The 47,093-nt window shown below is 41.8% G+C and carries 31 protein-coding genes; 12 read left to right on the top strand and 19 right to left on the bottom strand.

The window, feature by feature from the left end:
* The 4 genes from KEM09_RS20730 to KEM09_RS20715 form a co-directional block, all read left to right on the top strand.
* Positions 1-6,177: tandem-95 repeat protein (locus KEM09_RS20730; protein ID WP_212231586.1), on the top strand; the 6,177-nt coding region annotated here is incomplete at its 5' end.
* A gap of 10 nt (positions 6,178-6,187) precedes the next feature.
* Positions 6,188-7,171: a PorP/SprF family type IX secretion system membrane protein gene (locus KEM09_RS20725; protein ID WP_212231584.1), complete on the top strand. Its 984-nt coding sequence runs from the start codon at positions 6,188-6,190 to the stop codon at positions 7,169-7,171.
* Between the two features lies 1 nt (position 7,172).
* On the top strand, positions 7,173-8,678 hold the full coding sequence (locus tag KEM09_RS20720) for a PD40 domain-containing protein (RefSeq protein WP_212231582.1): 1,506 nt from the start codon (positions 7,173-7,175) through the stop codon (positions 8,676-8,678).
* 37 nt (positions 8,679-8,715) lie between these two features.
* The gene (locus KEM09_RS20715) at positions 8,716-9,609 is read left to right on the top strand and encodes a radical SAM protein (protein WP_212231580.1); all 894 of its coding nucleotides are present in this window, start codon (positions 8,716-8,718) and stop codon (positions 9,607-9,609) included.
* A 7-nt stretch (positions 9,610-9,616) separates the two neighbouring features.
* Here KEM09_RS20715 and KEM09_RS20710 read toward each other — a convergent pair whose 3' ends face one another.
* The 3 genes from KEM09_RS20710 to KEM09_RS20700 all read right to left on the bottom strand — a co-directional run bounded on the left by KEM09_RS20710 (position 9,617) and on the right by KEM09_RS20700 (position 11,686).
* Positions 9,617-10,768: an MFS transporter gene (locus KEM09_RS20710; protein WP_212231578.1), complete on the bottom strand. Its 1,152-nt coding sequence runs from the start codon at positions 10,766-10,768 to the stop codon at positions 9,617-9,619.
* A 76-nt stretch (positions 10,769-10,844) separates the two neighbouring features.
* Positions 10,845-11,219, bottom strand: coding sequence for a DUF3127 domain-containing protein (locus KEM09_RS20705; RefSeq protein ID WP_212231576.1), 375 nt, complete (start codon positions 11,217-11,219; stop codon positions 10,845-10,847).
* Between the two features lie 11 nt (positions 11,220-11,230).
* On the bottom strand, positions 11,231-11,686 hold the full coding sequence (locus KEM09_RS20700) for a peptidylprolyl isomerase (protein WP_212231574.1): 456 nt from the start codon (positions 11,684-11,686) through the stop codon (positions 11,231-11,233).
* A 431-nt stretch (positions 11,687-12,117) separates the two neighbouring features.
* Here KEM09_RS20700 and KEM09_RS20695 point away from each other — a divergent pair, with 431 nt between their 5' ends.
* On the top strand, positions 12,118-12,744 hold the full coding sequence (locus tag KEM09_RS20695; protein ID WP_212231572.1) for a hypothetical protein: 627 nt from the start codon (positions 12,118-12,120) through the stop codon (positions 12,742-12,744).
* A gap of 56 nt (positions 12,745-12,800) precedes the next feature.
* On the opposite strand, the gene KEM09_RS20690 is transcribed toward KEM09_RS20695, so the two are convergent.
* From KEM09_RS20690 to KEM09_RS20675, 4 genes are all read right to left on the bottom strand, one after another.
* Positions 12,801-13,760, bottom strand: coding sequence for a PorP/SprF family type IX secretion system membrane protein (locus tag KEM09_RS20690; RefSeq protein ID WP_212231569.1), 960 nt, complete (start codon positions 13,758-13,760; stop codon positions 12,801-12,803).
* Positions 13,761-13,791: 31 nt separating this feature from the next.
* Positions 13,792-14,697 carry an Ig-like domain-containing protein gene (locus tag KEM09_RS20685; protein ID WP_212231567.1) on the bottom strand — a complete coding sequence of 302 codons (906 nt, stop codon included), beginning with the start codon at positions 14,695-14,697 and terminating at the stop codon, positions 13,792-13,794.
* A gap of 77 nt (positions 14,698-14,774) precedes the next feature.
* A complete protein-coding gene (locus tag KEM09_RS20680) occupies positions 14,775-15,785 on the bottom strand; it encodes a PorP/SprF family type IX secretion system membrane protein (protein ID WP_212231561.1) in 1,011 nt (336 codons plus the stop codon).
* 8 nt (positions 15,786-15,793) lie between these two features.
* The gene (locus KEM09_RS20675) at positions 15,794-20,317 is read right to left on the bottom strand and encodes a T9SS type B sorting domain-containing protein (protein ID WP_212231559.1); all 4,524 of its coding nucleotides are present in this window, start codon (positions 20,315-20,317) and stop codon (positions 15,794-15,796) included.
* Positions 20,318-20,975: 658 nt separating this feature from the next.
* Here KEM09_RS20675 and KEM09_RS20670 point away from each other — a divergent pair.
* Positions 20,976-22,250 carry a S28 family serine protease gene (locus KEM09_RS20670; RefSeq protein WP_212231557.1) on the top strand — a complete coding sequence of 425 codons (1,275 nt, stop codon included), beginning with the start codon at positions 20,976-20,978 and terminating at the stop codon, positions 22,248-22,250.
* Positions 22,251-22,342: 92 nt separating this feature from the next.
* On the opposite strand, the gene KEM09_RS20665 is transcribed toward KEM09_RS20670, so the two are convergent.
* Complete coding sequence (locus KEM09_RS20665; RefSeq protein WP_212231555.1) at positions 22,343-22,708, bottom strand: arsenate reductase family protein; 366 nt, start codon at positions 22,706-22,708, stop codon at positions 22,343-22,345.
* A gap of 202 nt (positions 22,709-22,910) precedes the next feature.
* Complete coding sequence (locus tag KEM09_RS20660; protein WP_212193100.1) at positions 22,911-23,366, bottom strand: hypothetical protein; 456 nt, start codon at positions 23,364-23,366, stop codon at positions 22,911-22,913.
* A 392-nt stretch (positions 23,367-23,758) separates the two neighbouring features.
* On the opposite strand from KEM09_RS20660, the gene KEM09_RS20655 reads away from it, so the two are divergent.
* The 3 genes from KEM09_RS20655 to KEM09_RS20645 all read left to right on the top strand — a co-directional run bounded on the left by KEM09_RS20655 (position 23,759) and on the right by KEM09_RS20645 (position 26,187).
* The gene (locus KEM09_RS20655; RefSeq protein WP_212231553.1) at positions 23,759-24,037 is read left to right on the top strand and encodes a hypothetical protein; all 279 of its coding nucleotides are present in this window, start codon (positions 23,759-23,761) and stop codon (positions 24,035-24,037) included.
* Between the two features lie 384 nt (positions 24,038-24,421).
* Positions 24,422-25,609 carry a porin family protein gene (locus KEM09_RS20650; RefSeq protein WP_212231551.1) on the top strand — a complete coding sequence of 396 codons (1,188 nt, stop codon included), beginning with the start codon at positions 24,422-24,424 and terminating at the stop codon, positions 25,607-25,609.
* A gap of 8 nt (positions 25,610-25,617) precedes the next feature.
* On the top strand, positions 25,618-26,187 hold the full coding sequence (locus tag KEM09_RS20645; protein WP_212231549.1) for an FMN-binding protein: 570 nt from the start codon (positions 25,618-25,620) through the stop codon (positions 26,185-26,187).
* Here KEM09_RS20645 and dinB read toward each other — a convergent pair.
* A complete protein-coding gene (gene dinB, locus KEM09_RS20640) occupies positions 26,184-27,251 on the bottom strand; it encodes a DNA polymerase IV (RefSeq protein ID WP_212231547.1) in 1,068 nt (355 codons plus the stop codon). The genes KEM09_RS20645 and dinB overlap by 4 nt on opposite strands.
* A gap of 572 nt (positions 27,252-27,823) precedes the next feature.
* On the opposite strand from dinB, the gene KEM09_RS20635 reads away from it, so the two are divergent.
* Both KEM09_RS20635 and mnmC2 read left to right on the top strand, forming a co-directional pair.
* On the top strand, positions 27,824-29,278 hold the full coding sequence (locus KEM09_RS20635) for an MATE family efflux transporter (RefSeq protein ID WP_212231538.1): 1,455 nt from the start codon (positions 27,824-27,826) through the stop codon (positions 29,276-29,278).
* Between the two features lie 438 nt (positions 29,279-29,716).
* Entirely contained in the window at positions 29,717-30,394 is a 678-nt protein-coding gene (gene mnmC2, locus KEM09_RS20630) for a tRNA (5-methylaminomethyl-2-thiouridine)(34)-methyltransferase MnmC2 (protein ID WP_212231536.1), read from the top strand.
* 679 nt (positions 30,395-31,073) lie between these two features.
* Here mnmC2 and KEM09_RS20625 read toward each other — a convergent pair.
* The 9 genes from KEM09_RS20625 to KEM09_RS20585 form a co-directional block, all read right to left on the bottom strand.
* Positions 31,074-31,745, bottom strand: coding sequence for a metallophosphoesterase family protein (locus KEM09_RS20625; RefSeq protein ID WP_212231534.1), 672 nt, complete (start codon positions 31,743-31,745; stop codon positions 31,074-31,076).
* 15 nt (positions 31,746-31,760) lie between these two features.
* A complete protein-coding gene (locus KEM09_RS20620) occupies positions 31,761-32,462 on the bottom strand; it encodes a DUF434 domain-containing protein (protein ID WP_212231532.1) in 702 nt (233 codons plus the stop codon).
* A 175-nt stretch (positions 32,463-32,637) separates the two neighbouring features.
* The gene (locus tag KEM09_RS20615; RefSeq protein WP_212231530.1) at positions 32,638-34,260 is read right to left on the bottom strand and encodes a beta-N-acetylhexosaminidase; all 1,623 of its coding nucleotides are present in this window, start codon (positions 34,258-34,260) and stop codon (positions 32,638-32,640) included.
* 37 nt (positions 34,261-34,297) lie between these two features.
* The gene (locus tag KEM09_RS20610; protein ID WP_212231529.1) at positions 34,298-36,610 is read right to left on the bottom strand and encodes a beta-galactosidase; all 2,313 of its coding nucleotides are present in this window, start codon (positions 36,608-36,610) and stop codon (positions 34,298-34,300) included.
* A gap of 23 nt (positions 36,611-36,633) precedes the next feature.
* Positions 36,634-37,863 (bottom strand): glycoside hydrolase family 27 protein, encoded by a 1,230-nt coding sequence (locus tag KEM09_RS20605; protein ID WP_212231527.1) that lies wholly within the window; start codon positions 37,861-37,863, stop codon positions 36,634-36,636.
* Positions 37,864-37,921: 58 nt separating this feature from the next.
* On the bottom strand, positions 37,922-39,724 hold the full coding sequence (locus tag KEM09_RS20600; protein WP_212231525.1) for a RagB/SusD family nutrient uptake outer membrane protein: 1,803 nt from the start codon (positions 39,722-39,724) through the stop codon (positions 37,922-37,924).
* 21 nt (positions 39,725-39,745) lie between these two features.
* Positions 39,746-43,150, bottom strand: a complete 3,405-nt coding sequence (locus KEM09_RS20595; RefSeq protein ID WP_212231523.1) for a TonB-dependent receptor — start codon at positions 43,148-43,150, stop codon at positions 39,746-39,748.
* A 100-nt stretch (positions 43,151-43,250) separates the two neighbouring features.
* Positions 43,251-44,282, bottom strand: a complete 1,032-nt coding sequence (locus KEM09_RS20590; RefSeq protein ID WP_212231521.1) for a FecR family protein — start codon at positions 44,280-44,282, stop codon at positions 43,251-43,253.
* A 131-nt stretch (positions 44,283-44,413) separates the two neighbouring features.
* On the bottom strand, positions 44,414-44,986 hold the full coding sequence (locus KEM09_RS20585) for an RNA polymerase sigma factor (protein WP_212231519.1): 573 nt from the start codon (positions 44,984-44,986) through the stop codon (positions 44,414-44,416).
* 286 nt (positions 44,987-45,272) lie between these two features.
* Between KEM09_RS20585 and KEM09_RS20580 the strand changes: the two genes are divergently transcribed.
* Complete coding sequence (locus KEM09_RS20580) at positions 45,273-46,904, top strand: dipeptidyl-peptidase 3 family protein (RefSeq protein WP_212231517.1); 1,632 nt, start codon at positions 45,273-45,275, stop codon at positions 46,902-46,904.
* Positions 46,905-47,093 lie beyond the last annotated feature (189 nt).

The following is a 47,093-nucleotide window of genomic DNA, read 5'->3' as shown; positions in this document are numbered from 1 at the left end:
AATAATGGCAACGGTACAGTAACCTATACACACGACGGCTCTGAAACTACATCCGACAGTTTCACTTATACCGTTAATGACAATACCGGAGCTACTTCAAATACCGCGACAGTCAGCATTACGATAACGCCTCAGAACGATCCTCCTACAGCGGCTGATGACAGTAATAGTGGCTCAGAAGATAACCCTGTTTCAATAAATGTAACCTCCAACGATTCGGATACTGATGGTACTATCAATGTAGCGTCGGTAGATCTTAATCCGACACTGACCAGCAGGCAAACAACATACAGCAGCACAAATGGTGAATGGTCGGTTAATAACAGTGGAATTGTTACATTCACACCCAATGCCAACTGGAATGGTGCTGAATCAATCACCTATGTGGTAGCCGATAATAATGGTCTTTTATCTAACCAGGCTACTATTGAAATGACAATTACTGCCGTAAACGATGCACCCACAGCATTTAATGACAGCAACAGCGGTCTCGAAGACAACTCCGTTTCTGTAAATGTAACCTCCAATGATTCGGACATTGATGGCACAATCAATATAGCGTCTGTCGATCTTAATCCGTCGCTGGCCAACAGGCAAACTACATATAGCAGTACCAACGGAGAGTGGACCGTGGATAACAGTGGAATTGTCACATTCACACCAAACACCAACTGGAACGGCACAGAATCAATCACCTATGTGGTGGCCGATAACGGTGGTCTTTTCTCCAATGAGGCAACTATTCAGATAACTATTTCTGCTGATAACGATGGCCCAGTTTTTACATCAAGCCCTGTAACTACAGCCACCGAAGATGCACTATACACATATAATATTACAGCCACAGATGTGGATGGACAGCCTATAAACTTTGCCATCACGACTAATCCTGGTTGGCTGTCATTAGATGATAATGGTGATGGAACAGCCACCCTATCAGGTACGCCTACCAATGACTATGTTGGCAATAATGGTGTAGTGATTTCTGTATCGGACGGAACTGCAAACACAACACAAACCTTTACCATCAATGTAGCAAACACAAATGATGCGCCTGTATTTACTTCAACAGCAACAACAGCTGCCAACGAAGATGAGTTATACTCATATAACGTTGTTACCAATGATGTGGATGGACAAATACCATCCATCACGCTTACCACCAACCCAGGCTGGTTGTCTTTAGATGATAACGGCGATGGAACGGCCACCTTATCGGGTACGCCTTCCAATGATCATATTGGCAACAATAGCGTTACCCTCACATCATCCGATGGCATAACCAGTACCGAACAAATTTTTACTATCTCAGTAAGTAATGTGAATGATCCTCCGGTATTCACATCAAATCCGCCTACATCAGCAACAGAAGATGCTCCTTACAGCTACGATGTGACAGCTACTGATGTTGATCTGGGTGAAATACCATCATTTACTTTAACGACCAATCCTGGTTGGTTAGCATTAAATGACAATGGCGATGGAACAGCGACGCTGACTGGTACACCAACCAATGAATATGTTGGCAATAACAATGTGACTATTACCGCATCAGATGCGACAGTCAATGTCCAGCAATCCTTTACAATCAATGTAATTAATACAAATGATGCGCCTGTTTTTACAGCATTCAATCCGCCTGCTACGATCGCACAAGGAACGCTCTACGATTACACTATAACCACCAGTGACGATGATGGAGATATTCCTGATTTGTCAATGCAGCAAGGTCCTGCCTGGCTTAATTTTGTTGATGAAAATGACGGAACAGCCACATTGTTTGGTACACCTTCTAATAGTGACGTAGGTTCTTACACCATCATCATTAGGGCCGATGATGGAACAACAACAACCGATGAATCTTTTGATATTACTGTAACGAATGTGAACGATGATCCTGAATTTACATCTACAGCTATTCTTTCGGTTAATGAAGATGAAGAATATAACTACCCAATTATTGTAACAGACCCGGATGGTGATGCAATTACGTTAACAGCACCCACCAAACCAGATTGGTTGACATTTACGGATAATACTGATGGTACCGGATCGCTTATCGGGACACCTACCAATGCCAATGTAGGAGTACACAATGTTATTTTAATAGCAGAGGATCCTAACGGAGGTGGAGACATCCAAAACTTTAATATCTCAGTAGTGAATGTGAATGATGCACCTGTTATTTCAAACATTTCACGGTCAACACCAGAAAATGTAGCCATAACAATTCCTTTGAGTGGATTCGCCAGCGATGATGACAACAACCTCGATATCTCATCTCTGATAGTTGTCGATCAACCGGTTTCAGGTTCCGTATCTATTAATGCGACATCGGGCGAGGTAACCTATACACCTAATACCGGATATGCTGGCAATGATAGTTTTACCCTGCAAATAAGTGATACAGATGGAGCCACCAGTAATATAGGCTCTGTACAGATACAAGTATCAAACGAGGCCCCCAACGCTGTTGATGATGCATTTACAATTGATGAAGATACGCCATCAACCTTTACCATTTTAGCGAATGATACCGATCCGCAAGATAATATTAATGCAGCATCAGTTAGTATTATTACTCAGGTAAGCAATGGTACGCTTACGGTTAATGCAAACGGAACAGTTGATTACACCCCCAATAGCAACTACAATGGCTCTGATGCCTTTGCTTATGAAGTTAGTGACACAGATGGCTATACCGATCAAGCTTCGGTGAATATAACCATTACTGCAGTTAATGATGCACCAAACCTGGCGGCTGATAGTTATACCATAAATGAAGATACGCCAATTGACATGAATGTTTTGGGCAATGACAGCGATGTGGAAAACAGCGTAGAACCAAGCTCCATACAAATCGAAGCTTCTGCTACAAATGGGACACTAACTATTAATGGTGACTATACAATCCGCTATGAACCTAATCTTAATTTCAACGGTAGCGATAGCTTTAGTTATTCAGCTTCTGATGCTGATGGTTTGCGTAGTCAGGCAAATGTTGAAATTACGATCACACCAGCCAATGATGCACCTGTATTTACCTCATCTCCTATAGAGGAAGCTACTCAGGATACTCCATACAACTACTCTATTACCACCAACGATGTCGATGGTGACACACCAACCATTAATGCTGTTTTTAGCGCCTCCTGGTTAAGTTTTACCGATAATGGGAATGGAACCGCAACTTTAAGTGGCACGCCAACAAATGACGACATTGATGTTTATCCAATAGAAATTACAGTAAGTGATGGTACATTAAGCAATACTCAATCATTTAGCATTAACGTTAACAATGCCAACGATGCACCTGTATTCACCTCCACACCAGTTGAATCAGCGTCTGAAGATACTCCTTATACCTATAATGTATCGGCCAGTGATATTGATGTTGGTGAAATACCAGTTTTTACAATGGAAAGTGGTCCTACCTGGTTAACACTAACTGATAATACTGATGGTACAGCCGTATTGACAGGCACACCACTAAATGAGCATGTGGGCACCCATAATGTAACATTAAGAGCTGCCGATGCTGCAACATATGCTGAACAAACATTTACAGTTACTGTAACCAACACAAATGATGCACCGGTATTTACATCTTCACCAATAATTACAATTGATGAGGATACAGAGTACAATTATAGTATTACCTGCAGCGACGATGATGGTAATGCAATAAGCATTCAGGGTGTTGTAACACCTACTTGGCTAACATTTACTGACAATGGAAATGGAAATGCCTCACTAACCGGCACACCAACTAACAGTCAAGTCGGCCAACATGATGTAAGCTTGAGTGTGAGTGATGGCACAGCCACAACATCCCAAAACTTCACAATCGAAGTAGTTAATGTCAACGATGCGCCAGTATTATCTGATGCCAACTATTCAACACCTGAAAATACGCCTGTATCAATATTATTTGTAGATATCAGCGAGGATGTAGACGGTAATATTGATGCAACATCCTTAAGAGTTGTTCAGCAGCCGAATGATGGCTCCGTAAGCATTGACCCATCATCTGGCAACATGACTTATACGCCTGAAAATGGTTTCTCCGGTACCGATCGATTCACTGTCCAGGTTAATGACACCGATGGAGCTAACAGTAATATCGCTTCAATTGAAATACTGGTATCCAACGAGGCACCTAATGCTGTTAACGACAGTTATTCAACCAATGAAGACACACCAGTTATTTGTGATGTTCTCGCTAATGATATCGATCCGCAGGATAATATTTTGGCAAATACATTATCAATTACTAATCAACCAATCAAAGGAATAGTAAGTATTAACAGCTCCAATGGAACTATTACCTATACACCAAACGCCAACGAAAACGGCGCTGACAATTTCACCTATGAGGTGTGCGACGCTGATGGTTATTGCGATCAGGCTACGGTTAGCATCAATATAAACCCAGTTAATGATCCTCCGGTTATCAATGGTGACAGCTATGTGTTAAATGAAGATCAGAGTATGGACTTACCAATATTGGATAACGATGTCGATATTGATAGCGAAATAAATCCTGCTTCGTTGGCCATTACAAGTGATGCTACTAATGGAACTTTAACCATCAACTCGAACTCTATAACCTACACGCCTAATCAGGACTACAATGGCAATGATAGTTTTAGTTATTCGGTAGCCGACGAACAAGGTTTAAGCGGGGAAGCAACTGTTAGCCTGACTATTAATCCGGTAAACGATCGGCCTATTGCCGTGGATGATGAAGGCGAAACTTCTGATGTGGCCTCCATTGTGATTAATGTTGCTGCAAATGATATCGATGTGGATAATAACCTGAATCTGGCCTCCATCATGATTACCAGGGCACCTGATCATGGAACTGCAACGGTAAACGGCTCAACCGGCAATGTTACTTATATACCTGATTTAAATTACTATGGTGCTGACACCTATCAATACCAGATATGTGACACCGATGGGGAATGCTCAACTGCAACTGTCAGATTAACTGTAAGAACAGGAAATGCTCAACCTATTGCTGATCCGATCTATAAAGTGGTTGGTGAAGATGGTGTATTAACAAACATAAGACCTCTGGAAAGTGTGTTTGATCCCAATGGCAACCTTGATAACGGAAGCCTAACCATCGAAGTTGAGCCTGAACATGGCGAAGTAACGCTTCAGAACGAAATTGTCACTTATAAACCCTTTGAGAACTATTATGGTAATGACACGATTGTGTACAGCATCTGCGATCTAGGCGAACCTCCTTTATGCGATCAGGATACCATCTTTATCAGTGTACTTAGCGTTAATGATGCGCCGGTTGCCAGCGATTACATACTGGAAGCAACAGAAGGAACTCCGGTCTCTGTTAATCTGCCAGAATTAGGCACGGACATTGAGATGGATGAGCTGACCATTGCATTACCAGATGATCTACCGGGCATACCGGGCATTTTATCTATTATTGATGAAACGACTCTGGAGTTCACCGCCAATATTGGCAGCTTGTGCTCTACTTTTAATGTTGATTATATATTACTTGACAGCAATGGAGGGAAGGACACAGCTGAAGTGGTCATAAAAGTACTCCCCATCGATTCGGATGGAGATAATATACCAGATGCCACCGAAAACAGTGAACTCAACAACCTTGATTCGGATAATGATGGCATCCCTGATTACCTGGATGAGGATTCGGATAACGATGGCATAACTGACCTGATTGAAGGGAACATTAATGACCTTTGTAATGATGTACCGCGAGACACTGATAACGACGGCACACCTGATTACCTGGATGAAGATTCGGATAATGACCTTGTTCGGGATGTTGATGAAGGATACGATGACTGCGATAATGATGGCATCCCCAATGCTATTGATAGCTTTGATAATTGCACCAGCAGAGCATTAAATATTCCTGAAGTATTTGTCCCTGGCAGTTCTGTTAAAGAACAACAACATTTTACCATTAAAGGCGCCGAGGCTTTAGTTGGTGACGAACTGTTTGTTTTTAACCGTTGGGGTGGACAAGTATACTTCAGTGCTGACTATGATAACACATGGCGTGGTCTTTCATCGTCAAGTATGTTAGGAAGTGAAGAATTACCTGAAGGCACCTATTTCTATGTTTACAAAACAAAAGAAGGCCAGGTAATTAAAGGAACGGTTTACATTAAGCGATAAAACAGATACCATGACAATTATTTCAATAAATAATCAAGAGGCATCGCTTAGTCGACGCAATATCACGAAATACGCTGGGCTTGTTGCTGCAATAATGCTTTTATGGCTCCCTAATTTAGCAAAAGGGCAGCAAGATCCTATGTATACGCAATACATGTTCAATACATTGGCTTACAACCCCGCCTATGCTGGTTCCCGGGAAGTATTAAGTCTGATGGCCTTATCGCGCCATCAGTGGGTAGGTTTTGAAGGTGCTCCATCAACACAAACACTTACAGCTCACTCTTCAGTAGGCAATAATGTGGGACTTGGTTTCACTGTTATGCACGACAGGCTTGATCCAACCACCCAAAGTGGTGTATATTTTGATTATGCCTACCGCATCAGAACCTCTGCAAAAGGCAAACTATCCTTTGGCATAAAAGGTGGGTTTAACTTTTACCAGAATCGAATCTCATCATTAAGTACCGGTCGTGTTGATGAAGATCCCAGTTTATTGGGCAGTGATTATTCAAAGCTTTTGCCCAACTTTGGTTTTGGTCTATTCTATTATACCAACAAATTCTACCTGGGTGCTTCTATCCCCAAACTGCTGGAAAACAAACTGGCAGATGGCGACATTGAAGTGCTAGGCACAAGTGGGAAAGAAAACCGGCACTACTTCATTACCAGTGGATATGTTTTTGACCTGAACAATAGCCTTAAGTTCAAGCCGAGCATATTAGCACGCTTTACACAGGCTGCTCCCATGTCAATGGATATTAACCTCAACCTTTTATACAACGAAAAATTCTGGTTCGGTGGTTTCTATCGCCTTGATGATGCATTTGGAGCCATCGTACAATACCAGATTAACCAACAATTTAAAGTGGGTTATGGATATGACATGACAACATCGGAACTTAGTAAATACAATAATGGTACACACGAAATAATGCTGCTTTATGAATTCAATTTCACAAAAGAGAAAGTACAGCACCCAAGATATTTTTAATATGAGGTATTTAACACTGATACTAATAATTAGTTTCACCCAGTTTTCACTTGCCCAGTCGAAGGAACTGGAAAAAGCAGATGAACTCTTTCATAGTTTCAATTACACTAAAGCCATTGAATCGTACATGAAACTGTTGGATGAGGGTCAACACGCCTATTACTGCACCAAAAAAATTGCGGAATCATACGCAAAGCTGCATGATAGCTCCGAAGCCATCCAATGGTATAAAAAGTGTATTGATTTTCCTGATTTCGAATCAGAGATATATCTGAAACTGGGACAAGAGTTATTAAAAGAGGGACAACAGGAGGAAGCTTATCGTTTTTTTCAGGATTATTACAAACATAAAGAATTGCCGCATCAGCTCATGTCAATATCATTATTGCAGTATTACGATGATCTTCTGCGCGATTCCACCCGCTATCAAATCATTCCACTCACCATTAACACAAGATACGATGAGTTTGGACCCGCATTATATAACGAAGAGATGGTTTTTACATCCAATCGTCCCATAAAGAGTATATCAAGGCACAAAGATGTACAAACTGGTCAATCATTTTTCAACCTTTATATAGTGGATAAAACAAGCCCCAATGCCGAGTTATTCAGTAAAGAGTTACAATCAAAATATAATGATGGTCCTTTGTGCTTTTCGAATGATATGCAAACGGCATATATCACCCGTAATACCAGCTCATCCAACAAACACATAAACACTTTAGATGTCTTCGTGTCGAAAAAAGAAGGTGATAAATGGTCGAAAAACCTGCGACGCTTGCCCATCCGCAAAGGCAATTATTCGGTTGCTCATGCCTTTCTTTCCATTGATGGCAAATACATCTTTTTTGCTTCTGACATGCCGGGAGGGTATGGAGGAATGGACTTATACGCTTGTGAAATAAAAAATGGATTCCTCACACAACCCGTCAACCTCGGCCCCAGAATTAACACCCCTGGCAATGAAATATTCCCATTTGCCGATAAAAACGGAACCATTTACTTTGCTTCTGACATGCATCCGGGTTTAGGTGGCTATGATTTATTTTTTTCAAAACTCATCGAGAATGAATACACAACGCCGTTCAACCTTGGTTACCCGGTTAATAGTAAGGCCGATGACTTTAGCTTAGTAATTAGCAGTAGCAATCAACTAGGCTTTTTTGCATCCAACCGTGAGGGAGGCGCAGGTGGCGATGACATTTATGCCTTACAACTCATTCAACCGCTTGATTTTTGTATTATTAACGCCAAAATAATGAGTGAGGTTGATTCAACCTTACTGTCAAATGCGTTGATTGATATCATCGAACTGGAATCAGGGCTTAAAATGACGCTTAAAACTGATCGCTCCGGGCAGTTTGAATGTTATTTGAAAAAAGATAAAAAATATTCATTCCAGGTACGTCGGAAACTTTATACTGACTTTAAGGGAGTTCTGAGTCCCGAGGAATTGGGAAGGTATGATATATTGAAGCTAAACATTGCGCTTAAAGAAAAGTAGGTCTTTTCGAGCCGTCTATTTTATTACTTTTGCGGCGATGAATGAATCGTTTTTAGTCTATCACGAACCCGTATTTCGTCCTCCTTCGGAGGCAAATTCAGTTATACTTCAGGTAACGCATGGTTGCAAATGGAATAAGTGTACATTTTGCGAAATGTACGCCAGCAAGCATTACTCTGTAAAGCCATTAAGCACCATCAAAAAAGAGATCAGGATACTTGCAGAAATACATCCATCTGCCAAGCGTTTATTTATTGGCGATGGAGATCTGTTTACAGTGGAGTTTTCGCTGATCATGAAAATTCTGGATTGTATCAAAAAAGGCCTGCCAACGATTCAAAGAATTTCCGCATACGCTTCATCCAGGGCACTGGCTGCTTATAGTCTTGAGCAACTAGAAGCTATGAAGGATGCCGGACTTGACTTGCTCTACATCGGGCTGGAATCGGGTGATGATGATGTGCTGAAATTGATGAATAAAGGTACAACTGCTGCTCAACAGGCTGAAGCCTGTAAGGCAGCCAAAAAAGCAGGCATCAAAATCTCAGTGATGATTCTGAATGGTCTTGGAGGAAAAGTATACACCCAACAACATGCCATCAATTCGGCTCAATTGCTTAATGCTATTCAGCCCGATATATTAGCCTTGCTGGTCATATCATTCCCATACGGATACAATCACTTTCAAGCACGGGTTAAAGGGTATTTTGAACCGCTATCTCAATTAGAGATGCTTAAAGAAATGCGTCTTTTATTGAGTCATCTGGAACTGGAAAGTACTGTTTTCAGAAGTGATCACGCCTCAAATTACCTGGTTTTTAAAGGTGGATTAAATCGCGACAAAGATAAATTTATTCAGCAGCTGGATCATATTATTGAGCACACGATACATGTACCCAGCCCCCACCTGAATGAAACAAGGGAGTTATAAGTAGCAACTATTTTTTCGGCAAAAACAACACCACAGGTACCGATAAGAAAGCGAAAGCACCAACAATTTTATAGGTCAATTCAAGGCTCAGATAATCACCCATCAGACCAACCAGAAGCACCATTACTGCGCCAATAAGAAAGGTAGTGGTCATAAAAACAGCATTGACAAAGCTGTTATGCTCAGTTTTGTATTCATTCACAATAGCCAGAAATACAGGCCCGGTGGCAAATAGGAACAAGCCGGTGGCAATTAAAGCTAATATCTGCAGCCAACCAGTGGTGTATAGAAAAGTAAAAAACAATACAGGCGCACCAATTGTAGCTATTAAAAGCATATTACGACGTCCTATCTTATCAGATATAGTGCCGGCAAAGAAAGTACCAATTACACCGGCCCCTTGTAAGATGGACAATGCAATACCGGCAAACCACAATGACTCGCCCCTGGATTTAAGAAATACCGGCAGGTAAAAAGTTAAGGCTGATTTCATGGCAGCCCTGAAAAAAAGAATAAGCGCAATACTAACAATTAAAGGAAAGAAACTCTTAAAGGTCTTTAGGTAGGCTAAGCCATTACCGCTATTTACATTTTCGGCAATGGAGATATTTCTTAATCTAAAATATAGCAAAGTGGAAGCCAGAATACCTGTTGGAATAAAATAAGTTACACCCTGCATACCCCATAATTCAACAGCACCAAGTACAGCAACCGGGCCTGCCGAGCGCGCCAGTTCACCTCCAACCATATAAAAACTCATGCCCATTCCAATACGGTCGCCCGACACTTTGCGCATCATTACCGGCGATGGTACATGAAAAAACGAGCTACTGATTCCGCTAATTAATACCAGTACAACCAATGTCAGTTTATCTGGAGCTACCGGCACCAGACTCATAGCAATAGCCGTGATTGCCGGTGTGAAAATGACAAAATACCGGGCTTTGGTGCGCTCTGCCAATACGCCTACCAAAGGATTGAGCAAGGTGGGCAGGCGCTGCACCACCGATAAAAAACCAGCAAACGTTAAGCTAATGCCCATTGTATCGCGCAGCAAAGGCAACAATGGCGCTAAAAAGGCAGTGTATATATCGTGAAAGAAATGAGCAACAGCAATCAGGCTCACCTTACCAAGCTGAAACTTACCGGGCTTATGCATAAAATACTACTTTTAAATTTCAGGCATTCCTACTGCAAAAAAAATCCTGAGCACCAGGCCCAGGATTTCTGTCTTATTAAAACGGAAGATCTTCTTCGGGACCTGCCGGAGGTATATCAGCCTCATTAAAAGATGGAGCAGGTGCATCTGGTGGCAATGCTGCCTCTTCCTTCTCAATGCGCCAGGCTTCCAGGTTAGAAAAGTAATTCACTCTACCATCCTTTTCCCACTTGCGACCTCTGATATTAAAACTCACTTTAATATTATCACCCACCTGTAATGGATTCAGTAAGTTACATCTATCTTGTGTTAGCTGAAACTTAATAAAATCATTCCAGTCGGAGTTACGCTCATTCACCACCTCGATAACAAACTCACGTTTTTTAAAGCTGGCACTGATATCTTGCGTGTCTTCTTTTACAATAATGTTTCCTGAAATTTCAAAATTCATTCTATGGGGTTCTATTCGTTAACAACAATTTTAATTATTTCATCACCCTGACGGATGTCGTCAATCACATCCAATCCTTCCACTACTTTACCAAAACAAGTATGCTGACGATCCAGGTGTTGAGTATTTTCACGACCATGACAGATAAAAAACTGAGAGCCACCTGTATTACGACCAGCATGAGCCATTGATAATACTCCTCTGTCATGATACTGATTATCGCCATCCAGCTCACAGTCAATACTGTATCCTGGACCTCCAGTACCAGCTCGTCGGCTATTGATATCACGCGAATGAGGACATCCTCCCTGAATCACAAAATCAGGAATCACACGGTGAAACCTTAATCCATCGTAAAATCCTTCTTTGGCCAGTTTTAGAAAGTTATCTACTGTATTGGGGGCATCTTTCTCATAAAACTCAACTCTCATTATGCCCTTTTCGGTATGAATTTCTGCTGTTTTCATCTGCTTTAATTTATTACTTTGCTTATAGAATGAGGCTTTGTCGGAACTGCTTAATTATTAAGTTGCCAAGCACCATGGCTAAACTAACTAATAACTACTTAGCTGATATTTACCGAAGAAAAAACTCAAATTCTTATATCAAGCAAAAGTAGATAAATAGTTGAAGCATCACAACTGATTTATTTGAATTTGTACCTAAGTTACCTGCAAAGCCCTCTTTTATTTTTAAAACACCTTCTTGTTAAAAAACCATCCCTTACTATTTGTTATCGCAGTGTTCATTTTCGTACATCACTTTGTTTCAAGATCGGTCAAATATAAAAGACCTTTAAATCCTTAATTCATCTTAAACGTCTGCTTTTATGCACTTTGCATTTTTTGGCATATCACTTGATATACTTCTGGCGTTGTTAAATATTAAATTAATTGTCATGAAAACTACAAACAAACTATTCAACCTGAAATCTATCACAAGTGTATTCGTTGTAACCATATTAATGTCTCTTAATATCACTGCCCAGCCTTTCTTCGATGAAGTACTCGACAGCGAAGCTCAATTGACTGTTGAAGAGTGGATGACCGATTTAAATTCGTTTCCTACTGAAGAATATCTGGAAACAGAAGAATGGATGACTGATTTAGATAACTATTTAAATGAAGAGCCTGAAGTGTTAATGGTAGAAGCCTGGATGACTGACCTGAATTCCTTTTCAACCGATGATTATGATTTAGTTGTTGAGAACTGGATGACAGATATCAATAGTTACTCAATTGAAGAACCTGAACTATTGGTTATAGAACAGTGGATGACAGATCTGAACTCATTCTCAACACAGGAAGAAGCACCTTTATCAGTTGAAATGTGGATGACTTGCTTAGATGAATTCAATGAAGATATAGATAACAATGCTTATGCCAACGCTGAAGAAACACTTGAAGTTGAAGCATGGATGACAGATTTGACCGCATTCGGTAAAGTACCAGCCAGCGAAATTGAAGGAATCAAATCGATTGAATTTGACAACACCTGCCCAATTTTGATTGCTCTGAAAAACTAGAGATTGTTTCATGACAATTCACATATTTCAATGCCGGCCTAAGTCGGCATTTTTTATTAGAAATACCTGATTGACTGAACTGCCTTATCCTCCTTTTTAGTTACCTTTTTCTTATTAAATCGCCTGTCACGGTTCCGCTTAATCAGCTTATCACTATCAAAGGTTAATGATATTTCATGACTACCCACTCCAAAATTAACTTTATCGCCAACGGCAAAATCATAAGAATAACCAACAGCCAGTGTTTCGGTCACCTGTACATTTAATAATGCAGCCAAGGTATTGTTCAGCCGATAAGAAGCACCTATCCAAAACAGGTTTTTATACATCATCTGCATGTTAACATCAAAAGAACTTGTAGCAGAAGGTCGGTATCGCCCAAGCAATGACGGTTTCAAAATCACCTCCTTACTAACACTAAATGCGTATCCTGAAGCAATGTAAGCACTTGTAACCTGCTCCAGCACAACGCCACCTGTATCTTCAAGGCTCAAGCGGCTATTGAGAATTTTAGGAACAGATACACCAAAATAAAACTGTGGCGAATAAATAAATATACCAGCCCCAAAATTGGGTTTAAAAGCATTATCCAGATTATTCTGAAAACTTGGATCATTATCCTCAATCACATCCAAATCCCTTAATCCAACATTGTAATGATTAACCTGTGCACTGATGCCCAGAGATATAAACATCTGATGATTTAATCTTAACAGATAACTGTAAGCTGCAGTTAGTTCATTGTGCTGCACCGGACCACTCTGGTAGTGCAGTACACTTGCTCCTACCGATGCCATGCGCTTATTAAGTGGCGAATGCATATTTATCGCATAGGTTGTTGGCGCATTGCGGATGCCCATCCACTGCTGACGCGACAAAGCATTTACGCTAAAGGCATTTCGTACCCCTGCATAAGCCGGATTAATCATCAACTGGGAGTTCATATACTGAGAAGATATCAAATCGCTTTGGGCAAACAGGTCACATGGCAACAATAAGCATGATAATAAGACCATGCAATGAGTTATCCGGCAATATGTTATTCTACTATTTAGCCACATACACAAAACCAGTTATCTTTTTATCAACGCCCTCAACAGCTATTATATAATAATAGGTGCCGGCCGGAACCAATTGCCCTTTTTTTGAGCCCTTATTGGCTATCCCATTCCAATCATTCTGATAAGAGGCATTCTCATAAACAATACCGCCCCATGAGTCGACAACTGTTATACTAATGCCCTGGTAAGTTGAGAAATCTGGGATATAAAAGGTATCATTTATTCCATCCCCATTGGGTGAGAAGCCCTCAGGAATATAAAAGTCGATATCGCCCCCATGCTGAACGTAGAAAATTATACGGGCCTGACTGCAGTCATTATCAACATCGCATATCACATAATCGAGTGAATCTTTTCCAACAAAACGCCGCTCAAACTCAACCTCCAACATATTATCACGATTAAGAAAGTAGGTTCCCTGATACAGTTCACCCAAAATAGTTACAGTAATTGGTTCATCCCCTTCAATGATATCGTTATCCATAAAATCAACCACAACAGGGTTGCCATGCAGGTAGGTTACTGTATCATTGACAGCTTCAGGCTGAAAATCAACATCTTCAATTTCAACAAAAACTGTTGCTTCATCACAATTGCCATCTGCATTACAAACTTTATAAATAAAATCATCGCTGCCCACAAACGAGCGATTAGGAATAAACGTGATTGTATTATCTGCTTCAACAACAGCTGTTCCGTGCTCAGCTGCCACAACTATAGTCAGGCTACTCACACCCTTCTCCAGACCGAAATCATTGTTTAAAACAGGAATATTTACAGCGCTATTTTCAAACCCTTTGATTTTATCATCATTGGCATATACAATATCCTGCCCTTTCGATTGAAAGCAGATGATAGAAAGGAGTATACATATGATTGAGCATGTGCGCATGAAGCTTTATTCTAGGATTCTCAGTCATCAAAAATAGCATTATTACACCTTTATCCAATAAAATTGCCGGAGGACGTCTATAGTTTTAGGCGCTTAATGGCCTTATTTCGCTTATTGCGATTACGTTCGGAACAAGGAATTGAACCTTTCGACTTATCCTTGCAAATACGGTACTTACAAATAAGTTGGTAGGCACTTCCATAATCTAACTGGGCACCTGTGAGTCCTACCTGGTATTCAAGTCCAACCAGAAAATTGTTAATTTGAACCCCTGCTGTTGTGCCTAACCCCAGGCTTTTGCCAAAATTATGATCCATTGTACGACGATAGCTTACTAACCCCCATAACGATAAGTTAGGATCGGGTGTTGGAAAAAAGCCTTTCACACTCATATCCAATTTACTATCCACCAACATATTTCGCCGATACATGACAAGCGGTTCCAGAAAAATATCGCGATCGGCCACCTTGAATGTCGTACCGACATGAATATGAATATCTGAGGTTAAAGCAGGTTCATTTTCATTGAGGTACATTGGATTGTTTTGAGGCAGAATGTTGGTGACTGAAAATCCCGCATGATAATCGTTGTATTTAAACAATATACCTGCATTGGCATTAAATCCCCATCCACTCTCATTTGCACCCGTAATACTGGGATCGAGCAATGCCCCATCCGTTAAATCAGTCTGATTAACAGAACTTTGTTCAGCATTAATAGACATCCCAAAGGTCATGGATGCAGTCCGTTTGCGCTTTTTAGTAAACATTACCTCGTAGGAAAGGGATGTTTGAATACCCATCTCTGAATAAAAGCCATTTCTGTCGTTATAGAAGTATGTACCCAAGCCAAGACTTTCGGCAAGGGGCCCCTGATAACTGACCACTTGAGTGGTGGGCGCCTGCTCCAGCCCGAACCACTGCTTCTGATAATAACCACTAAACTCGTAGCAGCCTTTATAAAACCCAGCTCCTGCAGGATTCATCAGGTACAAGTCATACAGGTACTGGTTAGTTATATAGTACTTTTGTGCCTGACACACCAAACAAGCCAAACAAACACCTATTATCAGCAAATACTTCTTCATCGTTCAATCTACCTCTTTAGCGTAATGTGTCCTTTTAGCATTTTTTGCAAAGGTAAAACCTCAATAACATACCAATAAGCATCTGATGGCACCGACTTACCCAGATATTCACCATTCCACCCAGGTTCTGAGGCTTTATATTCAATGAGCAGTTTACCAAAACGATCGTATATTTTGATGATGGAATCCGGAAATTTTTCCATCCCTTTTATTTCCCAACGATCATTTATACCATCATTGTTAGGAGTTACAAAATTAGGCACTTCTATATCTACAATTGAATTAAGCACAACCGTATCAACAGCCATACAAGTATTGACATCCTGCACCTGAACTATATACGTGCCATTTTCCAACTTCTTAAATACATTCTCTTCCTGCCAGTCGTCATCATTCAGAGCATAAACATATGGCTCTGTGCCTCCTTCTGCCAACACCCCTATCTGACCATATATCAATGTGTCTAATGTAGCTATAACAGGTGTTTCATGAAAAACGACAGTGGTGGTATCCTGCAACCAGAAACAACCATCCAACACGCGCACCCAATATTGACCGGGCTCCTTTACCGTGTAGGTTGGTAATCGACTATCATCAAACCACCGGTAATCGAAGTAATCATAACCAGCCTCAAGCAATAAAGAATCGCCATTACAAACAGCTGTATCAGGGCACAACTCATAATCGGGTGCAGGTAGCGCATGAACCATTTTGGTATCGAAGCCCCAGCAATCATTTGCATCTTTTACTTTCACCACATTAACGGTGTCTGAGAAATTAGCATATGAAAATCGGCCAACATCCCCATTGTGCCACTCGTAGAGTTCAAAACCTGCCGTTGCCTCAAGTGGAATAATATCAACCGGACAAATAGCCGTATCTGCGCCAATACTCACCTGAGGCACCGGATGCCATTTAACCTGAGCTGTTGCTCTACCAATGCACCCCTCGGGTGTTTCAGCACTTAAGGTATAAGTTCCTTTAGGAACATTAATGCTTGATGTAGTGGCTCCGTTTGACCAGCGATAGTTTGTTAATCCAGCCGGGGCATTTAAGGTGCACAACTCACCAGCACAATCTATTTGATCAGCCACAGTAAACTTAGGAATCGGATGAACAATTACATCTACCTCATCAAGAGCGGTACAACCATCGCGATTCGTTACTTCCACCCGATAGGTATTAGTGCTTGTAACAGTTATGAAAAAGTCGTTAAGGGCATCATCGCCATTCCAGCGATAAGTGGTAAAAGAAGGATCTGTTTGTATGCTAATGGTATCGCCTTCACACATTTCACGTGCCGGGCCTAGTTCAACCTGCGGAACAGGCAAGGTTTTGACAGCTACTGTATCTGCATTTATACAGCCGTTCTCATCTTCTACAACCAATCTGTATGAACCGGCGATATTTGTTACCCATGCATCATTGGCTATTAAATGTGCATCACTGGCTGTATTTATTTTATACCAATCGTATGAGCGAGCAGTGTTAACAGGATTTTCAAGGACTGCATCTTCATTGCCACAAGTCTCCTCGATAGGAGCTATACCAATATCGGTTACCGAAAATGCACCAACCGAGACCGCATCAGTTGCCGCACAACCATACTCATCATAGGCAGTTACTGAATAAGTGCCGGGGCCATCAACCACCAATTGTGCAGTGGCCCAGTTGGTATAACGGCGAGGAGAGGTATTCCATTCCAGGTAGGCAAATGCGCCATCGGTGCTTGCAAAGTTATCAATATTAATTACCTGTGTAGCATTGGGGCAAATACTTCCCGGATCGACCAAAGCAACGGTTGGCTTAGCATGCTCTGTCACGGTCACTTCATTGGTTTTTGTACAACCACCAATCGTTGCGTTCACTCGGTAAACACCAGGACTCATAGTTTGTATATGGGCGGTAGTTAATGTTGGTTGTAAAACATTGTCTTTATACCACTCATAGTTATCATACCCATCTGTTACCGTAATCGTAATTTCTTCACCTGAGCATAATTTTTGGCTTAATCCTAATTGAGGATCAGGTGCATCAACGAATGCTACTTCTACATCATCGGCCACGGCACAGCCATCTTTGTCAATGGCGGTTACGTAGTATCTACCATTATCTGCCGGACTGGCCGGACTAATCTCATAAGCCCATTCAGGTGTAGGAGTTGGCAGATCTGTTATTGCTCCAGTGCCATCCTGCTGAAATCGCCAAACAAAATTCGAATAATCACTGCCTTGTTCAATTGTGAGGGTAATACCGGCACACTCTTCCCTGTCGGGCCCCAGATCAAATGGAGCCGGTGGTAAAAAGTCGAAATTAAACTCATCGCGGGTCACACACCCGTATTGATCAGTGATTTCCAACCAGTAGTCTCCCGCCACATTTACATCCAGACTTGCACCTGTTGAATTATCGGACCACAAATATGAAAAACCCGCACCTGTAAGAGGAGCAGCAATAGAAGTTGTGGCAGCAATACAGCCTAACTGATCTCCAACCGTAAAGTTGGGCAGAGTATGAACAGTGGCGTCAAAATTTTCAGTAACAGGACAACCTTCAGCCCCCCATACAGTAAGTGAGTATCTGCCAGAAACTGCTGGTTGAATATAGTATTGCGTTGGATCTAAATTCAACACCTGGCCATTCAGGCGCCACTCAAAACGTTCAATATTTGTATCATCGGCCACTATTCTTTCTCCCTGGCATAGTTCAGTTGTATTTAATACTATGCCCGGAAGTGTATGCGTTGATACTTGTTTACGATCGGTGTTGGAACAATTAAAGCCATCGGTTACCGTTAACCAAACTTCTTTTGTTTCGCCTTCTGATAATACAACAGAAGTAGAATGTCCATTAGAGCCATCGAACCACTCGTAGGTGCCTAAACCATTCGGCACTTCAAATGTGATGGTTTCATCAGGACAAACCACTGTATCTGGTCCCAAATCAAATTCGGGCAACAAAAACTCCACTTCTATACTATCTGTTTGCAGACAGCCACCAAAATTAACCTCTGCTGTAACCCAATAGGTTCCTGACTGGCTGACCGATAAAGTTGGTGAAGTAGATAATACAGCGTCACCTGTATGTTCAGAAAACCAGTTATAACTCCTCATAGGCTCTGTGGTGCTCAATACAATCTGATTACCTTGGCATTCCTGTGTTGGCCCTTCAACCCTTAACTGACCAAAAGACGAAAAATAGCCATAACTTACACTTCCCTGGTTTTCATCAAGGATACTCATGTGGAATAATCCATTTGAGTTTTCGATAGTATGCGGCGCTCCTGTAGTTATATCTAATTGAATGATCCCACTATACCAGGTATCTTCGGCGGCTCCTCCATCGGTTCCTTCTACCTTTATCCAATTCACACTTTCTAGATCATTGAGCACGTTACCATCCTGATCTTTAAGGGTAAATGAGTTAAGATTCTTTTGCTGCGTCAGTAATTGTACCCAAAACTCAAGCGTAAAGGTGCGTACAAAACTAACCGTCTTCGAGCCTGTACAGTTGGTACTTGGCAACACAGCGCTCCCCATTTCGTTACCACTCCTGTTCCAAAGGCTGGCTAACTGGTAGGCATAAACAGGTTTATCTGCATCAATAAATAAGGCATTACCCCCAATATCTAAATCAAGTTGCTCCCCCTTGTTTAAACGCTTCACCATGCGTTGCGACTGATAAATAAGGGTAATATACGTATCGTCCTGTGTTGCCAGCACATATACTTTATTGATTGTACGGTTATCAGGATTTGTATTAACCGCAATATAATTAGTCCCTATTACTGCAGTAGGTATAAGCTGATCGCCAATTAAATCATAGGGCCCAAAACCTGGACCTTGCCACACACTATCATCACTGATAGTAACCGCAATCTTTTTATCTGCACTGATGTAAGTGCCTGCCAACGACGAGGCCGGCGACCAGTCATTTTGATTTTCGATACAATAGGTTTGCCCCCTGTTTAATTTAATGGTATAGGGTACATTGGCTGCATGACCTACAACTGCTTCAGTTGGAATAATTGTAACAGTGGTATTATCTTCGGTTGCCACAATATCCACTTTTTCATCCGCAATCTGGTTGTGTGGTTTGTTACGATAGGTATTTTGAGAAGGGACAAAAAATTCGATTCCTAAGGCATTATGACCTTTTAGAGTAAACTTATCAGGGTTGACTCCATTAGCCACTTCATAATAGGCAGTTATATCAGCATCTGAAGTTATTAATATGCCTTTGTTATTCACCCGGTCTGAAGGATGATTTTCAACCGCATCTTTATCTAAATCAATGCGCTCCTGAGTATTTGCTCTTACTCTGATATTCTGAATAACTCTACCCCCATCAGCAGGCATGCTAACAGTTACATTGGCATCTGTATTTAAAGCCGTAATCCTGAACACAATTGGCTCATCACCATGTTGATATGTTACATCAGGAGCCACAAACCAAAACTCTTTTCCTACTTGCGCACCAGCGTTATTAAGAAGAAAAAACAATGTGAGAAAGACAAATAAGCTTTTCTGCATGGTCATCAATTTAGGTCATATATATTTAAAGCCTGTAATCTAAAACAGTACACGCGCAAAAACACAATAGCAATGTAATTGCCACCCTAAATCTCACTTATCAACCTAGCTTATTCAATTTGAAGATAGTCCCCAAAAATGACTACCATTATTTACCGTCCAATTTTAGATTAAGCTACACGATGATACTCTATTTTGTTGAATAAGGTTGCAAAAAATTCGAATTATTTAACTAAATTTTATTTTCGCAACCTAAATTGGCTTATTATCATTCATTTACAATTACTGCGACACCAATCAACAAACAGTATTCATTATTTTTTTGCTTGTTAAAAAGTTTTATTTTTGACAGCAAATACAAATAAATGCACCCAAAATCAACTCACTTCAACACGCTAAACAAGTCTGGAAAAGGACTTTACGAATGCTGGATCAATTAAATCATCCCTCCTCGTAGTTGAGTTGAAAAAACTATTTTCCCCCAGAAATCATTTGATTAGTCAAGCTGTATGCATTAGATGAGTCTGTTATTGAATTAACAATAAGTCATCCTATATAGCTCAAATAACTATGCCAACTAGGGAAAGTCTAGTTTTAACGCAACATCCCCTTAAAATCTTAATTCAATAGAATAATCTATACTATTTAACTTAAAACCATGCATATACGTTTATACATTATAGCAAGCCTGTTGATTTATATTGGCGCCTGCACTCAACCATATTCAAAGCCCTATGACCTTTTAGCGGCATCTGGAAAGATCTCTTTCGAGAAAATATCAACAGACAGCGCGCAATTTGAACAGTCATGGTTAGTTTGGTTTGAGCAACCAATTGACCACGAGCACCCAGAAAAAGGACACTTTAAGCAACGTATCTGGTACTCGCACAAAAGTACTGAAGCACCTGTAGTGATGATTACCGAAGGATATTCTGCCAATCGCAATTACACATCGGAACTGGCCAGACTAACTAATGCCAACCAATTGATTGTTGAGCACAGGTACTTCTCACAATCGTGCCCTGATAGCCTCGACTGGCAATACCTGACAGTTGAACAAGCTGCCTTTGACCACCACCGCATCATCGAGTTTTTTAAACAACTCTATAAAACCAAGTGGGCCACAACCGGCATTAGCAAAGGAGGTCAGACAGCTATTTTTCACAGGGCTCTCTTTCCTGATGATGTGGATCTGAGCGTACCATATGTTGCTCCAATTAATCTGGCAAGAGAAGATCATCGCCTATTTGATTTCTTTCATAATGTAGGAACAGAAGAAGAACGCGAGCGCATCTATCGTTTCCAAAAGGTTGTACTGGAAAAACGAAATGAGATAATGCCGTTATTTAAGCAATATGCTGCATCCAAGGAGTATACCTTCCGCATGGGCGATGAGAAAGCATATGATCTGGTGGTGCTTGAATACCCATTCTCATTTTGGCAATGGGGCAGCAATGTAAACGATATTCCGGCACCTACGGCATCTGCTGAAGTGCTATTTGAACATTTGCGCAATGGAAGCGACATTGGCTATGTTTCCGACCAAAGCTGGGAATCTATCAAACCATTCTTTTACCAGGCGTACAAAGAACTTGGCTATTACGCATACACACCAGGCGAACTTAAACCGCTCCTAAAAGGCTTTGAGGAAGACACCATCAGCAGTTGCATGTTTGCACCCGGAGGTGACACACTAAAGTTTGTTCCAACCATGCACTCTCTTATGTCTAAACTGGAAACTGCTAATCCGAAGATAATAGCGATAATCGGAGAGAACGACCCATGGGGTTCAACCTCATTGAATAATAAAAAACTCACAAATACCTTCAGAGCGGTTGAACCGGGTGGTTCACACCTTGCACGTATTAAAACACTGCCTGATACTACAAAAGAAAAAGTATTGGAACAGATTAATGCTACCCTGAGTAATTAACTAAACTAAATAAAAAAACGGCTTCCATTTCTGGAAGCCGTTTTATTACTACGTGGTTTCTACATTTGGGTTAGGTAGTAATGGAATATCTTTTATTTATTGGATACCAAATACTTTGTTAATAAATCAACGGTTGAGTTACTATTTCCAATAAAAATTTTATCATCAATCAAAAAAACAGGACGCTTTAAAAAAGTATATTCTTCGGCTAACAGTTTGCGATAATCAGCTTCACTCAACACCTTATCTTTCAAGCCTAACTGTCGGTATTTTTGAGATTGCTTATTAAATATGCGTTCATATCCGCCAGCTTTCTGGGCTAAATCATCAATTTCTTCAGTTGATAGTGGATATTTTTTTACATCTCTTACATCAAAATCACCAAAGATCTTTACCTGCTTCAATATTCTTTTACAAGTGTTGCAGGTTTGCAACAAGTATACTTTTCCTTTCAACACTTTAAACTGGGGTTTTCGGTTTTGCTGTATCAAAGATAGCAAAGGGTTACAAAACAGCTCATTAAATTGACTGTTATTAACGCAGTATTTGGTAAACGTCGGTTTTTAATAGATGAACCAATGATTTTTATAGACAATACTCCTAAATAAAAAAGCTCGTTATGAAGAACGAGCTTTTCTATTTGGATATATAAACAGTTTATTATTTAGAGCCATTACCTCCAAATACCCAACGCACATTTAGGCCAAATGAATCAACACCCAATTGAGTGTCATCAATCAACCAGAAAGTTGGACGCCAATCCAGACCTAATGCAATCGGCACCTGGTTAAATTTATATTCAATTCCAAGCTCACCTGATGCACCTAACCAAAATTCATCGCCAATAAGAGTTGATGGTCCGAAACCAACATACCAGTTAAATGCCTCTTCACCAATTGGACGGTAAATGAAATCCCATAATGCATCAATCCCCATGTAGCCATCCCAGAAAGCTACATCGGCATGCACACGGCTAAATTGGCCCATTGTAAAAACTCCATCAATAGCTACGCCACCTAAACCATTTGATCCACCAAAACGCAGACCTACTTCCTGTGCATTACCGGAGAACGTAATACCTGCCACCAAGGCTACTAATACTAAAAGCTTCTTCATAATTAAGTTTTTAAAGTTATCAATTGAATATTTTGCAAAATTAATAATATCCAATTACAAAAGAATTATTTGTATTGCTCACTAAAGCGTCTCTTTTACAACCAATTTACCAATCTTTTGTTTAAAAAACCTAACTAACACAACATAAATTTATGCCCCCGAACCGACTAAACATTAATAAGTATGCGTAGTAAATCATTAAAGCGATTATCACTGACAAAGATTATTAGGTAATGCCACAATGTTAATTATACGACAAGATTCAAGTCCAAATAAGATGATGCCACCAAAAAATTAAGTATCAAGCTTTGCAAGTTCGATTTCAACAAGCCATATAAATATAAAATATTGGTTACCTTTGTGCTGTTCTTAAAATATTAAAAGATAACAATATGGCAAGCGTTAGAGAATTAAAGAAAGACATCAACTTTCTGGCATCAGAGCTGATTACTGAAGCTTACGTTAAACAATTGGTGAAAGAGGATGTGAATAATGATAAAATTGCCGAAGTGATGGTGAAGGCCATTGAATTCAGAAATGAATTAGTAGCTAAAGCTAATCACCCTGACGCAAAAAACAATGCTAAAAAGGTAAAAGCATACTACCAGAATCTGAGAAAAAGCATGATGGAGCAGTTTTTATCTATTTCAGAAGAAACAAATGCCCTTTAATTAGCTAAGGGACAATCTTATTTAAACTTCTGTCGTAACTGACAGAAGTTTTTTTTGGCTTTTTCCATCCTCATCCGTTAATCCATTTTTGCAAAATAATATCAACCAGAATAGCATCTGAATGAACTGTTTTAAGCAACCGCAGCTATCCCCAATAGTAGGGAGTATATCTTCAACAATCCTTACCACACACTCCTCACAAACCCATTAGTCGCTAAAATACTGACACTTACACACACCTACTCATTTAACTACGTTATAACTACTACTAATATTTACCAACATTTAGGGATTTCCTGCATTGTTGCTATGAGGTAATTTTGTACCCAAATAACAAACACAAACTTCTTATCAATTTTAGAAGCAAAGGGAAATCAACAAACAATGAAAAGAATCGTACTACTGGCCGCATTATTTGCCGGCATTTTAAGTGCTAATGCACAAAACACCAATGCTGATGAGCAGCAGTTAAACTCAGCTCAACGCCTCTTAAACTCAAACCAGGGATTAACCATTGGTGGTTATGGTGAAGTTCATTTCAATCAGCCAATGAATTCAGACACCTACAACAATGGGAAATTGGATGTGCACCGTGTGGTTATGTTGTTTGGATACAACTTTAATGAGAAAACTCAGTTTGTAACCGAATTGGAGTTTGAGCACGTCAGCGAAGTGTATGTAGAGCAAGCCTTTATCCAACACAAATTAAGCAATGCCTTCCAGTTCCGTGGTGGTCTGATGCTGATACCAATGGGTATTGTGAACGAGTATCACGAACCAAATACCTTTAATGGCGTTGAACGACCATTAATTGACAAGTATATTGCACCTACAACATGGCGCGAGATTGGAGCCGGTTTCACAGGTAATATTTTACCTGCTTCTATTCGCTATCAGGCATATGTTGTTGGCGGATTTAACGGTTATGATGGCTCGGGCAAATTCAGTGGTAAAAACGGGTTGCGCAAAGGTCGCCAGAAAGGTGCAGAAGCGTATGTTAGCTCGCCTAACTTCACCGGTAAAATTGAATACTTTGGTATCCGCGGCTTAAACATTGGTTTGTCGGGGTACTTTGGCGATTCACAAAGCACACTTTATGATGGTCTTGATAAAAGCGATAAAGAAGGTGTTGCTGCAGCTGATTCTTCAACTGTTGGCATGGCCATGATTGGATTAGATGCCCGCTACACATATGGTGGATTACAACTACGCGGTCAGTACTATCACACATCGCTTTCAAACACAAAACAATACAACGAGTTCACTGGTAACGACCTTGGCAGTGGCATGTTCGGATATTATGTAGAAGCTGGTTATGATGTATTTAAACATCTTGACAGTGTAAAAACAGGCCTGATTCCTTTCGTACGTTACGAGGCTTATGACACCCACAGCAAAACAGATGGTAACCTTGCTAAAAATGATGCGTACGATGTGAAAGCCATTACAACTGGCCTAACTTTAAAACTTACTCAGAATGCTGTTTTGAAAGCAGACATGCAGTTTGTTAAGTCGGCAGCCAGCGATGAGTATGCAAAAACGTTTAATGCCGGATTTGGTATAATGTTCTAATAAGAAATATGAAGCAGTCAGTATTAACAATTGTATTGGTAGCATTAAGCTACTTGGCTTATGGACGTGGAGATATTAACTACAAACATAAAGCCATCCAAAAAACACTTGAGAAAAACTTAAGTCTGGTTAATCCGCAGTTAAGCGAATTAGATTTGCCGGCCAACTATGCAACAGGCATTGAAGGTAAGTTTTTTAATGTGGCCAGCGATAATACTGACGCTGAAATAAAATACATGTACATTGGTCGTGTGAACAGCTGCCGCGCAGGTGGCTGTTCCATGCCAAGTGCATTGACACAAGGTGGAGAGTCAGAATACTTTGATTACCTCATGGCATTTAACGACAAATGCGAAGTGATTATGGTGAAAGTGTTTAATTACCAGGCAACACATGGCCATGAGGTAACAGCTAAAGGCTGGCTGAAGCAATTTATTGGCTATAATACAGATGGCAATAATCTGGAGGTTGGTAAGAATATTGACTCGATCTCGGGTGCCACTATCTCAGTCAATGGCATCACCCAGGATATTAGCGATAAAACTCAAATCATCAGTAGTTTCTTGAATCGTTCCTAGTCCTTAAAATTTATTCGCAGCTGTAAAGCCTCAGGTTCATCATCCTCTTTAAAATTAGAAACTGTGAGGCCTAAGAGCCGGATGGGCCTGTTTAAGGGGGCTTCGCGCACCAACTCTGAGGACAACTCATTCAACAGCTTCTCGCCTATTGGCTCAATCACTGTTTTTGAACGGGTTATCTGCTCAAAATTATCAAACTTAACTTTGAGGGTTAAGGTCTTGCCTTGCTTTCCACTTTTCGACAGGCGCTTTATCAATCCTTCTTTCAGCCGGTTCAGCTCCAGCTGAATTTGCTGCTCATCCACCAAATCTTTACTAAAGGTATTTTCAATGCCCACCGATTTGCGTTCACGATGTGGTCTGACTGGCCGCTCATCATTCCCTCGTGCAATATCGTAGAAGTACTGACCGGCCTTACCAAAGTAATGGACCAGGCGTGACAAATCGTAGCGCAGCAGGTCCTTCCCTTTATGAATATCGAGCTGATGCATCTTCTCGGCGGTCTTCTTCCCTACACCAAAAAACTTTTCGATGGGCAACTGTTCCACAAAAGCCTGAACACCTCCGGGCTTAATGATGAACATTCCATTGGGTTTGCGCTGATCACTGGCCACCTTGGCCAAAAACTTATTCACACTCACGCCAGCCGATGCCGTTAAGTGGGTTGTTTCAAATATCTTTTGCTTGATTTCGCGGGCCACCTGTGTAGCCGATTCAATGCCTTTCTTATTTTCGGTCACATCCAGAAAAGCCTCATCCAACGACAGAGGTTCTACCAAATCGGTGTATTCAAAAAAGATTTCACGAATCTGTTGGGACACCTCTTTATATACTTCAAAGCGATGCTTTTGAAAGATGAGTTGAGGACAAAGCCGCTGCGCTACTTTAGACGACATGGCCGAACGCACGCCAAACTTTCGGGCTTCATAGCTGGCAGCTGCAATCACACCTCTCTCGCTATTACCTCCCACAGCAACCGGTTTGCCCTTTAATTCAGGGAAATCGCGTTGCTCAACGGAGGCAAAAAACGCATCCATATCGATATGTATAATTTTTCGCTGCAAAATCCTTTTAATCGTGCCGCAAGTTAATACTAATAAAGCGAATGGTTTGATGGTATCTACAGGCAGTTGTTTCGTCAGGTGACTTATGAAATCCTTCGCCCAGATTGCGGAGTACAAATAAGCAACTTAAAAACCATCCGACAAAGTTGTGGAGTTCAAATAACCAACTTAAAAATCCTTCGACAAGGTTGCGGAGTACAAATCATCAACTTAAAAACCATCCGACAAGGTTGTGGAGTACAAATAACCAACTTAAAAACCATTCGACAAGGTTGCGGAGTACAAATAACCAACTTAAAAATCCTTCGACAAGGTTGCGGAGTACAAATAACTAACCTAAAAACCATCCGACAAAGTTGCGGAGTACAAATAACCAACTTAAAAACCATGCGGCAAAGTTGTGGAGTTCAAATAATCAACTTAAAAATCCTTCGACAAAGTTGTGGAGTACAAATAACCAACTTAAAAACCATGCGACAAAGTTGCATCCCATCTACTGGTTAATATATGGTAAGAGTCTCACTCAAATCGCATTTATCATTCCGACAATTCGATGTATCTTCGCAGCTGAAATGAATAAATCTGTTGACTTAACAAAAGGCCCCATATTCAGCCAGCTGGTTAAACTGGCCCTACCTATCATTGGCACATCGCTCATGCAGATGGCCTATAACCTGACCGATATGATTTGGTTAGGCCAACTGGGCAGTAACGCCGTTGCGTCGGTGGGTGGCGCCGGCTTTTTTATCTGGCTGGGCATGTCCATTCTTTTGGTTACCCGGATTGGTGCCGAGGTAGGCGTTTCGCAGGCTTTGGGCCGAAAGGAACCTGAAACGGCGGCTCGCTATGCCCGTCATTCACTTTTCTGGGCCTTACTGCTTTCCTTGATTATTGCAGCCATTACGCTGGTTTTTACCCCACAGTTGATTGGCATTTTTCGCCTATCCAAAGGGGTAGTTGAAGATGGCGCCATCAGTTACCTGCGCATCGTTTCACTGGGATTTGTGTTCACCTTTATGAACCCCACGTTTCAGGGTATTTACAACGGTGTTGGCAACAGTCGTTTGCCCTTTTACTATTTACTAATTGGTCTCGGGCTCAATATGCTGCTCGATCCGCTAATGATTTTCGGACTGGGGCCAATTCCGGCGCTTGGGGTTAATGGTGCAGCTTTTGCAACCGTTATTGCACAGGTAGTGGTATTTGCTGTTTTCTGTATCCGCTTTGTCTGGAAGAAAGAAATCATCGACCCGGATTTCAAGCGTTTCAGACTCAACAGGGCTATCTCCCTGAAAATATTTAAACTGGGCATGCCGGTAGCTGCTGAAAGCTCACTATTTGCGTGCTTCGCCCTGATACTGGCCCGCATGATTACCAAATGGGGCGATGTACCCATTGCGGTGCAAAGTGTAGGTGCACAGATAGAAGCCATCTCCTGGATGACCTCATCGGGATTTGCCACGGCACTGGGGACGTTTACCGGTCAGAATTTCGGGGCCAATAACTGGGGCCGCATCAAAAAAGGCTACTATACCACACTGGGTATTGGTATCTTTTTAGGAACCATTGTAACAGTGGCCTTTTTCGTATGGGGAAAGCCCATCTTTTCGCTGTTCCTGCGCGAACCGGAGCCCTTGCAAATGGGCATCACCTACCTGAAGATATTGGCCGTTTCGCAGGTATTTATGATCATCGAAATCATTACACGAGGCGCGTTCAATGGCATTGGGCGCACAGTACCGCCTTCAATTGTAGGCATTGTATTTACCGGTGGGCGTGTGCCGGCAGCGATGGTGCTATCCCTCGAAAAATATTTGGGTATGTTGGGTATCTGGTGGGCCATCAGCCTGTCGAGCATCTTTAAAGGCGTGGGACTAATGGCCTGGTACATGCGTGTGCTACATCGTGCCGAAGGGAAAAGTTATAAGCGTAAGAAAGTACAACTCTCTTTACTGCCCACGCGGCAACGGCAGCAGATAAAGATTGAGGAAATAGATGACATCTCCTCAAATCAGATAAATCATTAAAGCCCTGTTCAGAAGAAAACAGAACCAAACCACAAATAGCGCAAATCATCACAAAGTTGGATTACTAATGTGAATCAATAGTTAAAACTTGCTTAATAATAAACCTTCAACCCATATCAGGGTTGTTTTCTCACCATATTCATAACCCCGCGCTTTGCACGGGGCTATTATTGTTAATGTCCTACAGACATTTTTTATCCTGAAGGGATTTAATTTTAATAACCATGGGTGCAACCCATGGTATATTAATATATTACAAACAGAACCCCGGAGTGGGTTCAACGATTGATTCCCATTACTAATAACCCTCGGCTCTGGGTCTCTTGAGTTCAAACGTCATAATGCCTGTTCGGCATAACAAGAAACATTATCTTTGCCTCAGGGCAATTTGAATTAGTTGTGATTTAAAACAATGACCATCCAATAAGTCAAATACGAATGAATAATAACTGGTTAAAAGATCAATCAAGAAAAGTAGAGATAAAAGTATCGGCCGATGGTTCACACACCTTGTTTGTGCCTGAGCTGGATGAGCACTATCACTCGGTCAACGGCGCCTACAATGAGTCGATGCATGTGTTTATTGAGCCGGCCTTGCAGTTTTGCCAGAAAGCTTCTGTGAGCATACTGGAGATAGGATTGGGAACCGGTCTGAATGCTTTTCTGTCGGCTATTAATCAAGGTGATAAAACCATTTTTTATCATGCGCTTGAAAAATATCCGATTACACCCGAAGCTGCGTCACATCTGAACTTTGCAAAAGCAGAAGCCGAACAGCAACTCTTCACCCGGCTACATGAGCTTCCCTGGAACGAAGCAGCAGAACTCCAGCCAGGCTTTACTCTGCTTAAGGATGAAGCTGATTTAACCAACATCACTTTTGACAGGCCATACGACCTGGTGTACTTTGATGCATTCGCTCCTGAAGTTCAGCCTGAAATGTGGGGAGAAGCTATCTTTCAGAAGATTTACAAGGCTATGAATAATGATGGCATTTTAACCACCTACTGTGCCAAAGGTGTTGTTCGCCGCACCATGCAAGCCGTTGGTTTCACTGTTGAACGACTACCCGGACCGAAGGGGAAAAGAGAGATGCTGCGAGCAGTAAAGAAATAATACCTATATAATTAGCAAAATGGTTCAAGGTGCATTTGGTATAACACGATGCTTCCTGCGGTTATTCAGACTTCATTTGAACTGAATATGAATAATATTAAACTATTATTCATTCTGAAAACACCTCTCCTCAATCCTCTCCTTCAAGGAGAGGAAGCCACTACTAAATAAAGATATCTTCATACATTAGAGATAGTTGCCTTTTTAAATAATGTCACCTTCTCCTTGAGGAGAAGGCTGGGATGAGGTGATGAAGTTATAGATTATTAGTATAAAAAATGTCTCTCTTTATTTTCGGACATCCTCTTCTGAAAACAGACTTTGTCTTACCAGACGGGTTCCTCATTTTTTACAAAAACGAGGATCAAAAAATCTCATTAAAAGAGGCGATTGCTCCGCAACGGCTTGAGTCTTATGACTACAGGCTTCCCTTCTCCTTCGTCGAAGCCGCCCTTCCGCCATATTCAAGCCTATCGCTTACTTTCAATGTTTCAAAACGTTGTTTTGATTGGTGATTGATTACCTTGCTGAGTTTCTAAACATTGTTCTTCAATTCCTAATCTGCTAAGTTTCTCCCGCCGGTGAGATCGTTCCGGTTGCAGGGTGACCTGTCCCATTGGCGAGCCTGCGAAGGGGTGAATAATAAATAATTTAGGTACCTAAGCAGATGAATTCTCCATCAGCAATATGCCACATGAAACAATATTCTTTCAGGAAACTGAATGGCCGTGAGGGAACCTGTATCAGCGTATTTTCCCATGAAACACCCGGTATCGATGTTGATAACAGAAGAGTCGCTCTCAACCAATCGCTGACAGGCTTCCAGGGAAATAATGCTGTGCCCATGTATAATAGTGCGCTTGGTTAGCATTGGATTAGAGTACTGTACATTGCGACTCCACAACATGGCTATTGTATCCTCAAACGGATTAGCAAGCTCATCGTTAAAACCAGCGTGTACAAAAATTCTACGTCCATCCATATGGCAATATTTTAATTGACGAAGAAACCTGAAATAACCATCGCCCATCTTATTAGGTTCGGACACTCCAAAGCTTTCCAAAGTCGTATAACCTCCGTTGTAATGCCAGGCAACAAAGTACTTATAATCGTCCAATGCTTTTAGCAGCATCTCCTCATGATTACCTAACAAGGGAATAAGCTGATAACCATCTCCTATAAGCCGAATGATATAATCCAGCACCTCCTTACTCTGCGGTCCCCGATCAATGTAGTCGCCAAGCATGATGAGTACATCCTCCTTTTTAAGCTTCAATTGCTCCTCTACCATTGTTTTTAACGAACAATAGCACCCATGAATATCCCCTATAGCCAATAATCGTGTTGACATAATCACTGGGTTTAGTCAAACAACCAAAACATTCGCCTCATTTATCTGCTTCTCAATCACGCAGGCACCCAGATTAAACCATCCGTTCACCCGATCAAGTATCCACCCATCTGAGCTGATGACAATACATTCACTCTGAGCCAGTTTTTTATCCGGATTCATGTGCAGCTCCACTTCCCAGTTAAACTGATGCTGCCGTGCTATTTCCATCATTCTGGTTTTGAGTCTGCCGCTGTTGGAAACTGGTTGATCGAGGTACCACTTAACGGCCTTAACATGCAACTTTTCCAGAGCCTTACCGATTAATACGATGGCATCTTCAGTTTTTGTTACCCGTTTATAGGAACCATGCACACTGGAGATATCACGATAGGTGCCATCTCTGGCCTTAAAAATATACGCCCCAGACAAGGCATTTTCGAGTAGAATCAGCATATTAAAACCATCCACCTCAACAACAGAATCTTTAACAGATGCAGGGGAGCAATGCGACTGCTGCCGCTTTCTGATAGCCTTCTCACCCGAACCAATCCTGCGTATGGCACTGCGCTGCCGCTGATTTAAGCGATACCTGTTACCCACCACCTGAAGCGCGGAATTTTCGGCGTACTCCCTCGTGAGTAAATAGCAATAGTCATTAACCGCCTCTGTCAATACAGGGTGCCATTTGGGCGCAAAGCACGTATCATCTCCCGACTGTTTACCTCTGTTTCGCATGGTTTTAATATTATGGCACACTAATAAGACACATATATAAGTTAGGTGATAAACGTGCGCTTCGCAACTATCCACAGAACGAAAAAGGATGACACCTTTATCTTGCGTTACACAAGTAAAGATGCCATCCTTACAACAAACGATTTATCTTGTTACTCTGCTAAAAAGCTAAGAACTACTTCAGGTCCTTCTTCTCAAAAGATGGAGCAACCTGAATGCCTTCCTTCTTCCATTTAGCAATCAACTCATCCAGATTCGCTCTGAAAAGCTGGTAATCCTTCTTCTCTTGAGCGGTCCATCCCACCTCGGCATAAGCCGCCAGGCGTGGAAAAACCATGTTATCCATATCTCGCACTTCAGGTATCCACTCTCCCCACATCTGACAGCCGCTACCTAACACTTTATGGTGGTATTTAGCATCCAGACCATCCGGAATGGGATTAAACTCATAGGCCTTTTCCAATGGGATATATTCGTAGGAATAATCCAGATAAGAATAAATGTGGTAGGAATTAACAATATCGTAACCGCCTTGCACCGCCTCATTGATCAGCTCAGGACTTCCTTTCCAGAAATGAATAATGGCACTTTTAGCCAATTGTTCCGTCACTTCCACGTCTTCAGCCTTCTGCCATTCATGCACATTGCCGCCCAGTATCTCATTCCACCCCATCATGCGGTGTTTGTTTGCATCCAGATAATTGGAAATACGATTTGTAAAATACACCTGCAAATCAGCTGGCGTTTTTAAGCCTTTCACTTTCATGAAGTCCTGCACCGTCTCTGAGTTTTTCCAAGCCTCAAAACGCACCTCATCACCACCAATATGCACAATGTTTTCCGGGAATAGGGCCATCACCTCATCCAACACATCTTCCAAAAACTCATACACACGGGCATCGGCCACATTGAACGAATCAGGCAGTTTGCCAAACACCACGGGCACCTCTGTCAGTTCACCAATAGTGCCCAGCCAGGGATACGCTGCAATGGCTGCCGAGGCATGTCCGGGCATCTCTATTTCAGGAACGATGGTGATATGACGTTGTTGTGCATAGCTGATGATGTCTTTGATTTGTTCCTGGGTGTAGAAACCACTATGCGGCTTTCCTGAGCGTTCTTTGCTATCCCAGCCACCTGTTTGTGTATTACTGCGAAAAGCTCCAACCTCAGTCAGCTTAGGATACTTTTTTATTTCTATGCGCCAACCCTGGTCATCTGTCAGGTGCCAGTGAAAAACATTCATCTTCAATAAGGCCATCTGGTCCAGCAACTTCTTCACCTGCTCCTCACCCTTGAAATACCTGGCCTCATCGAGCATAAAGGCCCGCCAACTGAAACGTGGTTGATCTTCAATACTCACAAATGGTAATTCATAAACATCTGTGGCAGAGGCATCAATCGGCAGCATTTGTCTCAATGTTTGAATCCCATAAAACACCCCAGCTGCATTAGCGCCATTGATTTCAATGCCTTGCTTGCTAATCTCAAACTGATAGCCTTCTTCGCCTAGTGATTCGGCTAAGGTGGCATTGGTTGTTAAGGTAATTCCCTGTCCTTTTTTGACCATTTTTTTTATGGATGCCTTGCTGTAAGGCATCAGCACTTCCTTTAGATAGCTCGCATTATCACTATTATCAGTGTCAGCAATAATGTTGATAGCGGCTGGAAGCTTAAAAACGCCATCCTTTTGCACCACCTTCATCGGCTGCGGTATGACACTCACCGACTGAGCAACCAGCAAATTAGCCACCAATAACAGACCGGCCAATAACCCTAATTTCTTATTTTTCATCATAGATATTGATTTGCAAAATATTTGCACCACTAATTTATTAATCTTTTAACAGGAAAAACTGTGGTCGCCCGTACAATTGAAACGCTTTGAGCCTGCCCGACTGTTCATAATACGAATGCCTTAAACGTACTCCTTTCACACTAGTGATTTCGCCCAAATCAACAATCAAACAAGGGTCCTGATCATTCTCTACTGCTTTCCATTGTGTTCCCAGATTGCCATCAATGATGTATTCTGCAAACCCTTTATCCTCAACCTCAGAACTGGTATAAACCACCTTCCAGGTATCCTTTGTCAGTACGTTGCCATCCTTATCAATCACATCCAACTCACAAACACCTGCAGGATTACCATCATTGCTTGAAAGCACTTCCAATGCAAGGTGGCGCATGGTTACCGGACTATCGAACTGAAACTCCTGCCAGCCTTGCTCATTACTCATCTCTGCTTTTAGTACCACATCACCACTATCCAAAACAGGTTTCAGGCTGTAATCCATTGTGCTTTTCTCTCGCTTGTTTTTATCAATACCCAGCTGATCAAGTATCGGCTCTTTAAGGCCTTTTACAGCTCTCGCACCAGTATCTTCGAAGGCAAAAATCACTAGTTCATTCTGCCCCTTCTTCAACCATGGCCCCGGCACATATAAGGTTTGCTGAGGGCCGATATTCCAGAACTTCCCTAAAGAACGACCATTTATCCAGGCTGCTCCCTTACCCCAGCTACTCATATCTATAAATGTATCCCCAATACTATCAAGCGTAAAAGTTGCGCGGTGAAAAGCAGGTTGTCCTTTTATGGGATTATCTTGATAGTTAAAACTGCCAACAGGCGCCTTATACAAGGGCAATGATGTGCATTTCCACCCCAGGAGTTCGGTACCATTGACACTCACTTTTTCAGTAATACCTTTGCGATTATTCAGGATATCGGCACCATAGTTAACACGCCCCACATTTTCAACGATGATCTCCAGCTTAGCCGGAACCTCTTTCACGTCAATCTCCATGGAGCTTTGACGATGACGACGGTCGAGACTGCCTATTTGTTTCCCATTAAGCAGCACTACGGCATAATCCCTCACATCTTTGATGGTTAATGTACCTTTCGTCTTTTCATTAAGTATTGTTTCGTAATGAATATAGCCAAAGTCCTGATTCATTTCCTCCATGCACAGCGGCTTTTCGGCTTCAACAGTTTTTCCAAAAGCAGCGGATAGAGATGCGGATTCAGTAAGTACCAGTTCCTCAATCTCAATGACCGGATTAGGTGACGGCACCTCAGGCAATTGTTCATCTTTATACAGATGCTGTTGCAAAACCTCTCTGAATGCCCAGTACTTTGGATACATATTACCGTATTCGCCCAGTGGTGCATCGTAGTCGTAACTAGTGGGTTGTGGCGCATAACCATAAGCCGTGTTAGCACCATTGGTATAATCAAAGTTGGTACCTCCATGAAACATGTAGATACTCACCGACACATTGTTTTTCACCATCCACTCCAGTTGCTCAGCTGGCTTTTTATAGTCGCGATAAGAATGTGGTGTACCCCATACATCGAACCAGGCCGGATAAAACTCTGCCACAAAATATGGTCCGCCCGGATGAAAGCGATCGACTGATTTAAAGATGTCTTCACCCACCGCACCATTAACCGTGCTTAAGGTGCCATCCACATGACCGGCCTCCATCTGTCCCGCGCCATCACAGGTCATCAATGGCACATTAAACCCGGCTTCCTTAATCATATCGCGTAGTTTACCCAGGTAAACTTTATCGGCACCATAAGAACCATACTCATTTTCAACCTGCACCATCAGGATGGGGCCACCATTACTAACCGTTAAATCAGACAGCTCTTCGCCCAATCGCTGGATATAGTTCTGACAAGCTTGCAGAAAGCGCTCATCATTGCTACGGTAAACCATGCCCTCTTCTTTGAGCAGCCACCATGGATATCCTCCAAAATCCCACTCGGCACACACATATGGCCCCGGACGAAGTATCACAAATAAGCCTTCCTCCTGTGCAATCTGGATGAAACGCTTGATATCTGCTTGTCCCTTAAAATCGAATACACCAGGTTGCCGTTCGTGGTAATTCCAAAACACATAGGCCGACACCGTATTGATGCCCATCGCCTTTGCACGCTTCATACGGTCGCGCCAGTATTCCTTGGGAATGCGCGGATAGTGCATTTCACCACAAATCAACTGAATGGGCTGCTCATCCAGATAAAAATTTCCCTCTCTTATCTCAAAGCGGCTTGACTGAACACCTGATGATGTACATGACAAAAGCAGTGTGACCATCAAAGAAGTGCAAAACGTCAGTAAAAACTTAGGCATGCTGTGCAATTTCATGAATCGTATTATTTAATAGACGTAATCTTTACTACTCGGCATTGATGTGGCTCCACAGTCAATTTTATCGGAGCTGATGGTTTAAAATCAAGGTCTTTGTGCAGCCATAGATCGCGCACTTTCACCTGTCCGTCAAAACCTAACTGGGCGATATCGAGTGCTATTTTCCGTTTCTTATCATTATCGCGATTAAGAAAACCAACGGCCCACGAACCATCTGCCAGTGGTTTGGCCCAAATCTCTTCAGCTCCGTCTTTGTGGATGCGCGATGCCTGCTTACCCAACTCATCCTGATTAACAGCGATAAGTTCCTGATTGGTAAGAATGCGCTTGGTATCAGCATCCATATTGCGGATGTCGCAGGTCATCAGTAAAGGCGCTGATAATAGTGACCACAATCCAAACTGCGCTTCATACTCGGTAACGGTACAGCCATTGGCGCCATTGGCCGAAGAAGATGCACCTGTTCCGTTAAGGCCAATGACCAGCATGTCAGGATCGTTCCAACGACCCGGTCCGGCGAACTTTTCCAGTCCCACCTGACGGTCCAAAGCTTCCATGATGCCGTTATGCCCGTTATTATACTGCCCATGCTCCCAAGTATCGCGTAAGTCCCAGGTGGTGCGCCATAGCTGACCATCCACCTTAGCCCCCCACAACCATGGTGCCCGCTGCCCCCACTCGCAAATGGCAAACACCATAGGACGGCCGGTTGCTCTAACAGCTTTAATGAACTTCTCGTAGCGCTCAATGCCAGTCCATAAGTCTTCGGGCGCATGGCAGTAGTCGCACTTGATGTAATCCACTCCCCATTCGGCATAGGTTTGTGCATCCATCTCCTCATAGCCTAAACTACCGACCATACCGGCACAAGTATATTCTGCAATATCTGTATATATCCCAAATTTAAGGCCTTTGCTATGGACATAATCAGCCACCACCTTCATGCCATTGGGAAATTTATGTGGATCAGGAAACACCTTGCCATTGGCATCGCGACCGCCATGCCACAAATCATCCAGAATAATGTACTCGTAACCGGCCTCTTTCAGCCCGTTCTCTACCATGGCATCGGCCAGTTCCATCACAATGCTTTCACTGATATTGCCTTCGAAGAGGTTCCAGCTTATCCAGCCCATGGGAGGCGTTGCTGCCAGCACTTCTTTTTGCTGCGCTTTTGCTGAAACGTTCAGAAAACAGGCGATGCACATCGTCCAAAAGATTAGTTTATTTTTCATAATTCGAACAAAGAGATTAAAAAAAAATGCCCCGAAGGGCATTTTATATTTAGTATGATTAATAGCCATCATTTTGCTTCAGCTGTGAATTACGATCCATAGCCGTTGTGGGAATCGGCATTAGCATTAAACGCTGAGCCCATGTCAGTTCAACGCTATTCACACGACCTGAAATATCTGTATAAGCTTTATCGCTCATTACAACACTTGCAGCATGCTTCCCTTTAACACCACCGTTACGTGTAGCATCTTCATACATTCGTATATCGAAGTAGCGCAAACCTTCACCGGCCATCTCAATTCGGCGCTCTGAACGTATAAACTCTATTGCTTCTGTTTTTCCAAGGCCTGATGGCACATGAGGCATACCCAGTCTATCTCTCAGCTTATTCAGTTCTGTTTCAACAGTCGCATCGTATCCTGTTGTCTGCGTATGTGCCTCAGCATAAATCAGGAGCATTTCAGCTAAGCGCATAATAGGAAAGTCAACACCACTTACACCATAGCCGCCTCCCCAGGCACTTCCAAAGTCATCATAGCGTTCACTCGCTGCCATTTTGCGGAAAGTATACCCACTCTCACCATGGTTTCGAATGGTACTTTTATAACTGTAAAATAAATCTTCCTGAAAAGCTCTTACAGATGAGAATGGAAACATGATGGAAGCGTATAAACGGGCATCACGGTTACGAAATTGAGTCATAAAATCGTCACTAGTCAGATCGCCTGATGCATACAATTGTCTGATGGCCTCAACTTCCGATACGCCATCCTGATTTACTATATCCAGCATTTTCTGTTCAAGCACCTGGAATTGCTGATTTATAGTTGCATAATCAACAGGACTGAATTCAGTTCCATCGGTCATCCAATACGCATCAACTAATGGTTGAATAGGCACAATGGTTGCCCATCCCTGGTAGTTGGTTAATGGAGGTGGCAGAAAAGATGCAAAGCGTGTCCAATCACCATACTGCTCATTAGGCTCATATTCTTTAAACATTATAGCCTCTGTATTAGCTGCCCCATCAGTATGCCAAATCGAGTAGTAATTTTGAATCCCTTGTTCAAAAGCCGCTTTATCAATCCCTAAAGTACTATAATCAACCAACTGGCTAAAGAACTCATTATCTTCTTCCATACCGGTATTGCTGGTCACCCCTGACAGTAAAGCATAACCACCTTTGTCAATAACATATCGGGCCGCATCTTCGGCCTGCTTATATTCACCAAAAAAATAAGCTAAACGTGCTTTAATAGCTGTTGCAATGGCTTTATTGAAACGGGCCGGATCATTCGACACGGGCAAAATGGCTATGGCCTCATCTAACTCTCTTAGAATCCATTTACGTACTTCATCCTGTCCAACACGGGCGACTCCTTCTTGTCCATAATCATTTGTCAGCTCCTCAACAATAACAGCATCTCCATAAAAAAGAGTAATATTGGCATGCAGCCAGGCACGCATCACTCTTGATTCGGCTGTGTAAACCTCTACCAGTTTGGCAGTTTCATCATCGATATCCATTTTACTGGTTAAATCAATGAAGGTGTTACACACACGAATACCTGAATAATCGTAAGCCACATTGGTTGCTGCATTTATAGTACCCTTTTGGATAATACCACCATGGCTATCCCAAGGGTTACGTGAGTAACCATTATCTACAAAACCATCGCGATTAGCTGCACCAGTTCCACCCGGGATATATTGATATATCCCATTTCGCAATTGTTGAAGTTTGGTTTTATCAATTTTTGATGGATCCAAAGTATCCTGAGGCACCACATCAAATAAATCGCTGCAAGCACTAAAAAGTAGAGCGATTAAAACTATATTAATTAACTTAAATGCTTTCATAATTCTTCTTTATGGTTGCTTTTAAAATGCGAATGACACTCCGGCAGTGTAAGTTATCGTACCTAATTGAGCAGATCTACCTGAACTACGCTCTACCTCAAAGTCTTTCATGCGCTTATCTCCTCTAATAGTAAATGCATTATCTGCTGAGACGTAAAAACGCAAATCTTCAATTCCCCAACTGCTGGTTTTGGCATTTGGCATAGTATAGGAAGCCGTAATGTTTTTCATACGGAAATAAGATGCATTAAACAACCAGAACGATGATGTTTGACCTGTGTTATAAGTATAACGTGCATCACTAGGTAAGAACAGTTTTGGATAATCAGCCCCCTGGTTATCTGGCGTCCAGTAGTCGCGCTGCCAATCACGTGGCACTGAGTTATCAAAGAATATTTGAGACGCCTCCATATCAAGGTAAACCTGGGTATTGGTAACACCTTGCCCAACAATAGACAAACCCCAGTTTTTATACTTTAAATCAATATTCATTCCGTAAATAAAACTTGGCACATCGTTTCCAACTACAGTTCTGTCATCGTCATTAATAACGCCATCTCCATTTTTATCAACATACTTGATCATGCCAGCCTCAGGCATTTGACTTCCCAAAGGAATAGCTTTCCCATCTGCGATGTCCTGTTCAGAATATAAACCATCGGCTTCCAGCATAAAAAATGAACCTACCGACTGACCTACCTGATATATCCAGTAAGAATTTGGCGGCAGATTTTCAACATCACCCAAATCGACCACTTCATTGTTATTGATTGAAGCATTGGTACTAACCGTATATGAGAAATCTCCTAATGTTTTAGCATGTGTTGCCACAAATTCAAAACCACTGTTACGCACTATACCAACATTTTTAGCAGGTATTTTATCCGAATCGAGACCTGTTTCAATGGCATTATCATCAGCACGAACCAAAATATCTTCAGTTGTTCGGTTGTAATACTCAAGCGAGATATTTAAACCTCCGTTGAAAAAACCAGCATCGACACCAATATTTGAAGTAACGGCTGTTTCCCATGTTAAATCAGGATTAACAATACGTCCTTCTGAAACAATGGGTACGGCTCCTCCACCAATGATAGCAGTGCCACTCTCAGAATAAGTAGGGTACGTATCGTAAAGCCCCACATTTTTGATATTACCACTCTGTCCATATGACGCTCTCAGCTTCAGGTTATCTAACCATTCCAGTCCCTGCATAAATTCCTCTTCACTGATTCGCCATCCGGCAGAGAATGATGGGAAATACCCCCAGCGGCCCGACTCTGCAAATCGCGATGAGGCATCAGCTCGTAAGTTAGCTTCCAACAAGTACTTTCCTTTATAATCGTAAGATGCACGTCCAAAGAATGATAGCAATGATTCTTCACCTATAGAATGTTTTGATACCAGCTGATCATCAGGATTCGTTGAACCGCCATCGATAGCTCCCATATCATTACTTCCGAAGTTTTTACGCCCCATGTACATCCACTCACCCAGGTAGGTATCCACATGCGCACCACCTAGTAATACAAAACTATGATCATTTATTGTTTCATTATAGGTTACCCATCCATCATACACGTATTTTTGATTATAATTAGAATTTAGATCCATCTGATTAGTACTAACACCTGAGCCTGTTATGGTTGTCCCTGGATTTAAGAAACTCTCAAGCTCAGGTAATGAATTGATGAATGAGAACGAACGGTAGTTTTCGTATCGGTAAGCAAACTGATTGGTTATGGTCAATTTAGTAGTCGGCTTAATTTCCAGATTTAGTGTTCCCAGCAACTCGCGCTTTGTTGAATTACCTCTGCCACCTTCATTTAACATTCTCAGCGGATTGGCTCTGGCTTCCTCACCGGTAACTTCCACACCATTACGAACAGTACCATACGAACCATTTGAGTGACGTGCTACCTGTGTTGGAGGAACTCTCAAGGCCTCAAAAAACGAAGCTTGACCTTTTGTTCTGTCATACTTGGTATGAATATATGTAATACCAGTAGTTAGACTCACCTTATCGTTAAACTTCATTTTGGTTTTATTGGTAAAGTTGAAACGATCATTTGTGATACCTGGTGAGAATTCCTCACTGCCTAAGTACCCCAAGTTAAACATATTGGTAATCTTTTCGGTACCTGAAGTAATATTCAAACTGTGCTTTGTAAAAAATGGATTCTGATTCATCACCTCATCAAACCAATTGGTATTAGGATAAATATCAGGATTCACTCCACTTCGATACTTGTTTATCATATCTTGTGAGAATAGCAAATCTTCTTCAGCCACACCCATGTTACGCTGCGCTACAGAATATAGCTCACCATATTCGGCTGAACTGACAACATCTGGTAATACCGTTGGAGCCTGAAAACCTATTGAACCATTGTATGTTATACGTGTCTTACCTTCCTTACCTTCTTTGGTAGTAACTAAAACCACACCATATGCAGCTTTGGCTCCGTAAATAGCTGCCGATGACGCATCTTTCAGGAAAGTTATATTCTCAATTGAAGCAGGATCCAGATTCGAGAAGAAAGCTTCAGTCACTTCCACATTATCAATAATATAAAGTGGAGCTGAATTGCCTAAGTTACCCCTACCACGAATGTTGATAGATACGCCACCCGGTCTGTCAAGCACCATTACTCCAGGAACTGTACCCTGAATAGACTTTAAAATATTGTCATTGGGTCTTTCTTCCATTTGCTCAGCATTAACGGTGGCAATGGCACCCGTTAAGTTCACTTTACGCTGTGCACCATAACCCACAACTACAACTTCATTTAAATCAGTGAATTCTTCCACTAAAGTGATGTTAATGTTTGTGCGTCCCGAAGCATTCACTTCCTGCGGTACAAAGCCAATGTAGGAAAATACCAGAATAGCATCACCATTACTAACTGTGATGTTGTAATTGCCATCAAAGTCGGTAATACCTCCATTGGTTGGGTTTGATTTGTCGTACACATTCACACCCGGCAATGGTTCCCCATTGACATCGACTACAGTACCGCTTATGGTTAGCGCTTGCTGGGTAGCATTTCGAACAGCCACTTCTTTTGTGGTTAAAATCACCTGATTATCAATGATACGATAGGCCACATTACTCTGGCCAAAAAGCTCATCCAGCACATCCTCAATGTTTTCATTTTTCGCATCGATGCTGACGGTTTGGTTTACATCCATGCTTTGAGGGCTGAAAAAGAACTTGTAGTTAGACTGCTCTTCCAATGCACTGATTACCTGTATAATCTTCACATTATTGAGCTTAAGATTCACTTGCTTCTCTTGTGAGTAGCTGGTTGCTGAATAGGCCTGAACGATACCTATTAGGAATAAAACAACAATTGCTTTCATAATCCGCAATGCTCTTTTATGGGTATGAAGAGCCCATACCCATGGTTTCTGTTTTTTTTTCATAAATTTGTAATGTTTGTAGGGTTCTAAAAAATAACGCTTTGAACACTCTGCATTCTAAACAGGATTGTGTGCCACCACTTTCCTGTTTTCTTTTATATAATTATTGATTACTGCTAATCACCACCTTTCTTTTTGAGAATGAACCATCCTTTAAACGCTTCGGATGCTCAATCTTATACTTTATTGGTAAAATCAACCTGGTTATCTCCAGTACTTCTTCCAATCGCTCATTTTCAATTTTTGCATATACAGGTAAAGCCTCCAGTTCTTTATCGGCTATCTCGATATCGACATTATAGAACTTCTCCAGCTCCATAGCCGCATCCAGCAAACTTTTATTCTTTAACACCAATATGCCTTTGGTCCATGAGATTTGCTCTTCTGCGATGGCTTGGGCAACTTTAAAAGTATTACCCAAACTACTATAGGTGTACTCCTGACCTGGTTGGAGCACTGCCTGATGTTCATTATTATTCCCCAGCATCTCAACACTGCCCTCCTCCAAAAAGACACGGGACACATCTTCTGCTTCAAAGGCCTCCACATTAAAGCGGGTACCCAGTACCTTCACCTTAAAACTGTGAGTTGAAACCACAAATGGATGACTTTCATCTTTAGCCACTTCAAAGAAAGCTTCTCCTTTTAGGTCAACCGCCCGTAGTCCGTCTGCCTGTAAATATTCTAAAACAGAACCAGCCTGCAGCCACCCCGAAGAGCCATCGGGCAAAAAGAAACGTGTGCGACTATTCTGTGGCGACTCTACTGTAATACTACTCTGAGCCATTGAAGGTGCTTCCTGGTTAAAATAGTAAAGGGCTACCACCACCATCAATGGAATTAACAGGATAGCAGCAATGCGTTGCACCCACTGTCCAATACTCCTGGTGCTTACCTTCTTTGTCTTGCGCTCCAGCTCCTGTGCCTTGTAAAATATTTTGTAGTACAATTCATCGGGCTCATTAAGGACCAGGTCATCACGACTACTCACTTCATCCCAATGATTCTCCAGCTCTTTTTTAAACGTCTGCTCATGTTCTTCGGTCTGTAAATAATTATACAGCAACTGATAATCATCGTCCGAAAGCGGTACTCTGGTTCTTAATTTTTCTATGATCTGATCAAATTGTATCATATACGACTTGCTGCTTTTACTCCTATTATCCGTAAGATAAATCAGGGTCCTATTAGTATTTGATTTTTTTTTGAATTATTTATCTATCCGCTACCAGTAATAAATACAAGTAGCAATCTCACAGACAAATATCAATATAAGGTCAGGAATAATAATATGGCCAGACCGCCTTGTAGCTGTTCGCGTATCTGCCGGTAGGCTGCCGTCAACTGATTCTTAACGGTTTTTTCTGATAGCTGAAGGTGTTCGGCCACCTCGCTTACGGTCAACCCCTCTTTTTTACAAAGCAGGTAAACCATTTTACGCTTCTCGGGCATCTGCTCAACAATGGTATCAACCTTTCGGGCCAGCGCTGCATAGTCAATTTCATCACTATCTTCGCTCCTGTTTATATCATGCTCGATGTAATAGGACTGCAATAACTCATTCTCACGTTTCTGCTTTACAAATGCTTTACGTATTTCATTATAAGCGATGGTGAATATGTAGCCTTTCACCGACTCGTTATGCTTTAGTTCATGGCGCTTTTGCCACAGTTTGATAAACACCTTTTGCACTACCTCCTCTGCATCGTCCTTTGAAGGCATATAATGCCCGGCAAACTCTAAAAGTTTGCGACCATATTTAAGGTACAAGCCTTCAAATGCTTTAGTTTCGTCTATCGCAAAGACCTTCACTAATTCGGTATCTGGTGTATCTGGCATCACCTGGCTAGCTTTTTTTGAGCCGTTAAAATAAGTTAATAAACCAGAGAAATGCAAAACAAAGAGAAACACATTATACTTTCGTTTCTTTTTAAAGTAACAACTTTGATGGCCTTTTAACCCAATTCGAAAGCATAAACAGATACCAACAAACACTTTAAATAATCGCTATTACCAAACTAACCTAGCAACACAATATATATCCCTGACCTATATCCTTGTTAGCCTATGCCAATATTTGTATTTTCACTGTCAGAACAGAATATTTCATTCAAATTGAACTTCTATGAAAAAGTTATTATTGCCACTGATGGCACTTGCCGGGCTGATGGCTTGTCAGCCTAAAGTGACTTACACCAGCTCCGACCCAAATATTAAAGAAAAAGTGGAAGAGTTTATCCCGTTTACCTTAAGCACTGACCTATCGGTATTAAGTGAAAAAGAGAAGCAGATGTTGCCTTTGCTGTTTGAAGCTGCCGAAATAATGGATGGCTTGTTTTGGCAACAAGCGTGGGGCGATAAAGAAGAGCTTCTTGCCAACACGCCTGATGAATACCTGAAGAAATTTATGCTGATTAATTACGGTCCCTGGGAGCGCCTTAACGACAACCAATCATTTGTTGAAGGCATTGGCACTAAACCGCTAGGTGCACAATTTTATCCCTTAGACATGACCAAGGAGGAATTCGAAGCCTTTGATCATCCTAAGAAATCGGATTTATACACTATACTGAAGCGCAATGCTAAGGGTGAATTAGAGGTAGTGCCATATAGTGAAGCCTATAAAGCTGAGTTAAGCAAGGTATCTGATTTATTGAAAAAAGCAGCTACCCTGGCCGAAGACGAAGGATTGAAGAACTACCTGACTTTGCGTGCTGATGCCCTGCTGAGCAACGAATACCAGCCAAGCGACATGGCCTGGATGGATATGAAAACCAACACCATTGATTTTGTTGTTGGGCCTATTGAAACATACGAAGATGCTTTGTATGGCAGTAAAGCCGCTTTTGAATCGTACATCCTGATAAAAGATAAAGAGTGGTCGGATAAGCTGACACGCTTTGCCGCCTTGTTGCCACAGCTGCAGGAATCGCTGCCCGTTGAAGCTGAATACAAGAAGGAAGTACCGGGTACCGATAGCGACCTGGGTGCTTACGATGCCCTGTACTATGCTGGAGACTGCAATGCCGGAAGCAAAACCATTGCCATTAACCTGCCTAACGACCCACAGGTGCACATTGAAAAAGGGAGTCGTAAGCTACAGCTGAAAAACTCGATGCGCGCCAAGTTCGACAACATATTGGCACCTATCAGTAAGGTGGTGATTGCTCCTGAACAGCAGCAACACGTTAAGTTCGATGCCTTCTTTGAAAATACCATGTTTCATGAGGTGGCACATGGCTTAGGCATCAAAATGACTTTAGATGGTACACAAAGTGTGCGTGAAGCGATGAAAGAAACGGCTTCGTCTATTGAAGAGGCCAAGGCCGATATCCTTGGACTATACATGGTGACCAAACTGGCCGAGATGGGTGAACTGCCAAACAAAGACCTGATGGACAACTACGTGACCTTTATGGCCGGTATCTTCCGTTCAGTGCGCTTTGGTGCTGCCAGCGCCCACGGTAAGGCCAACATGATGCGCTTCAACTATTTCCAGGAGCAGGGTGCCTTTAGCTACGATGAAGCAACAGGCTACTACACCGTTGATTTCGATAAGATGACAGAAGCCATGAATCACCTATCGGCCGAGATATTAGTGATGCAAGGCGATGGCAACTACGAAAAGGCTAAGCAGATGCTGGCTGAGATGGGCACCATCCGTCCGGCTCTACAGGCTGACCTGGATCGCATCGCTGCCGCAGGTATCCCCCGCGACATCGTATTTGAGCAGGGAGCTGCTGTGTGTGGATTGTAAGCAAATAAACATCATTAGATATAAAGGTGATCTCAAAAGAGGTCACCTTTTTTTGCACGAATAAAGTAATAACCTGAGTTCGATTTAAATTTTAAAACTCAGATTAAAATAAAGAGCTGATTTACAATGAATAATTTTAGAGGAATAGTGAACTATTGCGATAAAATTTGAAGCAGTAAATCAGTTATT

Source organism: Carboxylicivirga mesophila (assembly GCF_018271975.1).
Taxonomy (GTDB): domain Bacteria; phylum Bacteroidota; class Bacteroidia; order Bacteroidales; family Marinilabiliaceae; genus Carboxylicivirga; species Carboxylicivirga mesophila.
This window is presented reverse-complemented; position numbering and strand designations above follow the sequence as displayed.

Bases quoted from the DNA above. Each gene is read 5' to 3' on its own strand.
- KEM09_RS20690 (WP_212231569.1), bottom strand. From the start codon at position 13,760: ATGGTCTTATTATCATGCTTATTGTTGCCATGTGACCTGTTTGCCCAA.
- KEM09_RS20590 (WP_212231521.1), bottom strand. From the start codon at position 44,282: ATGATACAATTTGATCAGATCATAGAAAAATTAAGAACCAGAGTACCG.
- KEM09_RS20670 (WP_212231557.1), top strand. From the start codon at position 20,976: ATGCATATACGTTTATACATTATAGCAAGCCTGTTGATTTATATTGGC.
- KEM09_RS20650 (WP_212231551.1), top strand. From the start codon at position 24,422: ATGAAAAGAATCGTACTACTGGCCGCATTATTTGCCGGCATTTTAAGT.
- KEM09_RS20595 (WP_212231523.1), bottom strand. From the start codon at position 43,150: ATGAAAAAAAAACAGAAACCATGGGTATGGGCTCTTCATACCCATAAA.
- KEM09_RS20620 (WP_212231532.1), bottom strand. From the start codon at position 32,462: ATGCGAAACAGAGGTAAACAGTCGGGAGATGATACGTGCTTTGCGCCC.
- KEM09_RS20635 (WP_212231538.1), top strand. From the start codon at position 27,824: ATGAATAAATCTGTTGACTTAACAAAAGGCCCCATATTCAGCCAGCTG.
- KEM09_RS20610 (WP_212231529.1), bottom strand. From the start codon at position 36,610: ATGCCTAAGTTTTTACTGACGTTTTGCACTTCTTTGATGGTCACACTG.
- KEM09_RS20680 (WP_212231561.1), bottom strand. From the start codon at position 15,785: ATGAAGAAGTATTTGCTGATAATAGGTGTTTGTTTGGCTTGTTTGGTG.
- KEM09_RS20725 (WP_212231584.1), top strand. From the start codon at position 6,188: ATGACAATTATTTCAATAAATAATCAAGAGGCATCGCTTAGTCGACGC.
- mnmC2 (WP_212231536.1), top strand. From the start codon at position 29,717: ATGAATAATAACTGGTTAAAAGATCAATCAAGAAAAGTAGAGATAAAA.
- KEM09_RS20645 (WP_212231549.1), top strand. From the start codon at position 25,618: ATGAAGCAGTCAGTATTAACAATTGTATTGGTAGCATTAAGCTACTTG.
- KEM09_RS20685 (WP_212231567.1), bottom strand. From the start codon at position 14,697: ATGCGCACATGCTCAATCATATGTATACTCCTTTCTATCATCTGCTTT.
- KEM09_RS20710 (WP_212231578.1), bottom strand. From the start codon at position 10,768: ATGCATAAGCCCGGTAAGTTTCAGCTTGGTAAGGTGAGCCTGATTGCT.
- KEM09_RS20695 (WP_212231572.1), top strand. From the start codon at position 12,118: ATGAAAACTACAAACAAACTATTCAACCTGAAATCTATCACAAGTGTA.
- KEM09_RS20580 (WP_212231517.1), top strand. From the start codon at position 45,273: ATGAAAAAGTTATTATTGCCACTGATGGCACTTGCCGGGCTGATGGCT.
- KEM09_RS20585 (WP_212231519.1), bottom strand. From the start codon at position 44,986: ATGCCAGATACACCAGATACCGAATTAGTGAAGGTCTTTGCGATAGAC.
- KEM09_RS20600 (WP_212231525.1), bottom strand. From the start codon at position 39,724: ATGAAAGCATTTAAGTTAATTAATATAGTTTTAATCGCTCTACTTTTT.
- KEM09_RS20605 (WP_212231527.1), bottom strand. From the start codon at position 37,863: ATGAAAAATAAACTAATCTTTTGGACGATGTGCATCGCCTGTTTTCTG.
- KEM09_RS20705 (WP_212231576.1), bottom strand. From the start codon at position 11,219: ATGAATTTTGAAATTTCAGGAAACATTATTGTAAAAGAAGACACGCAA.
- KEM09_RS20715 (WP_212231580.1), top strand. From the start codon at position 8,716: ATGAATGAATCGTTTTTAGTCTATCACGAACCCGTATTTCGTCCTCCT.
- KEM09_RS20675 (WP_212231559.1), bottom strand. From the start codon at position 20,317: ATGCAGAAAAGCTTATTTGTCTTTCTCACATTGTTTTTTCTTCTTAAT.
- KEM09_RS20660 (WP_212193100.1), bottom strand. From the start codon at position 23,366: ATGAAGAAGCTTTTAGTATTAGTAGCCTTGGTGGCAGGTATTACGTTC.
- KEM09_RS20625 (WP_212231534.1), bottom strand. From the start codon at position 31,745: ATGTCAACACGATTATTGGCTATAGGGGATATTCATGGGTGCTATTGT.
- KEM09_RS20720 (WP_212231582.1), top strand. From the start codon at position 7,173: ATGAGGTATTTAACACTGATACTAATAATTAGTTTCACCCAGTTTTCA.
- KEM09_RS20615 (WP_212231530.1), bottom strand. From the start codon at position 34,260: ATGATGAAAAATAAGAAATTAGGGTTATTGGCCGGTCTGTTATTGGTG.
- KEM09_RS20700 (WP_212231574.1), bottom strand. From the start codon at position 11,686: ATGAAAACAGCAGAAATTCATACCGAAAAGGGCATAATGAGAGTTGAG.
- KEM09_RS20655 (WP_212231553.1), top strand. From the start codon at position 23,759: ATGGCAAGCGTTAGAGAATTAAAGAAAGACATCAACTTTCTGGCATCA.